This is a genomic window from Streptomyces sp. NPDC107562 (genome assembly GCF_055657325.1).
The window spans coordinates 1-51,682 of the sequence record NZ_JBVKBE010000026.1 but is presented as its reverse complement, the minus strand read 5'-3'; the positions used below and the strand labels follow the sequence as shown (position 1 = coordinate 51,682).

The window sequence follows — 51,682 nt, the reverse complement described above, 5'->3', positions numbered from 1 at the left end:
TCGCTGTCGGCCCCGCCCGCCGAGGAGGTCAAGGTCGGCATCCAGATCCTGGAGTCGCTCAACCTCAAGGAGCGCGGTCTGGAGATCGTCTCCTGCCCCTCCTGCGGCCGCGCCCAGGTCGACGTCTACAAGCTCGCCGAAGAGGTCACCGCGGGGCTGGAGGGCATGGAGGTGCCGCTCCGTGTCGCGGTCATGGGCTGTGTCGTCAACGGTCCCGGCGAGGCCCGCGAGGCGGACCTCGGCGTCGCCTCCGGCAACGGCAAGGGCCAGATCTTCGTCAAGGGCGAGGTCATCAAGACCGTCCCGGAGTCGAAGATCGTCGAAACCCTCATCGAAGAGGCCATGAAACTGGCCGAGCAGATGGAGGCGGACGGCGCCGCCTCGGGCGAGCCCTCTGTCTCCGTCGCGGGCTGAAACCCCGTCGCGGGCCGAAAGCCCTGAGGCGCCGCCCGCCCGTGCGCGGCGAGCGGCACCTCACGTCGGGCGGTGCCTCACGCGGGGCGGCACCGCCCAGCTTCCGCGGGTACAGTGCGGAGATCAGCAGACCCCACCCGTGAGGCCCCGCCCGTGTTGACCCAGACGACCTCCCGGGTCCTCGAACCGAGCGACCTGGACGCCGCGCTCACCGTCCTCGACCGCGAGCCGGTGGCCAACGCCTTCGTCACGTCCCGGGTCCAGGTCGCCGGTCTCGACCCCTGGCGGCTCGGCGGCGAGATGTGGGGCTGGTACGAGGACGGCATGCTGACGTCCCTCTGCTACGCGGGCGCCAACCTCGTGCCCATCTGCGCCACCCCGCGCGCCGTGCGCGCCTTCGCCGACCGCGCCCGCCGCTCCGGCCGCCGCTGCTCCTCCGTGGTCGGCCCCGCCGACTCCACCGCCCAGCTCTGGCGGCTCCTCGAACCCCACTGGGGCCCCGCCCGCGAGGTCCGCGCGCACCAGCCCCTCATGGTCACCGACCGGATGCCCGCCGACATCGCCCCGGACCCCTACGTCCGCCGCGTCCGCAAGGACGAGATGGAGACGATCATGCCGGCCTGCGTGGCGATGTTCACCGAGGAGGTCGGCGTCTCCCCGCTGGCCGGCGACGGCGGGCTGCTCTACCAGGCCCGGGTCGCCGAACTCGTCGGCTCCGGCCGCTCCTTCGCGCGCGTCGACGAACACGGCAAGGTCGTCTTCAAGGCGGAGATCGGCGCGGCGACCGACCGGGCCTGCCAGATCCAGGGCGTCTGGGTGGCCCCCGAGTACCGTGGCCAGGGCCTCGCGGCCCCCGGCATGGCGGCGGTCCTGCGCTACGCCCTCGCGGACATCGCGCCGGTCGTCAGCCTCTACGTCAACGACTACAACACCGCGGCGCGACGGACGTACCGCAGGGTGGGCTTCCAGGAGGTCGGCGCCTTCATGAGTGTCCTGTTCTAGTGCAGCCGCTCCTCACGGGCAGATCCTGACCGACGCGGCACTGGTCGCCCGCGCGGGCGCGCGGAACCGCCCGACGGGTTCCGAGGGCGCACGCACCCGTTCGGTCACCGAGAGCCCCCTGTAAGCTCCCCGCCATGGACCTCGTCTTCGGCCCCCTGGATCTCCCCGCCCACGTAGACGAGGCCCTCGCAGTGCAGGCCGAGGCCTTCGGCCTGGGCTCCGACGAGATCGCCGTCCGGCGCCAGATCGTCCTGCGGCACATGAGCTACCCCGGCGCACGCGCCCTCGGCGCCACCGCCGACGGCCGTCTCGTGGGCTTCGTCTACGGCATGCCCAACGACCGCGCCCACTGGTGGTCCACCGTCGTGGAGCCCTACCTGCGCGCCCAGGGCCACGACGAGTGGCTCGACGGCTCCTTCGTGATCACCGAGCTGCATGTGCACCCTCGCCACCAGAACCGCGGTATCGGCCGGAGGCTCATCACCGCGATCACGGACACGGCGGCCGAGCCCCGCTCGATCCTCTCGGCGATCGACACCGACAGCCCCGCCCGCGGCCTCTACCGCTCCCTCGGCTACGAGGACCTCGCCCGCCAGGTCCACTTCCCCAGCGCCCCCAAGCCGTACGCCGTGATGGGCGCGCCGCTGCCGCTGCGCCGATAACCGATTTCCACCGTCCCGTACCGCCCGGCTAACCTCCTTGGCACCACCCTTACGCAGCAGGAGTACGAGAACCATGGCGAACGCATCGGTCCAGCGCATGTCCCAGTTGATGGCGAAGACTCTGCGCGACGACCCGGCGGACGCCGAGGTCCTCAGCCACAAGCTGCTCGTCCGCGCCGGCTACGTCCGCCGCACCGCCGCCGGTGTCTGGTCCTGGCTGCCCCTCGGCAAGAAGGTCCTGTCCAACGTGGAGCGGATCGTCCGTGAGGAGATGGACGCGATCGGCGCCCAGGAGGTGCTGCTCCCCGCGCTGCTGCCGCGCGAGCCCTACGACGCGACCGGCCGCTGGGACGAGTACGGCCAGGAGCTGTTCCGCCTGAAGGACCGCAGGGGCGGTGACTACCTCCTCGGCCCCACCCACGAGGAGATCTTCACGCTGCTGGTCAAGGACCAGGCGTCCTCCTACAAGGACCTGCCCGTGATCCTCTACCAGATCCAGAGCAAGTTCCGGGACGAGGCCCGTCCGCGCGCGGGCATCCTGCGCGGCCGTGAGTTCCTGATGAAGGACTCCTACTCCTTCGACCTCGCCGACGAGGGCCTCGCCCACTCGTACGCCCTGCACCGCGAGGCCTACCAGAAGATCTTCACGCGCCTCGGCCTCGACTACCGGATCTGCGCGGCGACCGCGGGCGCGATGGGCGGCTCCAAGTCGGAGGAGTTCCTCGCCCCGGCCGACGCCGGCGAGGACACCTTCGCGGACTGCCCGAACTGCGACTTCGCGGCCAACACCGAGGCGATCACCTACGAGCTGAAGCCGGTGGACGCGTCCGGCGTCCCGGCTGCCGAGGAGATCCCCACTCCCGACACCCCGACCATCGAGACCCTCGCGGCCTCGCTCGGCGTCCCGGCCTCCGCCACCCTGAAGAACCTCCTCGTGAAGGTGGCCGGCGAGATCGTCGCCGTCGGCGTGCCCGGTGACCGCGAGGTCGACCTGGGCAAGGTCGAGGCGCACTTCGCCCCGGCGGCCGTCGAGATGGTCACGGTCGAGGACTTCGTCAACCGCCCGGACCTGGTACGCGGCTACGTGGGCCCGCAGGGCCTGGGCGAGAAGGTGAAGTACCTCGCCGACCCGCGCGTCGCGCCGGGCACGGCATGGATCACCGGCGCCAACAAGGCGGACACGCACGCGAAGAACGTCGTCGCGGGCCGCGACTTCGAGGTCGACGAGTACGTGGACGTCGTGGTGGTGCAGGAGGGCGACCCCTGCCCCAAGTGCGGCACCGGCCTCAAGCTGGACCGCGCCATCGAGATCGGCCACATCTTCCAGCTGGGCCGCAAGTACGCCGACGCCCTCAAGCTCGACGTCCTCGGCCAGAACGGCAAGCCGGTCCGCGTGACCATGGGTTCCTACGGTGTCGGCGTCTCCCGCGCGGTGGCCGCCCTCGCCGAGCAGACGGCCGACGACAAGGGCCTGTGCTGGCCCAAGGAGGTCGCCCCGGCCGACGTGCACGTCGTCGCCGCCGGCAAGGCCCTCCAGACCGAACTCGCCCTGGACGTCTCCGGGAAGCTGGCCGCGGCCGGTGTCCGGGTCCTGGTGGACGACCGGGCCGGGGTCTCGCCGGGCGTGAAGTTCACCGACGCGGAACTGATCGGCGTACCGCAGATCCTGGTGGCCGGGCGGCGCGCGGGCGAGGGCGTCGTCGAGCTCAAGGACCGCAGGACGGGTGAGCGCGAGGAGCTCCCGGTCGACGAGGCGATCGCCCGCCTGACCGCCTGATCCCCGCACCCGGGGCGAGCCGCGACGGCTCGCCCCGGCTCACAGCCAGCCCGCGAACTCCAGCAGCAGCTCCGCGTCCTGCACCCGGCCCACCCGCCGGGCCCGGACCCCCGACTCCACGGCCCGGAACAGCGTCCAGCCGCGCAGCCGGTCCTGGTCGACCTCCAGCGACTCCGCGAGCCGCTTCACCCGCCGCCGGGTCGTCGAGGCGCCCGAGGGCGTGGCGATCAGGTCCTCCACCCGGTCACGGACGAGCCGGGCCAGATCGAAGGCGCACTCGCCGACCACCGGATCGGGACCGACCGCCAGCCAGGGCATCCGGTCCCCGGAGAGCACCTTGCTCTGCCGGAACGTGCCGTGCAGCAACCGGTGCTCGGGCGGGGCCACCAGCAGTTCCTCGCGGGCCGCGAGCGCCGCGTCGACCAGCGGGACGACATCCGCGCCGGCACTCGCCCGCATCGCCTCGGCCTGTCGCCCGGTACGCGCGGCCACGGTCTCGAAGGGGTGGTCCCGCGGCGGCTCCACCCACAGCTTGCGCAGCGTCCCCGCCGCCTCCAGCAGCGCCCTCGCCTCGGGCAGCGACCGCACGGACACCTCCGGATGCAGCCGCTCCAGCAGCAGCGCACCCCCGTCGCCCGGTTCGAGCAGCTGTACGGCGCCCAGGCCGCCCCAGTGCGCCAGCGCGGCCCGCTCGCTCTCCGGGCGGGCCCGGGGCGGGGCCAGCTTCAGGACCGCGGGCGTGCCGTCGCCCCGCCGGACCAGGAGCACCAGGCTGCTCCGGCCGCCCGGCACCTGCACCCGTTCCACGGTCAACTCGCGTAGAGCGACGGCCTGTTGCGCTGCCTCGGGCAGCTTCTCCAGCCAGTCGTCACCGTCCGCCGCCGTCTCACCGAGCGCCCTGACCAGCCGCTGCGGCGGTTCGAAAGCCATACGCGAGATGTCCCCTTCCGGTACGCGTCACGCCGACGGTGTCGCCGGCGCCGAGGCGGCACCGGCCCGCTCGGCGAGCCCAGGGAAGGCTACGCTCCGGCCCTGCCAGCGCACCGCCCGCACCGCCGCTTCCCGCAGCGCCGCCGCGGCCGTGCCCCGCAGCCCGTCCCCGGCGGCCCGCACCAGATCGGAGTACACCCCGGCCACCCGCTCCTCCAGCTCGGCGGCGAGCCGCACCGCCGTCGCCTGGTCCGTCACCTGGAACGGCAGCGCGTATCCGGCGGCCGCGGCCACCGGCTCCGCGCCCAGCGCCCGCACCTGGCGCACCAGGGTGTCCCGCCGGGCGCGATGCGCGTCGTACGCCGTCCGTGCCTCGGTGCGCCGGGCCTCGCCGATCGTCCCACCGACCACGCCGTAGCCGTACACCGCCGCGTGCTCGGCGGCCAGTGCCGCCTGAAGGGCCCGCAGCTCCCCGTCCTCGGCCTCGCTCATGCCGTGCCCTCACCCTCCGTGAGCAGATACGCGTGTGCCGCACCGGCCGCCGCCACCGACGCCAGCAGCCGCGCCAGCTCGCCGGGCAGGCCGAGAAGCGCCTTGGCCCGCCGGTCCGCGAGCGCGCGCTCGGCAGCGGCCAGCTCGGCCAGGGCGGCCCGCTCGGTCTTCGGCACCGTGAGCGAGACGTTCCGGGTGCCGGTGGCGGAGGCCGTCGGGCCGGGCGAGGCCGGGGCCGGCGCGCCGCCGAACGCCTTTGCGTGCCGCACCGCCGCGTCCCGCAGCGGCCGCAGCCGCTCCGCCAGCTCGGGGTGGGCGGCGATCACGGCGTCGTACCGCGTGACCAGGCCGTCGCTGTCCCGGGCCGCACGCGCGCGTGCCCGGGTCGCGGCCGACGGGCTGCCGCCCGTGGTGTCGGCGCCGTCGGGATCACCGGAGCAGCCGGTGAGCAGGGCGACGCCCGCGGCGGAGGCGAGCAGGGTCCTTCTGCGCGGCCCCGAGGGCATGCGCGGCGGCACGGGAAACGGCACGGCTGACGTCCTCGAAGGCTCGTACGAAAGGACTGGGCGGCATGCCCGTGATCACCGTACCCGTGCATGTGTCCGAGACCACTCACCGGCACCGCACAGACCCAGGTGGACGGCATCACCGTCCGGGACCGGATACCCTTTCACCAGACACGCGACCTACCCACAACAGCACACGCGGCCGAGGAGTCACCCGGATGAGCACCACCCACAGCGAGAGGCTGCGAGAACTGCTCGAACCGCTCGTCACCTCCCAGGGTCTGGATCTCGAAGAGATCGCGGTGGACTCCGTAGGACGCAAGAGAGTGCTGCGCGTCGTCGTCGACTCCGATTCCGGAGCGGATCTCGACCAGATCGCCGATGTGAGCCGTGCGCTCTCGGCGAAGCTCGACGAGAGCGACGCGATGGGCGAGGGCGAGTACACCCTCGAGGTGGGAACCCCCGGCGCGGAACGCCTCCTCACCGAGCACCGCCACTACGTGCGCGCCACCGGCCGGCTGGTCGGATTCCAGCTGGCGGAGGGCGGCGAGCTGGTGGCCAGGATCCTCACCGTCGACGACGAGGGCGTGGACCTGGAGATCCCCGGGGTCAAGGGACGCAAGCCCACCGCACGCAGGCTCGCCTTCGGCGACATCGCCAAGGCGCGCGTCCAGGTCGAGTTCAGCCGCAAGGACAAGAAGGAAGAGGAGGCGTAGCCGTGGACATCGACATGAGCGCCCTGCGGGGCTTGGTCCGGGAGAAGGAGATCTCCTTCGACCTGCTGGTCGAGGCGATCGAGGCGGCCCTCCTCATCGCCTACCACCGCACCGAGGGAAGCCGCCGGCACGCGCGCGTGGAGCTCAACCGGGAGACCGGACACGTGACCGTGTGGGCGAAGGAGGACCCCGAGGACCTCGACGAGGGTCAGGAGCCCCGCGAGTTCGACGACACCCCGTCCGGATTCGGCCGGATCGCCGCGACCACCGCCAAGCAGGTCATCCTGCAGCGGCTGCGCGACGCCGAGGACGACGCCACGCTCGGCGAGTACGCCGGCCGCGAGGGCGACATCGTCACCGGCGTGGTGCAGCAGGGCCGCGACCCGAAGAACGTGCTCGTCGACATCGGCAAGCTGGAGGCCATCCTGCCGGTGCAGGAACAGGTGCCCGGCGAGACCTATCCGCACGGGATGCGGCTGCGGTCGTACGTCGTCCGGGTGGCCAAGGGCGTCCGCGGTCCGTCGGTCACCCTGTCGCGCACGCATCCGAATCTGGTGAAGAAGCTGTTCGCGCTGGAGGTGCCGGAGATCGCCGACGGGTCCGTCGAGATCTCCGCCATCGCGCGCGAGGCAGGCCACCGCACCAAGATCGCCGTTCGGTCCACCCGTTCGGGCCTGAACGCCAAGGGCGCCTGCATCGGCCCCATGGGCGGGCGGGTGCGCAACGTGATGGCCGAGTTGAACGGTGAGAAGATCGACATCGTCGACTGGTCGGACGACCCGGCCGAGATGGTGGCGAACGCCCTGTCCCCCGCGCGGGTGTCCAAGGTCGACGTCGTCGACCTGTCGGCCCGTTCCGCGCGCGTGACCGTCCCGGACTACCAGTTGTCCCTGGCCATCGGCAAGGAAGGCCAGAACGCCCGGCTCGCGGCCCGGCTGACCGGCTGGCGGATCGACATCCGCCCGGACACCGAACAGCCGGAGGAATAGATCTCGGCCCCGTGTGGGTTGGATCACGACAGTTATCGGTGCGGCAACTGTTCGATCTCTACCTCAAAGGGGTGAGGTCGTTACGGGGAGGTAGACTTAGCGGTGTCTGGCCGGACGCGTGCCCGCGCATGCCCGGAGCGCACCTGTGTCGGGTGCCGGGAGCGAGCGGCCAAGACCGAGCTGCTGCGCACCGTGGCGATCGAGGGCGAATGTGTCCCTGATCCACGCGGTACGCTGCCCGGCCGGGGTGCGTATGTACACCCCGCCTTGGTCTGTCTCGACCAGGCGATACGTCGCCGGGCGTTCACGAGGGCGTTGCGCGCCCCGGGAGCGCCCGACACAAAGGCGTTGCGCCGGTACGTCGAGCGGACGACAGTTGCGGAGCAGGCAACACGGTAAGAAAGCTTGCCGTACGGAACCCCCCGTGCGGCCTGGTACCTCGCGAGTCGAAAGCAGGTCGAGATTGCGATGAGCACTCGATGAGTACGCGATGAGTACGCCCATGAACTAGCGACGGTCCGGCCGCAACCCGGACCTCAGAGGAGCGAAGTGGCTAAGGTCCGGGTCTACGAACTCGCCAAGGAGTTCGGTGTGGAGAGCAAGGTCGTCATGGCCAAGCTCCAGGAACTCGGTGAATTCGTCCGATCGGCGTCTTCGACGATCGAGGCGCCCGTAGTACGCAAACTGACTGACGCCTTCCAGCAGGGCAGTGGCAACGGCAAGTCCGCCGGCAAGCCCGCCCCGCGGAAGGCCGCCCCCAAGCCCGGCGCGCCCTCACCGGCGCAGGCGGCGCGTCCGGCGGCACCCAAGCCGGCCGCCCCCAAGCCGGCGGCTGCCCAGCAGCCCGCGGCACCCGCGGCCCCGGCGGCGCCCGCCGCCCCGGCGCCCGCGCCGTCCTCGGGTCCGCGTCCGACGCCGGGCCCCAAGCCCGCGCCGCGCCCGGCCCCGGCCGCGCCGGAGTTCACGGCTCCGCCGGCGGCTCCCGCCCCGGCCGCCGCGTCCGGCCCCAAGCCGGCCGGTGCCCGTCCCGGTGCCCCCAAGCCCGGCGGTGCCCGTCCGGGTGGCCAGGACCGTCCGGAGCGCCAGGACCGCCAGGGCCAGCGCCCCGGTGGCCAGGGTCCGCGTCCCGGCGCTCCCGCGCCGCGTCCCGGTGCCCGTCCGGCCGGCCCGCGTCCGGGTAACAACCCCTTCACCTCCGGCGGCTCCACCGGCATGGCGCGCCCGCAGGCGCCCCGTCCGCAGGGTCAGCGTCCCGGTGGTGGCCCCGGTGCCCCCGGTGCCGGTCCCCGTCCGCAGGGTCCTGGTGGCCAGGGCGGCGGTCCGCGTCCCCAGGCTCCGGGCTCCCGTCCGAGCCCCGGCTCGATGCCGCGTCCGCAGGGCGGTGCCCCGCGTCCCGGCGGCGGTCCCGCGGGTCCCCGTCCGAACCCCGGCATGATGCCGCAGCGTCCCGCTGCCGGCCCGCGCCCGGGTCCCGGCGGCGGTCGCGGCCCGGCCGGTGCCGGTCGTCCCGGTGGCGGCGGCGGTGGCGGTCGTCCCGGTGGCGGCGGCGGTTTCGCCGGTCGTCCGGGTGGCGGCGGCGGTGGCGGTCGTCCCGGTGGCGGCGGCGGTTTCGCCGGTCGTCCCGGTGGCGCCGGTCCCGGTGGTGGCGGCGGTGGCTTCGGCGGCGGCGGTGGCCGTCCCGGCTTCGGCGGTCGTCCCGGTGGTCCCGGTGGCCGTGGTGGCACGCAGGGCGCCTTCGGTCGTCCCGGCGGTCCCGCGCGTCGCGGTCGCAAGTCGAAGCGGCAGAGGCGCCAGGAGTACGAGGCCATGCAGGCCCCGTCGGTCGGCGGTGTGATGCTGCCTCGCGGCAACGGCGAGAGCATTCGCCTGTCGCGCGGTGCCTCGCTCACCGACTTCGCGGAGAAGATCAACGCCAACCCGGCGTCGCTCGTCGCGGTGATGATGAACCTCGGCGAGATGGTCACGGCGACGCAGTCCGTCTCCGACGAGACGCTGGAACTCCTCGCCAGCGAGATGAACTACACGGTTCAGATCGTCAGCCCCGAGGAGGAGGACCGCGAGCTGCTCGAGTCCTTCGACATCGAGTTCGGTGAGGACGAGGGCTCCGAGGAGGACCTGGTCGTCCGTCCGCCGGTCGTGACCGTCATGGGTCACGTCGACCACGGCAAGACCCGCCTGCTCGACGCCATCCGCAAGACGAACGTCATCGCTGGCGAGGCCGGTGGCATCACCCAGCACATCGGTGCCTACCAGGTCGCGACCGAGGTCAACGCCGAAGAGCGCAAGATCACCTTCATCGACACCCCGGGTCACGAGGCGTTCACCGCCATGCGTGCCCGTGGTGCGAAGTCGACCGACATCGCGATCCTGGTCGTCGCGGCCAACGACGGCGTCATGCCGCAGACGGTCGAGGCGCTCAACCACGCCAAGGCGGCCGACGTGCCGATCGTGGTCGCGGTGAACAAGATCGACGTCGAGGGCGCCGACCCGACCAAGGTGCGCGGTCAGCTGACCGAGTACGGCCTCGTGGCCGAGGAGTACGGCGGCGACACCATGTTCGTCGACATCTCCGCCAAGCAGGGTCTGCACATCGACTCGCTGCTGGAAGCCGTGATCCTCACGGCCGACGCCTCGCTCGACCTGCGGGCCAACCCGGCCCAGGACGCGCAGGGCATCTCGATCGAGTCCCGCCTCGACCGCGGCCGCGGTGCCGTGTCGACGGTGCTCGTCCAGCGAGGCACGCTGCGGGTAGGCGACACGATGGTCGTGGGCGACGCCTACGGCCGCGTGCGCGCCATGCTCGACGACAACGGCAACAACGTCGCCGAGGCGGGTCCGTCGACGCCGGTCCAGGTCCTGGGTCTGACCAACGTCCCGGGCGCCGGCGACAACTTCCTGGTCGTCGACGAGGACCGCACGGCACGCCAGATCGCCGAGAAGCGCGCGGCGCGCGAGCGCAACGCGGCCTTCGCCAAGCGCACCCGCAGGGTCTCCCTGGAGGACCTGGACAAGGTGCTCAAGGCCGGCGAGGTCCAGCAGCTCAACCTCATCATCAAGGGTGACGCTTCTGGTTCCGTCGAGGCCCTGGAGTCCTCGCTGCTCCAGCTCGACGTCGGCGAAGAGGTCGACATCCGGGTCCTGCACCGCGGCGTCGGTGCGGTCACGGAGTCCGACATCGACCTGGCGATGGGCTCGGACGCCATCGTGATCGGCTTCAACGTCCGTGCGGCCGGCCGCGCGGCGCAGATGGCCGAGCGCGAGGGCGTGGACGTCCGCTACTACTCGGTCATCTACCAGGCGATCGAGGAGATCGAGGCGGCCCTGAAGGGCATGCTGAAGCCGGAGTTCGAGGAGGTCGAGCTCGGTACGGCGGAGATCCGCGAGGTCTTCAAGTCGTCCAAGCTGGGCAACATCGCGGGTGTGCTCATCCGCTCCGGCGAGGTGCGCCGCAACACCAAGGCCCGCCTCATCCGCGACGGCAAGGTGGTCGCGGAGAACCTCAACATCGAGGGTCTGCGTCGCTTCAAGGACGACGTCACCGAGATCCGCGAAGGGTTCGAGGGCGGTATCAACCTCGGCAACTTCAACGACATCAAGGTCGACGACGTCATCGCGACGTACGAGATGCGCGAGAAGCCGCGGGTGTAAAGCCAGTGGCTGACGGTGGCCGACGGGACCTGTGCCCGTCGGCCACCGTGGTTTGCCCGGGGCCGCCGGTGTCCGGCCGGCCCCGGGCAAAACCCGGTCGAGCCCCCGGCGAGGGCGCGGTACCGTTCTTGATGTCCCCGCCCGTTCCAGCCGGCGGGGCCGTCGATCCCGGGCCGGCGGGTGAACCGGTTGCATACATGTTTGTGGGGACGCTGTCCTTCGACCTCCTCCTCGGCGACGTACGGTCGCTGAAGGAGAAGCGCTCCGTCGTCCGCCCGATCGTCGCGGAACTCCAAAGGAAGTACGCGGTGAGCGCGGCCGAGGTGGACCACATGGACCTCCATCGCAGGGCACAGATCGGCCTCGCGATGGTCTCCGGCGACGCGGGGCACATCAGCGACGTGCTGGACAGGTGCGAACGGCTGGTCGCCGGGCGCCCCGAGGTGGAACTGCTGTCGGTGAGACGCCGCTTCCACGGCGACGACGACTGACCAGAGAACGTAGATCAGGAAAGAACGGGAGACGGACCAGTGGCCGACAACGCGCGTGCCAAGAGGCTGGCGGACCTCATCCGAGAGGTGGTGGCCCAGAAGCTGCAGCGCGGGATCAAGGACCCGCGGCTCGGCTCGCACGTCACCATCACGGACACCCGGGTGACGGGTGATCTGCGGGAGGCGACCGTCTTCTACACCGTGTACGGGGACGAGGAGGAGCGGGCGGCCGCGGCCGCCGGCCTGGAGAGCGCCAAGGGCATCCTGCGCTCCGAGGTCGGCAAGGCGGCCGGCGTGAAGTTCACGCCGACGCTCACCTTCGTCGCCGACGCCCTCCCGGACACCGCCCGGACCATCGAGGACCTCCTCGACAAGGCCCGCCAGTCCGACGAGAAGGTGCGCGAGGCCTCGGCGGGCGCCGCCTACGCGGGCGAAGCCGACCCGTACAAGAAGCCGGGTGAGGACGAGGACGACACCAGCGCATGACCCAGAAGCACTCCACGCCCGACGGCCTTGTCATCGTCGACAAGCCGTCGGGCTTCACTTCGCACGACGTGGTCGCGAAGATGCGCGGCATCGCGCGGACCCGCCGCGTCGGCCACGCCGGCACCCTCGACCCGATGGCGACGGGCGTCCTCGTCCTCGGCGTCGAGCGGGCGACCAAGCTCCTCGGGCACCTCGCGCTGACCGAGAAGGAGTACCTGGGCACCATCCGCCTGGGCCAGACCACCCTCACGGACGACGCCGAGGGCGAGATCACGGCGTCGGTGGACGCCTCGAAGGTCACCCGGGACGCCGTCGACGCGGGGATCGCCGAGCTCACCGGCGAGATCATGCAGGTGCCGTCCAAGGTCAGCGCCATCAAGATCGACGGTGTCCGCTCCTACAAGCGGGCCCGCGACGGCGAGGACTTCGACATCCCGGCCAGGCCCGTCACCATCTCGTCGTTCAGCGTCCACGACGTCCGGGAGGCCGTCGCCGAGGACGGCACCCCCATGCTCGACCTCGTCGTCTCGGTGGTCTGCTCCTCCGGCACCTACATCCGGGCCCTCGCCCGTGACCTGGGCGCGGGACTGGGGGTCGGCGGCCACCTCACCGCGCTGCGCCGGACCCGTGTCGGGCCGTACAAGCTCGACGCGGCGCGCACCCTGGACCAGCTCCAGGAGGAGCTGACGGTGATGCCGATCGCCGAGGCGGCCACCGCCGCGTTCCCCCGCTGGGACGTCGACGACAGGCGGGCCCGGCTGCTCCTCAACGGCGTACGGCTCGACATGCCCGACGAGTACGCGGGCTCCGGGGCGGTGGCCGTGTTCGGTCCCGAGGGGCGCTTCCTGGCGCTCGTGGAGGCGCAGCGGGGCAAGGCGAAGAGCCTCGCCGTCTTCGGCTGACGCCCACCTCTTCGGCTGCCCGTGGAGCGGCGGTCACGGGGCCCTGCACTCCGCCGCTCCACGGTCCCCCATCGGTTCCCCCACCCCTAGGGTGTATCCAGCGAGCCCGGTCCGTTCACCCGGCCGGGCGGGCGCTCGGAGTGAACGAGGGGTGCGCAGGGGGGCGCTTTCGCCCTGACCGCTTTCTCCCTGATCATCCCGCCCCTACCGTCGTCCTCGGAGCACAGGTGTACGGGGGCACGGCGGGGAGGTTCGACCATGGCGGCACCGGACCGACGGACCACACCGCGGGGCGACGAGCCCGGGCCCCACGACGACGTCCTCGTCCGCATCCACGACCTCGCCGGGCGCCCCCGCGGCACCGGCTTCGTCGCTGACCACCAGGGCACCGTCCTCACCAGCCACGAAGCCGTCGACGGCGCGGGCCGCCTCGTCCTGAGCGCCGGCGCCCGCAGCTGTGTCGTGCCCGCCGAGGCGGTCGTCTCCTTCCCCGAGCGGAACCTGGCACTCGTGCGCGCCGGGGAACTGGCCGGAGGGCTCGGAGTGCGTCCGCTGCCGATCACCGCGCGGGACCGGGTCGCGACCGGCACCTATGTACGGATCGCCGCGGGCCGCTGGCGGGAGGCGCGGGTACTGGGCGCGGTGACGGGGGTGACCTACACGGCCAGGGACCGCTTCCGTCAGCTCGACGACGTCCTGCAGCTCGCGATCGGTACGGCAGGGCGGGACGCCCTGCGGCTGGGCGGTGGGGCGGCCGGGGGACCGGTCGTCGACGCCGCCACCGGGGCCGTGGTCGCCGTGCTCGGCACCGCCCTGCACACCGGGCACCGCGACTGCGGGTTCGCCGTTCCGCTGCGGCCTGCCGCGTACGGTCCGCTGGCCGAGGTGCTCGCCCGCAACGCGGCGACGGTGCCCGCGTACGGGGCGGATCTCAACCTGGGCGGCGTGCTGGAACTGACGGCGATGTCGACGGGGGGTGGAGTTCCGGGCGGCGTCGAGGCTGTCGAACGGGCGGGTGCGGTACGGGAGTTCGCCGCGTTCGGCGAGAGCCCGGCCACCGTTCTGGGGCTCGTCGGACCGCCCGGCAGCGGTCGTACGACGGAGCTCGCGGCGCTTGCCGCGCGGCGGCGCGGGGGTGCGGCACCGGCGCCGACGGTGTGGCTCCGGGGGGCCGACCTCCAAGAGGGGGACGAGTCGGTCGCCGACGCGGTGCGGCGGGTGCTCAGCCGGGCGACGTGGAGTGTGGCCGGGGGTCGGGTCGCGTGGGGAGGGAGTCATGACGGGGGCCTGCCCGAGGCCGGGGAAGCCCCCCTGGGAGTCACCGGTCCTGAGGGCCTCGCGGCGCTGGCCCGGGCCTCCGGTCGCCCCCTGCTCGTGCTGCTCGACGCCCCGGAGGAGATGCCGGCGGAACTGGACCATCGGCTGAGTGCCTGGTCCCAGGGGACCGTGCGGTGGCTGCGGGAGACGGGGGCGCGACTGGTCGTGGCGTGCCGGGCGGAGTACTGGGAACGGGCGGGGGCGGCATTCCCCGACGAATGTCTGCACCCCGGCGCCGGCCCCGTGGGCCTGCCACCCTGTGTGCCTCTGGGCGACCTCGACGACGACGAGGCCCACCACGCCCGCACCCGCTACGGCGTGCCCGACGGCGCCCTCGCCGCACCCGACACCCGCCACCCGCTCACCCTGCGCCTTTTCTCCGGGATCCTCGCTGCGATCCCCGACGCGCCGCGGTCAGCCCCTGTGGACCGGCACGACGTGTTCGCCGCCCACCTGGACCTGACGTGCCTGCGCGTGGCCGTACGGCTCGCGGCGGAGAACGGCCTGCGCGGCACCGCCGTACGCCGGCTCGCGGCGAAGGTGGCCGGTCAGGTGCACGAGGCGGCCCGGCGCGGCCTCGGGCCCGGACAGGGGGAGCTGACCCGTGCCGCCTTCGAGGACGTGTTCCCCAGGGGCCCGGCCCCGGCCCGGCTCGGCGGTGGCACCGGGTGGGCGTCCGCCGTCCTCGCCGAAGGCCTCCTCGTCCCCGCCGGCACCGGATACCGCTTCGCCGACGAGGAACTCGCCGACTGGATCCAGGGCACCCACCTCGACCTGGCCGAGGCCCTGCGCGCGTTGGTCCATCACCCCGCCCAGGCCTGCGAGCACCCCGACCCCGTCCCGCACCATCGCATCGGCCCCGTCGTCCAGGCCCTGCTCCTGCTCGCCCGGCAGCACGGCACGCACCGGCTCGCCGTCCGCCTGGAGGAACTGCTCCATGCCCTGGACGACGACCCGCACTCCTGGTGGGCGGGCCGGCTGCTCGGCGAGACGCTCCGCCGGGTGCCGGACGCCACGCCGTATCTGCGGGTGCTGCGGCTCCTCGCCGAGACGATCGTCGACTGGCGGTGGCAGGGACGGGCCGTACCGGCGGAGTTCGGGCCCGCCTTCTGGTCGGAACCGGCGCTGAGCGGTGCCGAACGCCTCGATCTGCTGCGCCGCCTGCTCCGCGCCGACATCGGCGCGGCCGACGCGGGCGGGGGCCGGTACCTCGACGCCGCCGCACACCTGCTCGCCGCCGACCCCGCCGCCGTACAGCCGCATCTCGTCCGCTGGTTCGACGACGAACGGGCCCTCCCGGCGGCGCCGCACGCGACCGTGGCGACGGCCGCGCAGGCGCTGCTGCACACGCATCGGCACCGCGCGCTGGACGGCCTCACGGAGGTGCTGGCCGACAGCGCGCACCGGCGGGGCGACGAGCTGCTCGGCGTACTGGCCGAGGAGGAGACCGCGGCCGTCTGCCGGGCCGTGAACCGGTGGGCGCGCGACGAGCGGCCGGAGCGGCGGGCCACGGCGGTGACCTACGGGCTGCGGGTCGCGCCCTACGCCCGGGACGAGGCCGGGCGCGCGCCGCTGCGGCACGCGGCCCTGGCCCTGCTCGCCCGCCCGGCCGACGGCGCACTGCACGGCGGGGCGCTCGCCGTCCTCGTACGCGATCCGCACACCCGGGACCGGCACCTGCCCCGGGCCGTCGAGCTTTTCGCCGCCGGGGACCCGCAGCTGCCCGCGTCAGCGCTCGCGACCGCCCTGACGACCCATCCCGAGCCGGTGCTCGGCGCCTTCCGGGCCCGGCTGCGGCGCACGGACGCCGGGGAAGTGCTGCGCGCGCTCGCCGAGGCGCTGTTCGAGGGCGGCGGGCTGCTCAGGGCAGGCGGCGCGGGGAGCCCGTCGCTGGTGCGGGGGGTCATCGAGCTCGTCCAGGAGGCGGTGGCGCTGCGGACGGGGTGGGCGGAGCCCGTGGCCGCGTACGTCGACGGACTGCTCGACGTCGGCTGCGGGGCACGTGCCGAGGGGCCCGCCGACGGCCCCGGGGAGGTCTGCGTCTGCGCGGGCGACGGACTTCCCGGCCGGTGTCGTGACTCCCGATCCGTACTGTTCTCGCTGGTCACCGGGGTGCTCGACGGTGGGCCCGAGGAGCTGAGGGCGGCGCTCGCCGGCGTTCTCGCCGGGCCCGGCGCCCCCGGCTCCCGCGCCCTGCGCCGCGAACTGTGCGACTACCTCCTCGTCCACGAGCAGACCGCGCCCGTACTGGTTGCCCTGCTGCGGACGGCCGCCCGGCACGGCGGCGACGAACTGCGCGCCCTGGTCCATCGCACCGGCATGATCCTCGTCCGCACCCCGGCGGGAGCCACCCGCTTCGACTGCGCCCTGCTCGATCTGGGCCGCGAGATCCCGGGTTTCGCGGTCCGCGTGGCGCGGTGGCTGGAGGACGCTCCTCGGGACTGGGCCGCGGTCGTCGGCCCCAGCACCCGCCGCATGATCGAGATTCTGGCCGGCGTACGGCTCTCCCTCGACCCGACGAGCACACGTGCGTCCGGTCACAGCCCCCATGCCGGTGCGGGCCGGACCCCCTCGGCATGGCACCCTTAGACCTGCGTAAGAGGCATAGACGGACACGGGTTCGAGGAGCGGTCACAGTGCAGCGCTGGCGTGGCTTGGAGGACATCCCCGAGGACTGGGGGCGCAGCGTCGTCACCATCGGGTCCTACGACGGTGTCCACCGCGGGCACCAGCTGATCATCCGGCACGCCGTGCAACGCGCCCGCGAGCTGGGCGTCCCCGCCGTCGTCGTCACCTTCGACCCGCACCCCAGCGAGGTCGTCCGCCCCGGCAGCCACCCGCCGCTGCTCGCGCCGCACCACCGGCGCGCCGAGTTGATGGCGGAGCTGGGTGTGGACGCGGTGCTGATCCTCCCCTTCACGGCGGAGTTCTCCAAGCTCTCGCCCGCCGAGTTCGTGGGCAAGGTCCTGGTCGACAAACTGCACGCCAAGGCCGTCGTCGAGGGCCCCAACTTCCGCTTCGGCCACCGCGCCGCCGGGAACGTCGAGTTCCTCGCCGAGCAGGGCAAGGTCTACGACTTCGACGTCGAGGTCATCGAGCTCTTCGTGTCGGGCGAGGCGGGCGGCGGCGAGCCGTTCTCGTCGACGCTGACGCGGCGGCTGGTGGGCGCGGGGGACGTGGCCGGTGCCGCGGAGATCCTCGGCCGCCCGCACCGGGTCGAGGGCGTCGTCGTGCGGGGCGCGCAGCGCGGCCGTGAGCTGGGTTTCCCCACGGCCAACGTCGAGACGCTGCCGCACACCGCGATCCCGGCCGACGGGGTCTACGCGGGGTGGCTGACGGTGGAGGGCGAGGTCATGCCGGCCGCGATCTCCGTGGGCACCAACCCCCAGTTCGACGGGACCGAGCGCACGGTGGAGGCGTACGCCATCGACCGCGTGGGGCTGGATCTGTACGGGCTGCACGTCGCCGTGGACTTCCTGGCGTTCGTGCGCGGGCAGGCGAAGTTCGAGACGCTCGAGGATCTGCTGGAGCAGATGGCGGACGACGTGAAGCGGTGCCGTGAGCTGATCGCGGCGGCGGAGGGTGCTGGATCCTCGTCGTAGGCACGTGGACGAAGTGAAGGGCGGCCGGTGCCTGTGAGGCACCGGCCGCCCTTCGTGTGCGCGCCCGCTCGCTACTGCTGGGGCGGGGGCCCCTCGGGCTGACCGGGCTGGGGGTAGCCGTATCCGGGGTGCTGGGGCGGCGGCTGGGGATGCCCCGGCTGGGGGGCGGCGTGGTCCGGCTGCGGCGGGTGGCCGGGGTGGCCCGGCTGGGGCGCGTAGGGCTGCCCGGGCGCGTACTGGCCGGGGCCGGGCATCGGCTGCCCTGGCATGGGCTGACCCGGCATGGGCTGGCCCGGTACCGCTTGGCCCGGCGCGGGCTGGCCGGGGTAGGAGTGACCCGGCATCGGTGGGGCGGCGACCGGGGGCGGGTTGCCGTCGCTGGTCCACAGGCCGTGCATCTGCTGGTGCCGTACGAAGTCCTCGGCGACCATGGCCGCGAGGTTGAAGTACGCCTCCCGCACCTTGGGCCGCATCATGTCGAGGTCGACCTCGGCGCCGGCGGAGAGGTGCTCGTCGAACGGGACGACGATGACGCCACGGCACCGCGTCTCGAAGTGGGAGACGATGTCCTCGACCTTGATCATCTTGCCGGTCTCGCGCACCCCCGAGATGACCGTGATGGAGCGGGAGACCAGGTCGGCGTAGCCGTGCGCGGACAGCCAGTCCAGCGTCGTACTGGCGCTGCTCGCACCGTCCACCGACGGCGTCGAGATGATGATGAGCTGGTCGGCGAGGTCGAGCACCCCGCGCATGGCGCTGTAGAGCAGACCGGTGCCCGAGTCGGTCAGGATCACCGGGTACTGCTTGCCGAGCACGTCGATCGCGCGCCGGTAGTCCTCGTCGTTGAACGTCGTCGAGACGGCCGGGTCCACGTCGTTGGCGATGATCTCCAGGCCGGAGGGGGCCTGGGAGGTGAACCGCCTGATGTCCATGTACGAGTTGAGGTACGGGATCGCCTGGACGAGGTCACGGATGGTGGCCCCGGTCTCGCGGCGCACACGACGGCCGAGCGTACCGGCGTCGGGGTTGGCGTCGATCGCGAGGATCTTGTCCTGGCGCTCGATGGCGAGCGTCGAGCCGAGGGCGGTGGTCGTCGTGGTCTTGCCGACGCCGCCCTTGAGGCTGATCACGGCGATGCGGTAGCAGGACAGCACCGGCGTCCGGATCAGCTGAAGCTTCTGCTGGCGCTCCGCCTCCTCCTTCTTCGCACCCAGCTTGAAGCGGGAGACGCCCGCGGCGGGACGCCCGCTCTTCGGCTTCTGCCGCTTGTTGTTGAGCAGGCGGTCGGAGGAGAGCTCGACGGCGGCGGTGTAACCGAGCGGCGCCGCACCGGGGTTGGTGGGCTGGCGCTGGTCGTGCTGGAGCGGCTGGGGCCAGGCGGTGCCGAGGCGGGGGTCCGGGGGCGGGGTGGGCTGGGGTTGAGGCTGAGGCTGAGGCTGAGGCTGGGCTTGGTCCTGGGGCTGGGGGTATCCCTGCGGGGCGTGGGGCTGGGGGTACTGGTGGGGGTGCTGCTGCTGGTACTGGGGGTGTTGCTGGTTCTGGTTCTGCTGGTGCTGGGCGTGCTGCGGGAACTGAGGTGCTTGGTGGGCCTGTTGGGCCTGTTGGGCCTGCGGGGCCTGCGGAGCCTGGGGGTTCGGTCCCTGCTGTCCGTGCTGTCCGTGTTGTGCGGGCTGGGGAGCCTGAGGGTTCTGCTGCGGAGGGACACCCGGGTGGGCGGCGTGCGGCTGCGCCGGGGGCTGGGGGAATCCGTAGCCACCCTGAGCGTGGGGGACGCCGGGGTGGGGGAAGCCGTAGCCGTCCTGGGCGTGGGGGACGCCGGGGTGCGGAAAGCCGTAACCCTGGGGCGCGTTGGGGGCGGTCGGGTTGGGGAAGCCGTAGCCCTGCTGGGCGTGGGGCTCGCCGGTGGCTTGATGCGGGATGTCGGGTGTGGTGGGCGCCGGGGCCTGGATCGGCGGGGTCCACGCGGGCTGCGCCGACTGCGGCTGGGGCTGCGGCGGGACCGACGGCTGCTGCGGAGGCAGGGGCGGCTGGTCCGGGGCGGCGCCGGGCTGCGGCTCCGGCTGGGCGGGCGGGACAGGAGCCGCGGGCTGGTAGGACGGCGGCAACGGGGGGACGCCGCTGTGCGGGGTGGGCGGGGGAGTCCAGGCGGAGGGCGCGTCGGGTGTCGGCGGCGCGGCGACGGCCTGGTCCTGGGCAGCGTCGTCGTCGGGGGCTGCGGAACCCGCTGCGGCGTCGGCGCCGGTGGAGTCGTCGGCAGCCGTTGCGGCGTCGGGCTCGTCGGTACCTGCCGGAGTGTCGGCGTCCGGGCTGGACTCGGTGCGCGGAGTCTCGTGGTCGGCGTCCTCGGAGGCATCGGTCTCGTCCGACGCGCCCGAGGAGTCACCCTCGGCCCGCTCACCGACCTCGGCCTCGGTTTTCTCGTGCGCTTCGGCCGCGGCGGCGCGGTCGGCGATCTCCTGCTGCAGGGAGGCCGCGGAGAACCGCATGGTGGCGCCGCTCTCCAGGTCTCCGCTCCCGGGCTCGGCCTCGTCGGAGGCCTGTGGTGCGGGGGGAGCGGGGTGAGCCGGGGGAGCCTGGGGGACCGGGGGCGCCGGAGTGGCCTCAGGGGCAGGTGCGACCGGTGCCTGAGGCTCGAAGCCGCTTCCTTCGGGCAGCCTGGGCACACCCCCGTGCTCCCCGGACGGCGGCGTGATCGGAGGCGGGAACGGGATTCCCGGCTCAGGAGCGGCCGGAGGCGGTGTGAACGGCACGCCGGGGATCGGTACAGGGGCGGGTGGCGTGAACGGCGCGACCGGAGCGGGAGGGGCCGGCGGAGTGGGCCCGGGCCCGAACTCCGGGGTCGGGGCAGGGACCGGAGCGGCCGGACCGGCCCCGGGCGCCCCGGAGGCCGCGGACGGTGACGAATGGGACCCCGGATCCTCGGAGTTCCCCGCGTTTCCGGTGTTCCCCGAATCGTCCGAGTGCGCCGAATCCCCCGACGCTCCGGACGCGTTCTGCGTGTACCAGGCAGGCGGCGCGTAGTCGATGGTGAACTCGCCCGTCATCTCGATGGCGGCCTCCGCGTCGGGCTGGTCATCGCCGGGCGTCGCCCAGCCCCCGCGGATCCCGTCCCGATCGCTGCTCACAATTCCTCCTGGTGTGGTCGAGCACCCTCATGCCGTGCTGGGGCGACCCGTACTTGTAGGGCTTGGTCGATACGAGGTCGTCCGTCCACGGGCGCTCCCCCTGAGGTCGGACGCCTGGTCCACGAGTACGGGCGTCGCGCCCGGTACCAGCCTAATCACCACGCCGCCCACATCGGCAGGCCCGTCCACTCCATCACGGCCGCTCCGCGGTGTCACATTCGGCCAGAAGACGGCGTGCGGAGCGTCCCCTCGTGAACAAACCAGCCAATAGCGGAGGTTGAAAACGGGCGGTAGGGGACAATCGGCCTCGAACGCGCAATCCGCCTCACGTGGTGGCTGATTCAGTCCATCCTTCGTGGCGAACCCAGAAGCCCGATCTCCGCGTCGGTGGGCTGCGTCATCACGTACTGCCTGTCACGGTCGGTGCACCAGAGGGTCAGACCGTCCGGCAGGGTGGGAAGAGCGTCCACATCGGCGCGGAGCAGCGCCATGGTGCGCCCCAGCTCCGCCGCCTCGTCCGGGGAGACGCGCTGCACACCGACCAGTCGCGCCTGCCGTACCAGGCGTGGAGCCACCGGACTGAGATACGGCAGCACGGTCAGCACCGACTGCCAGGGCCCGGAGACGACCCGCCCGCGAGGCGGGCGCATGCCGCAGTCCCGCACCACCAGCACGGGCGTCCCCGCCGAGCTGCCCTGCGGGGGAACCCGGCCGACCTCGTGGACGGCCAGGCCGTTCTGCCCGCCGCCCATGGCGTGCACCATCTGCATCCAGGCCCGCGGTCGCCCGGTCTCCACGGCGACGCGCGCGCCGGTCGCCGCCGTCCGGAGGGCGATGACCTGCGCTGTCCACAGGCCGCCGATGAGGACGACGTCGTAGGGCGTCGGACGGTTGATCCCCAGTACCGCGGGCCGCGTCTCGGCGTCCACCCCGATCACGACACCGTCGTCGCCGATGGGCAGCGACAGCGCCTCCAGTTGGCTCACGGGCACGGAGTGCCGCGCATGCCGCGGACCCCTCAGTCCGAAGCCCCCTCGCAGCAGTTCCCTCGCCCGCTCGGCGGTGCTGCCCTGCTGCTCACCGCGGCCGGCGTCCCGTCCCGCTCCGGTGGTCGTGGCCGTCACCGCGCACCTCCCAGGGGAAGGGTGGCCAGTACACCGGGCACCTGTTCCCGGTCGAGACGGGCGAGTCCGGTGCCCGTGTGCCGTGCCGCTGCCTGCAACGCCCGGCGTGCCGCCACGAGTTCGTCGTCGCTGCGGCCCGTCACCCGCAGGTGTCCGCACACGGACACCTCTTGTCGCTCGCCGCGCGTCAGGGTGAGGCTGAAGGTCGTGGCGAGCGCGGGCACAGCCGTGATCAGCGCGATGACCTGTGGCAGAGAGGGCGCCCGTTGGCCGCCCAGGGTCGGCCAACGACGGATCCAGTAGGTGGTGTGCCTGCGGTTGTCGCAGCGCCAGCTCCTGCCGGACTCCTCGGTCCGCCGCTCCCGTGCCTCCGTACGGCCGGCCTCCGCCGTCACCAGCGGATTGGCGCAGGCCGAAGTGGCGACGGCGGCGGTCAGCTCCTCCTCGTCGAGGAGGCCCGCACGGAATCCGGCTCCGGTCAGCCAACTCGCCAGCTGGTCGGCGGCGCGGACGACGCACTTCTGCGCGCCCAGCAGACCGCCACCGCGTGCCGCCACGGCCTCGGGGCACAGCTCCGGGTCGAGCTTCAGGGCGATCCAGGTGAGGCGTACGGCCGGCGCTCCCGTCTGCTCCTGGAGCGGCGCGTAGTTGGCGACGGCGACGGACTGCTGCGGCAGATGCAGCGCGGGCGCGGGCTGGGTGTGCAGCACGACCTGTGCCGACTCCAGCCGGATCCCGTCCACGTCCAGCGCGTCGTAGACCAGACCGAGCGGCAGGGGCTGCCGGTTGCGGTCGGCGCGCAGCGCGGTCGCGTCGGCCTCGACCTGCAGCACGGCGGTGACGAACGTGCCGTCACCGATGATGCCGACGGGCCGACGGTCGCGACCGGCGTAGGTGGAGGTCCGAAGGCTCGGGTCGCATTCGACGGCGGGCGCGAGGCCCGGCTCCGTGCCCGGAGGCACCTGCGCGCTCACGGCACGCCGCTGTCGCGCCCGCAACTCCTGCGTCAACGCCAGCCATTCGGGCAGAGACCGACCCCGCCGGCGTACGAAGGCGACCAGCAGCACACAGACGGCGATCACCGTCGCGACCATCAGGGCCACCGGACCGATCACCCATCCGACGAGCAGCGTGGCCGCGGCGATCTCCAGCATGACGACGCGTTGCAACCGGAATGCCCCGGACCGCGTCGCACGCGATCTCAGATGGAGCGCCCCCGGCGCGGCAGGACGCCGCGCGGACGCCTGCCGAGGTGCCGCTGAGCCCTCCGGTCGCGAGCGGCCACGGGACCGGTCGCGTGTTCCGGCAGCCATCACACCATCCCCCCGTTTTCCCCGTCCTGCTCACAACTCGTCGGCAATTCGGCACCGCACAAGGCCTTTGAGGCCCGGTCACACTACCCGTCCCCCCAAGTCCCCAGGGATACCGGGCATAGTAGGGGGCCGGTCCGACAACGCAGGCGGGGCCGCGCGCCATCCGCCCGCGCGGCCACAGCGAATCACGGGGAGAGACAGGCACAGATGGCATCTCGGCGGGACCAGCTCAATGCCTACACCTTCGCGAAGCGCCGTATGCTCGCGGCCTTCCTTCAGTCGTCGCCCGACGGTTCCGAGCAGGGGGCGCCCCGGCCGCTGCGCGCGGTAGTGCCCGGCATCATCGTCGGCATCGTCGTCATGGCGGTCTTCGGGGCATGGGGCATGTTCAAACCGGCGGCGCCGAAGGGCTGGGACGAGCCGAACGCCAAGGTGATCGTCGCCAGCAAGTCGACCACGCGCTACGTCGTACTCAAGACCGACGGGCAGGTCCAGCTCCATCCCGTCCTCAACATGGCCTCCGCGAAGCTGCTCCTGGAGGCGGGGCAGGGCGACGTGGTCACCGTCGCCGAGTCCGTCCTCGACGACGGCAGGATCCCGCACGGTGCCACCATCGGCATTCCGTACGCGCCGGACCGGTTGCCCTCGGCGGAGGACGCCGGTACCGCGAAACGCTGGGTGATCTGCGAACGGCCCGGCGCGGGCGGCGACTCCGTGGAGAAGGCCGCACTGGTCCTGTCCTCCCGCGACATGGCGGCGACCGACGGCAAGGACAGACTCCGCGGCGGCCGGCTTCTCTACGTCACGGCCCCGGACGGCGAGCACTACGTCGTCGACGGGGGCGGGACGGCGTACCCCGTCGACAAGGGGGACGAACTGCTGCTGCGCGCCGTGGTCGGCTCGGACCGGAAACCCCAGCGAGTGTCCGCGGAGTGGCTCGCCACCCTGCACCGGGGCGACCCGATCACCTTCCCGGCCGTCACCGGACGGCCGGGCGCGGCGGCCGACGCCCCGGGCCGGCTGGACGAGGCGACCGACAAGGTCGGCATGGTGCTGAAGGCGATGGACAACAACGCGCCCCAGTACTACGTGGTGCTGCCCGGCCGCGTCGCACCCGTCTCCGCCTTCGTCGCCCAACTCCTGCTGTTCAGCGCGGAGCTGGCCTCGCTCGACCAGGCAGGCCAGGCGCAGGCGGTGAGTCCCGGCGACATCGTGCCGGGCAAGCCCTTCGGCACCGAGCGTCGCTGGCCTGCCGGAGACCCCACCCCCGTCAACGAGGCGTCGGAGAAGAAGGGGACCCGCAGCACGATCTGCAACGTCCTGCGCGGCGTGGACGCGGGCACCGGTGTCACCACCCTGAGCACGTGGGCGGGCACGGACTTCCCGCGGAAGCTTCCCGTGGGCGCCGCCAGCGCCTACGTCACCCCGGGCTCCGGTCAGCTCTACCGCCAGTTCCAGGGCGAGGCCACCAGGACCGGCCCGGTGTTCCTGGTCACCGACACGGGCCTGCGCCACGTCCTCCAGTCCAACGGCGACAGCGCCACGGACGACGCCGGCATCGGCACCACCGCCGAGCGGCGTGAGCAGCAGGAGGCGGCCATGCAGGCCCAGACCCTCCTCGGCTACAAGGACGTCGACCCGGCGCCGATCCCCGCCGCGTGGTCGGAGTTCCTGCCCACCGGCCCTCGTCTGTCGACGGCGGCGGCCCGCCAGCCGCAGGGCTCGTGAGAGGGACGGTGACAGTGCTTCGTACGACGCTGGTGGCGGCCGCGGCCATGCTGACGGCGACCACACCGCTCGCACCCCCCGCGGTGGCCGCGGACAAGCTGCCGTACTCGGACCAGTGCACGTTCCCCAACGGCCTGTACGCGGGCCGCCCTTGGTCCCTGCAACGCGTCATGCTGGACGAACTCTGGAGCCGGTCCACCGGCAAGGGCGTGCGGGTGGCGGTGATCGACACGGGCGTGGACGTGAAGAACCCGCAGCTCACGGACGCCGTCGACGCGAAATCCGGCATCAACGTCCTGCCGAGGAACCTCAAGGACGAGAACGGCGAACCAATCAAACGAGGCAAGGAGAACGGCACGACGGACATCGTCGGCCACGGCACCAAGGTCGCGGGCATCATCGCGGCCCGCCCCGCGAGCGGCACCGGCTTCGTGGGCCTGGCCCCCGACGCGACGATCATCCCGATCCAGCAGAACGACGCGGAGGGCCACGGCGACACCAAGACCCTGGCCACCGCGATCCGGCGCGCCGTCGAGGCCGAGGCCGGGGTCATCAACATCTCCCAGGACACCTCGAACGCGGCGAAGCCCCACCCGGAACTGGAACAGGCGATCGCCGAGGCCCTCGCCCAGGACGTCGTCGTCGTGGCGTCGGCCGGCAACGACGGCGTCGGGGGCAACGTCAAGAAGACCTACCCGGCGTCCTACGACGGCGTCCTCGCGGTCGCCGCCTCCGACCGCAACAACGAACGTGCCGCCTTCTCCCAGTCCGGCGACTTCGTCGACGTGGCGGCCCCCGGCGTCGACATGATCTCGACCGTGCCCGACGGCGGCCACTGCTCCGACAGCGGTACGAGCTTCGCGGCGCCGTACGTCGCGGGTGTGGCGGCACTGGTCAAGGCGAAGCACCCGGACTGGACCGCCCAGCAGATCGGCGCCCAGATCGAGCAGACCGCCGAACGCACGATCGCCGGCCACGACCGCCTGGTCGGCTGGGGTGTGGTGGACCCGGTCCGAGCGGTGACGGAGGACGATCACCCGGTCGAGTCCCCGAGCCCCCAGGAGGGCCTCACCCGGGCCGAGGCGCCCACACCCGCGAAGTTCCAGCTCGGCGAGACCCCCGACGAGCGCAACGCCCGCCTGGCCACCTACGTGGCAGTGGCCGCGGCGGTCCTTGCCGCGGGCTTCGGAGGCACCGCCGTGGCGATCCGGGACGCGCGACGGCGGGCGCGGAGGGTGACGGGGGCCGAGCAGCCGTGCCCTCCGAGGTCGCCTCGCGGACAACGGTGAATCCACGGAGCCACGGCATCACGGCTGTCGCAAATGGCAGTTGGGCCTGTCAGTGAGAGTCACTAGAGTGGTTCAAGTTGCGGTCACGAACACTTGAGAGGCGTTGGCTGCTCAGGACGGGCAACGAAACAACGGGGAGGGAAAGCTTCGTGCTTCCTGCAGACTTGGGCGGGGCCGCCGACGTCAGACGTGGCCTGATGGCGTTGTCCAAGTTCAAACAACGCGTGGACGATCTGCTCCGGGACTTCGAGGACTCGGCGGGCGGCCCGTCGAAGGTGGCGGCCCACAGCCTGTCCCAAGGCGCTTTCGGGATGGGCGACTTCCCGGAAGCGAAGGCACTCCACCTGGAGTACGAGCGCGTCCACGAGCGCATCTCGTCCCTGTCCAGGTCGCTCGGTCTCCAGCTCGAGGCGATGATGATCGCCGTGCACGGTGTGGACGTGACCTTCGACCACCTCGAAGAGGAGGCCCGCTACCGGTTCCACGAGATCCGGGCCGAGGTCAACCAGCAGCGCGAAGAGATGCTGCACGAACAGGTCAACCGCAAGAACGACGCCGATCGCACGGACGCGGGGTACTGATGAGCGGCGACAAGGACAGGAAGCAGCCGAACCCTCACGCGGCGGAACACCAGGAAGCCGCCCAGCAGAACGGCAGCCTCGACGCGGTCATGAGTATGACCAGACTGGTCGACCTCAGCCCCCTGGGGTCGGCCCGAGGCCTCCACTTCGGCAAGTCCAGCTTCGAGGGCTACGACCTCAACAAGATGATCGACATCGTCGAGTCCGCGAACCCGGAGCTGCTGGACGCCGCCGGCGAGGCCATCATCAGCGCACGCAACGCCATCGACGCGGCGGCCGAGGAACTCACCCTGAACCTCGGCGACGTCGACTGGGAGGGCGAGGCCCGCAACGCCGTCCACAAATGGGGCAACGACCTCGCCACCACCGCGCGCGAACTGGCCACCTACGCCGACGTGGTGGGCACCCAGGTCTTCGCGGCCGGCGCCGGCCTCGCCTCCGTACGCAAGTCCATGCCCCCGCGCGACACCCGCACGGACCCCAAGACCGTCGACGACATCCCCGAGGCCAAGCGGGTCGAGAGTAACGACGCGTACACGGCGGCGGTACAGGCGGAGAAACACCGCCAGGAAGCCATCAACCAGATGTACCGGCTGGCGTCGTTCTACACGGTGTCGCACGGCCTGATGCAAAAGGCCGAGGAGCCGGTGTTCCCGACGATGCCGGATGCGGGGGTGCCGGTGCCGTTTGACGGGAGAGTCCGTGTGGAACCTCCTGACACCGAGGAGACACGCACTCTTTCGGGTGCAAGTGCCCCGGACACCGAGCGTCGTCACGCCGTGAGTGCCCATGCCGAGCGCGCGCAGGGTGTCGGTCTGTCTGCAGCCGCGGTTGCGGACGACGCCGTCGTGAGCCCGGAGCGACACGTCGGCATGCAGATCGACACCGTCGGCACTTTGCCGCCGCAGGAGACCATGAAGCCGCCACCTGTCATGTCTCCTCAGACGACGAGCCCCAACGTCTCTCCTGTGGCATCGCCTCCTCCATTCGCTCCCGTTGCGACCTCCCCCGTTTCGCGAGGTCCGGTAGGGCGCACCTCGGGCATTGGTGGCGTACCCGCGTCCAGAACTCCCGCGTCTGCACAGGGGCGGATTGGTGGTGCTCCGACTGGCACCGCAGCAGGACGGACGGGAACCGGTCCGTCGGGACCGGCGGGACGAGCCATCGCACCAGGACATGCAACTGGTCGTGCGGCTGGCCCGGTGGGACGTAGCGTCGTCGGCGGGGTACCTCGACCTGCGGCACCTACGGCTGGGCAGGCCGGTGGCGTCTCCCGCGGCCCTGTCACTGGAATGGGCACCACGAACCCCGGGCGTACCGGTGCCGGGCCCGCTGGTGGGGGGCGCACGACTGGTGGCGTCGTCGGCGGGAGGCCTGTCCCCGGAGCTACCGCCGGCACCACTGCCTCACGGATGCCGCGTGGCACGGTCATCGGCAGTGAACAAGCACCCACCTCGCGCGGCACCGGCGAAAGGCCCGGCCAGCGTGGGGTGATCGGGGCGTCGGGTGCTAGGGCCGGTGCGGGAGAGGCGTCTCGCGCCTCCGTCAGCAGTTCAAATGGCGTCGTCGGGACGCCAAAGCGCAGGGCAGCGGGCAATCGGGGAACGGGTGGCACGCCTTTGCGCCGGGAAGAGCGGCGCGATGGGGCGTCGTCGTCCGACTGACCGGACAAGATCGAGGACGAACGAGGCATGGTGGCAAGGATCGACCGACGCGGTGAGTGTAGTGCGCCTCGCGCGGGACGTAACAGAGGACGAGTTTCAGCCGTCTGCGCAGTGCTCGGGGCCTTGGCAGCTCTGTCGGTAGGTCTGGCTCCGGGAGTGGCAGCCGCAGACGTCCAGTCCCAGCAGTGGTACCTGTCGGCGATGAAGGCCGATGAGATGTGGAAGGTGAGTAGCGGTGAAGGCATAAAGGTCGCGGTCATCGACTCTGGCGTCAACCCGGACACCGCCTCCTTGAAGGGGCAGGTACTCGCTGACGAGGTACCAGAGGCCGTCGCGTACGGCGCGACAAAGGACTACACGGGCCACGGGACGACGATGGCGGAGTTGATCGCCGGTACTGGCGCCGGTGACGGTCTGAAAGGCCTTGCCCCGGGGGCAAAGATCGTGCCCTACCGGATTGCGTTGGACGATCTGAGGGGAACGGAGCTGGAGAAGACCGCGAAGTCGGCGCAGGCGATCAGGGCTGCCGCCGACAGCGACGCGCAGATCATCAGCATGTCCTTCGCGAACCCCGGTGCCACCGCGGAAGGGGAAGCGGCCGTCAGGTATGCCCAGTCCAAAGGCAAGCTGATGTTCGCCGGCGTCGGCAACGACGGGCAAAGGAAGGACCTGATCGGTTATCCGGCGGCCTATCCCTACGTCGTCGGTGTCGCAGCTTCGGACGAGAATGGCGCGGTAACAACCTTCTCGGAGCGCGGCAACTACGTTGATCTTGCTGCCCCTGGCCTCAACGTACCCGGTTGGTGCGACGAAAACTTCCGGTCGTACTGCGTAGGCAAGGGGACCAGCCAAGCCACCGCCATCGCCTCCGCCTCGGCAGCCCTCGTCTGGTCCGCCCACCCCGACTGGACGGCCAACCAGGTGCTCGCCAGCCTGATCGACACCGCCGGACGTGACTGGGCCAGGGACGACCCGAGCACCTACCTCGGATACGGCTTGATCCGCCCCCGCAAGGTGCTGGAGGACGCCGACTTCAACCCAGTTGCAGCGGGCACCGACCCGCTCGCCAAGGAGAACGTGACGGGCGTAACCGACGAGGGCCCTGCTTCGCCCTCCGCGGCCGCCTCGTCCCAGTCCCCCGACCGCAACTCCGGCGGCGACACGTCGGCGGCAGGATCAAGCTCGGAATCGTCCGGCAGCACCACGATGTGGGTCGCGCTGGGGGCGGCAGGAACTGTCCTGGTGATCGGGGCCGGCGCCTACGCCATGGTCCGGTCCCGGCGAGGAGCCTGACCACTCCTGGCGGCGACTGCAACACCCGCGCGCCTGCGCACGCATAACGAGCGCGAACTCTCAGGAAACGGAGTACCGACATGGTAGACCGCAAGCTAAATGAAGGCGACGTACAGCGGCTTCAGACGGAAGTCGTCGATCGCTACGACAACATCCGGCAGTCGCTGGCGAAGCTGCAGGGAACGATCGACATGATCGAGAAGGCCTGGCGGGGCCAGGGCGCCAACGCATTCAACGCGAAGCAGACCGAGATCAACGGCCACATGGTCGCGATCGGCAAGATGCTCGACGACTTCCTCGAGGGCATCCACATGAACAAGACCGACAAGCGCAACCTCGAAGACCAGATCGACGCCGACATGCGCAAGATCTCGGTCGAGGACCTCGGCGGCAAGACGTCGGCGCTCAACAGCTACTGACGAACCGCAGCTGCAGTATCGCCGGGCCACACAACCCGGCTGACCGCGCCACAGAAACGAGGGAAACATGTCCGGAGCGCACTACGACGAGCTCGCCGTCACCTACGGCACCATGGACGCGCTCGCCACCGAACTCGGCAACCAGGCGAAGAAGCTCGAGGAGGACCTCGAGGCCCTGAAGCAGGCCGTGCTCAACGTCTCGTCAGGCTGGGGCGGCGAGGCGTACAGCGAATTCCAGAAGAAGTCCGCCCAGTGGGACAAGCACGCCAGGGGCATCCACGCGGCGCTGGTCCAGATCGGCCAGCGCGTCCAGACCGCCGGCGGCGACTACCGGGGCGGCGACCTGAAGGGCGCGAGCTACTTCATGTAGCAACAGGACCTTTCACAACACCGGGGTGGACGCGCACGGGAGGCGCCCACCCCGATGTCACTTTCGGCCGTCAGCGCGATCCGTGGCACGCGGCGGAGCCTTCGAGCGCCTTGGTGTAAGCCGTGATCAGTTTCTTCATGGCGGCGGGGTCGGATCGGTCAGGGGCGAACACTTGAATCACTGTGTATAGGGTTTGGTCTGGATGATTCGCAGCTCGACAAGACGTCGCAGTTCGACCTACGGCCCCGCTGCCCGAATAGAGATAGCGTTCGTCGGCCGTTACCTCACCCTCGTCGACTTTGGCATACCCCGCGGCGATCGTCGTGACGGTCTCGTTGTCGCTCCACCAGGTCTGGGTCTGCCGGACCGCGAGGTCGCCATCAACGATGACGTCACACCGCTTCGTCCCCGTATTGGGCGATGATGGCTGCACGGCGACCGAGTCTCCTCCGGGCATAATGCTTTGCCATAGGTCGGGAGCCATTTGAATCCCGCACATTGTGCGGGGCATTGTGTAGTTTCTGTCCTTTTCTCCACTGCCGGTCGAACATGCGGACACTGCTAGAAATCCGGCCAGGGCGGCGCTTGCGGTGGCGCGGCGCGCCCATTCGGGACCCGTGGAGGGCGAGTGAAACACCCGAGGAGCCTTCCGTATAGCGTCAGATGTCAGTCTTGAGATGAGGTGCCATGTACTCGGCGTTCGTCCCGGCATCCTTGAATCCCCTTTGCGCCGCACTGCGCGCCTTGTCGTCAATGATCAGTTCCAGCAGGTCGGTTCTGTGGTGAGTTTTGGCGGCGAGTTCAGTGGCGGTTTCGGTGTACGAGGCGTTTCGATCCAGGCCGCTTTCCCAGTGTTTCGCCATTTCGCCTGTCGCGTCGGCCTTCGCATCGCCTTGGGCATCCTTGAACACTTCTTCCAGAACCATGCTGCTGACGGTACTGGCAAGGCCACCCGCCACAGCTCCTCCCACTGGGCTCGCCATGAACGTGACGCCTACACCGATGCCTGTCCCGATACCACCAGAAATTGCGTTTTTCCGCTGTGCCATGGCTTCAGCGTGAGCCGTGTCATCGAGATCCGCAGGACCTGCCAGGGCCTCCTGGCGACCGATGGCGAGGGTTCCCGAAACCTCTCCCGACCCGTGGGCAATCTGGTCGACAGCGAAGAAAAGGTCTTTGGAGTATCTCACTTCGGCGGGAGTGTTGGGATTCATGTGATAGTCCATGAGGTTGGACATGTACGCCTTGTTGGCCAATTCAACGGTTGTGTAACCCTCAGGATTCTGCCCGACCGCTATGAGGAGCGCTGTCACATCCCGGTGATGGAAGTTGGCCGGGGTGCCCGCGACAGGGAAAAGCCTTGCGGTGTCGTTGTCTGCGTCATCCGTCATTGCCCGATTGACATCCGGTAGATATTCGGAGGCGATTTGGGCGATGCTGTCAGACATGAAGCTATGGTCGGTGAGCCGTGCTGGGTTTTCTGAGATAGATGACACCAGGCTCTCGGTCAGCCTCGCCTGCTCCGCATTATGAGCCGGTGTGTCCGCTGTCGGGAGCTCGCCCGCCGGATGCCCCGTGGTGGCCGCCTCCAAGGCCAATGCCAGAGTGTTCCGCCCCGCGATACTTTCTTCGCCCTTGCTGTCCCAGTCCTGCGGCCAGTCACGCTCCTCGAAGAGGTAGTCGAAGTTGGTTAGCGACCGCTTGGCCTCGGTTCCGTCATCGTCGAGATCCTGCGTGAACTCGTGATCCTCGTCCTTGGTGACGAAAGTGCCGTTGAAGAACTCCGTCGCCGCGTCCGGGCTGTTGGACAGGGCTTTGAGATATCCGGTCATCGGGTCCCAGCCCGAGTCGGTGCCTGAGTGGTTCAGGACTGAGTCGCCGCCGCCTCGTGTCCATGCGCCGTGGCGGCCGTTGCGCGTGAACTTCTTCTCCGTCTCGATCAACCTGTCGCCGTAGTCGACGAGGAAGCGGTCGTCGTAATCGCCCCACCGCATCAGGTTGGTCATGACCTGGGCTCCCAGCGGGAATCCACCGTTGCGGCCTACGGGCTTGTCCGCCAGGTCGAGCATCCCGGACTTCCAGTCGACCATGTTCGCGCTGTCGCTTTGCGACGCGGTGGCGAGCGTAAGGCTGAGATGTTTCTGGAGGTCGGCGTATTGGTCGGCTCGCTTGCGTTCCACTTCCCAGGCATTTTGCGTGTGGTCGTTGATGCCGGTCCAGAAGTTGAGTGTTCCTGTTGCACCGAGAGACGTGGCGAAGCGTTCCGCGAACAGCTCGTCGTCCGCGTACTCCTTGAGTCCCTTGTTGAGGCGGTCGAACTCCTCGACCGTGAGGTCCTCAGGATTCTTCTTCGCCAGCCTAGCCAGTTCGTCGGCCGCTTTGACGGCTTCGGCCGCGGAGTCCCGGTCCTTGTAGCCGGCATCCGAGAAGCCGACGGCGCTTTGTTCGGTGATCGCCCTGAGAACGGTGCTGGCTGAGTTGTCGATCTCCGTCGCCCCGTTGAGGATCTCTTGCACTTCGTCGCGAAGCGCGATGACGTCACCTTCACTGTGATCGGGAACCGTCGTGCCCTTCGCGGCGCGATCGGGGTGGACGTTCATGGTGACAGTGAATCCGCCGTCACCGGTCGAAACTACCGTCAGGTTCTTCTTCAAGCCCCGGTCGAGCGCATCGTTCAGCCTGGTCTGGTACTTCTTGAGATCGTCCCGCGTGTCTCTGAGGATGTTCCACAATGATGTGGCTTGCGCGTGGGCGTCGGCGAACTCACCGGCCGTCTTGCCGATGAACTCCTTCGTCACAGTGGCGTTGTAGCCAGCCCAATTGGCCTTGTTGGCCGCGCCCCGGAGACCCTTCGCAGCGTCATCCTTCACCGTTGCGAGGTCCTTGACCATGGTCGACCAGTCGTCGATGGCCGTGTCGAGCTGACTGAAGTCGGCGAATCGGAGGGCGTCGAGATCCATCAGTTCTCGTCCTTCTTCACGCCGGGATCGCCGTACACGGGGTTCCTTCCGCCCGGTTCACCGACCCTCTCGTCGAAGCCCGCGTCCAGTAGGTCGATGCTGCTCATTTGGCGCCGGATGTAATGGTCGTCGCTCGAGTGCAGTTTCTTGGTGACGGTCATGTGGTTGGAGATGTGCGCGCACGCGTCCCTGAGCGAGGACAGCTGTTCATCCCACCGCGTTGCCACGTGTTTGAGAGCGCCTCCCAGCGCGAAGCCGTTCTTGGAGAGGCTGCCTGCGGCCGTCTCACTGGCGGGCACTGCCCTGCGTCCCTTGTTCCACAGGTCGTTGTACAAGCCGAACGCGTTCTTGCCGATTCTCGCTAGGTCACCCTGGTTGACCGTCAGGTCGCCGTACTGGCCCGGCTCCTGGGTGTAGCCTCCGCCACTCGGATCGAGCTGATTCAGTTGCATCTGTGCCGACTGACGCTCCGCTGCCTGTGACTTCAGCTGCTCCCATTCGTCCCACGCCATCGCGCGGACTCCTTCCCCGTGTCCCCGTGAAGCCCCGTCCTCCCGGACGGGACCGTTCCGCCAAGCTACCAACAGGTCGGACCTGCGGGCCCGATGCAATGGGGTGCACGCACCTCGCCCCCATTTCCACAACGCACCGCTGCAGGGTTCGACACGGCGGTGCGGCGCTCCGCGCACCCCATACCTCAGTACGCCCCTTCTGGCACCAACCCGACCTGCACCAACGGCCTCCCCCGCCGCCGGGACACGAACACCCCCCGCCCCGCAGGCATCGGCCGGGGCCGTACCCCGCCGAGGAGGTCTCCCTCTCCGGGGTCGCCCGCCAGCACCACCCCCTGCGCCCCCAACTCCTTGATCCGCTGCATGAACGCCTCGTAAGAGGACCGACCCGCGCCGGCCGTCGAGCGGGCGATGATGAAGCGGACGCCGACGTCGCGGGCGAAGGGGAGGAGTTCGGTGAGCCCGGACAGCGGATTCCCGCTCGACGTCGACACCAGGTCGTAGTCGTCGACGACGACGTACACCTTGGGCCCCTGCCACCAGCTCCGGTCCCGCAACTGCTGTGCGGTCACGTCGCCCGTCGGCGATCGGCGCTTCATCAGGTCGGCCAGGGCCGCCATGTGGTGGTCCATGGCGTTGGACATGGGAATGTACTCGGCCAGGTGCGAGTCCGGGGTGGCGCCCAGCAGCGACCGCCGGTTGTCCACCACGAACAGCTTGCACTCCTCGCCCGAGTAGCGTTCCGTCAGCTGCTGGATCAGCAGCCGCAGCAGGTTCGACTTGCCCGACTCGCTCTCGCCGAAGACCAGGAAGAACGGGTCCTGCTCGAAGTCGACGAAGACGGGCTCGAGGTTGTCCTCGTCGAGGGCGAAGGCGACGCCGCGCCCCGGGAAACGGTTGCCCGCAGGCAACTCGGCGGCCGGGAACTCACGTGGCAGCAGCCGTACTTCAGGCGCGGGCGGCGCCTGCCAGTGGCGCGCGACCTCCGCGGCCAGCGCCTGCGTGGCGTCGGCGAGGTCCGTGTCCGAGGTGAGCCCGTCGATCCGCGGCACCGCCGCCATGAAGTGCAGTTTTTGCGGCGACTGACCTCGCCCCGGAACCCCCGCCGGCACATTGGCGGCCACCTTGCGGTCCAGCTCGGAGTCCATGGTGTCGCCGAGGCGCAGCTCCAACCGGTTCATCAGGTGGTCCTTGAGGTTCGCCCGGACCTCCATCGACCGTGACGCCGTCAGGACGACATGGATGCCGTAGCCGAGGCCGCGCGCCGCCATCTCCAGGACGATCGGCTCCAACGTCTCGTGGTCCGACTTGAAGTTGCCCCAGCCGTCGATGACGAGGAAGACGTCGCCCCAGGGCTGGTCCGTGACCGAGATCTCGCCCCGTGCCCGGCGGGTCCGGAAGTCGGCGATCGACGGGATCCCGGCCGAGCGGAAGTACTCCTCGCGGCGGGTCAGCACGCCGTACACCTCGGCCACGGTGCGCCGCACCCGCTCCGGATCGAGACGTGAGGCCACGCCGCCGACGTGCGGCAGTCCGGCCGCCGCCGCCATCCCGCCGCCGCCGAAGTCGAGGCCGTAGAACTGGACCTCGTACGGCGTGTGGGTCAGCGCGAAGGAACAGATCAGTGCGCGCAGCAGGGTCGACTTGCCGGACTGCGGGCCGCCGATGATCTGCATGTGGCCGGCCGCGCCGGAGAAGTCCGCCCAGAGGGCGTCGCGGCGCTGCTCGTACGGCTTGTCCACCAGGCCGACCGGCACGACCAGGCGGCCCGCGCCCTCGTAGCCGGGCTGGGTGAGACCCCGGTCCGGCACCGCCGTGAGCCCGGGCAGGAGCGCGTCGAGCGAGGGCGGGCTGTCCAGCGGCGGCAGCCACACCTGGTGGGCCGCAGGACCCTGCGCCTCGAGCCGGCGCACGATCACGTCGAGCACCGTGTCCGCGAGGGCCTCGTCGACCTCCGGCTCGTCCCCGGCCGACCTCTGCCGGGGCACCTGGACGTACCGCACCGGCACCTCGGCCGCCGTGAACAGCACCGGCCGCCGGTCCACCGGCAGGGGGCCGCCGGTCAGGGCCGCCCGCTGCCCGCCCGACCGGTACACCCCGGAGACGTACGCCGCCTTGAACCGCAGCATCTCGTCCGTGCCGAACTTCAGGAAGCCGGAACCCGGCACGTTCGGCAGTTCGTAGGCGTCGGGCACACCCAGCGCCGCGCGTGACTCCGCCGCCGAGAAGGTACGCAGACCGATGCGGTACGACAGGTAGGTCTCCAGCCCGCGCAGCCTGCCCTCCTCCAGGCGCTGCGAAGCCAGCAGCAGGTGCACGCCGAGCGAGCGGCCGATACGGCCGATCTGCACGAACATCTCGATGAAGTCCGGCTTCGCCGTCAGCAGCTCGCTGAACTCGTCGATCACCAGCACCAGGGAGGGGATGGGCTGCAGGGGCGCACCCGCCGCCCGGGCCTTCTCGTAGTCGTGGATGTTGGCGTATTTGCCCGCGTCCCGCAGCATCTCCTGTCGGCGGTTGAGCTCGCCGCGGATGGAGTCGCCCATGCGGTCGACCAGGGTCAGGTCGTCCGCGAGGTTGGTGATCACGGCCGCGACGTGCGGCATCCGCGCCATTCCGGCGAAGGTCGCGCCGCCCTTGAAGTCGGCGAGCACGAAGTTCAGCGTCTCCGAGGAGTGGGTGACCGCAAGGCCCAGCACCAGCGTGCGCAGCAGTTCGGACTTGCCGGAGCCGGTCGCGCCGACGCACAGCCCGTGCGGGCCCATGCCCTCCTGGGCCGCCTCCTTGAGGTCGAGCATCACGGGGCGACCGTCCTCGCCCACGCCGATCGGCACCCGCAGCCGCTCGGCGAGCGAACGCTGCCGCCAGGTGCGCCGGGTGTCGACGGACGCCGCGTCGCCGAGGTTCAGCAGATCGGTGAACTCCAGGTTGGCCAGCAGCGGTTCGTCGTCGTCCCCACCGGAGGCCATTCGCAGCGGGGCCAGTTGTCTGGCCAGGACCTCGGCGGACTCGTACGGCAGGGTGTCGGGCGTCCCCTCGTAGACGGCGCCGTGCACCGACTCCAGACGCAGCATGCCCGGTCCCACCACGACGGCGAGGTCGCCACCCGAGCCACCCAAGCCACCCGAGCCACCCGAGCCGCCCAAACTGGGGACCACTTCGAGAATCGAAACCCCCTGCAGACCCTCGGGGTTGGCGAGAAGCGAATCCGGCGGCAGGGAAACGCCGTCGAGGACGACGACGATGTGGGGCTCGTCCGGCAGGTGCGCGGCGTTCGGATGGAAACGGGGACGGCCATTGAGCCGGGTCGCGATCAGGTTCTCCAGTTCGCGTGCGTCGGTGCCGATGAGGCGACGGCTGCCCGCGCCGTCCACGGCGTCCGGTGCCTGGCAGTGCGGCAGCCACTTGGCCCACTCCCAGTGCGTCAACTCGTCCGGACCCGTCACGACGACGAGGACCAGATCCTCGGGGGAGTGCAACGCCGCCAGCGAACCGGTCACGCCCCGGGCGGACGAGCGTACGGACTGCGGATCGCCGCTGATCGTCACGTGGTAGAAGGCGCGCAGAGAGACGGCCATCGGAAGGTCGTCCAGGGTGCTGTGGGCAGCGAGGAAACGCCGCAGGGCACCGGCCGTCAAGGGCTCCAACTGCTCGGCGGGCCCGGTCTCCGGGGCGACGAGGGCGGAAGCCAGCGCCTGGGGTCCGAGGCCGATGCGTACCTGTGCGAAGTCCTCGTCCCCGGGCCGCCGTTCCCACACCCGACTGCCCTCGGCGACCAGCGCCCACAGTTGTTCGGGGGAGGGGTGGAGGAAGTACTGCGCGTCGCGTTGGGCTCGCGCGGTGGTCAGCGTGGTGCCACGGACCTGGGTCAGGTATCCCAGGTAGTCGCGGCGCAGGTCCGCCAACTGCCCCTGGTTGCCCCGGCGGAAGCGCACCACCATCGCGACGGACATGGCGATGGTCGAGGCGATCATGACCATGCCCATGATCCTCATGAACGGTTGCCCGCTCGTGAAGAAGAAGACCACCGAGCCGCCCATGCCGAGCGTGGGCAGGAGTTGCATCAGCACGCTCTCCTGATGCCCCCGTGGCAGCTCGGGCGGAGGCTGCACGGCGATGTCGCCCGTGGGCACCTCGGACGGCAGCGACCGAGGCGGCCGCTTCACGACGATGTGGCTCACTGCTCACCAATTCCCTTGCCGGCCCCGGCAAGTACCGTCCGCCACCCCGTGTCAGGCGGACGCGGGCCGCCGCGTGATCCTACTGACTTCTGGTGCGACGAGGGGGCGGTAAGGTGCCGGATGTTCGCGTGAGCACATGCGCTGCGGGCCCGGGGAGAGCGGACATACCGCACTGTTCGGCATTCGGCTGCGGCAGTTCGACCGTGCGGCCGGACCCGCGTTCCACGCCGCGCGCGAACCGGCGCAACTTCTTCACGCCGCTGACGCGGAACCATCACGCAGGGGGGAGCAGCAGGTGAGCATCACGGCCTCGGGGGCAACCACCGCAGGAGGATCCGGAACGGGGACCGCGCCCGGAAACGGGCTCGGCTTCTGCCGGGTCACGATCGTCGCGCCCGACAGCAGGATCGACGTGGCCCTGCCCGACGACGTGCCGGTCGTGGACCTGTACCCCGAGATCCTCAGGCTCTCCCGGCAGCGCCCCGCCGAGGGCGCGCCGGTCGGTTACCACCTCGTACGCCGGGACGGCAGGGTCCTCGACGGCTCACGCTCGTTCGCCGCCCAGCAGATCCTCGAGGGCGAACTGCTCTCGCTGCGGCCCTTCTCCGCATCACTGCCCCCCGCCGTCCACGACGACGTGTCAGAGGCGGTCGCCTCGGCCGTGACCCGTGAACACACCTTGTGGGGCTCCGACCTGACCCGCACCGCGGGCCTCGTCGGCGGTGCCGTCCTGCCCGCCCTGCTCGCCTTCGTGGCCTGGACGGGTGACCCCCGCCACGACATGCACGGCCTGCCCGGCGTCCTCGCCGCCGTCGCCGGTGTCCTCCTGGTCGCCCTCGCCTGCGTACGGGCCCGTGTCTACGACGACCGGTCCTCGGCCCTTGCCCTGGGGCTCGGCGCACTGCCGAACGTCGGGGTGGCCGGCTCCGGACTGCTCCCGCTCGCCGACGGACAGGGCGTCGGCAAGCTCCAGTTCCTCCTGGCCTGCGCCGCGGTGCTGCTCGCCGCGGTGCTTCTCACCCTGTGCTCGCCGGCCGGGGACGGTCCGTTCGTCGCCTGTCTCGTCGCGTCCGGCATGGCACTGTGCGCCGTGTTCGCGGGCGTGCTCGCGCACTGGACGCCGTCCGAGATCGCCGCCCTGTGCGCTCCCGTGGCGGTGGGCGCGCTCGCCTTCCTGCCCGGTCTGTCCCTGCGCTTCGCCCGGCTGCCCATCGGCTTCGACGCCCAGGCCTCCGCTCCGCGCAGCGCCTACGGCGCCGATCCGGCCCCTCAGGAGCCGGTCGACCTCGAACGGATCACCGCCCAGGCTCGCCGCGGCCACGAACTCCTGGTCGGCCTCGTCGGCGGCTGCGCGCTGCTCGCCGTCGGCTCCTGCGCCGTCCTCGGCTTCTCCGAGGGCGTCTGGGCGCAGTTGCTCGCGCTGGCCGTCGGTGTCGCCCTGCTGATGCGCGCGCAGCTCTTCCGATACACCGCCCAGGTCGTGCCCTTGCTCGTCGCCGGTCTCGGTTCCCTCGTGCTGCTCGGGACCGGCCTGGCGCTCAATCCGCCCGTCTCCGCGTTCCGCGACGCGCTCACGGGTGACCGCACCGACCTGGACATCCGGACGATCTGGCTCGTCGCCGCGATCGCGGCGGTCACCGCCGTCGTCACCGCGATCGGCCTGTCCGCCTCGCGGGGCGGCGTCACCCCGTTCTGGGGCCGCTTCACGGAGATCGCCGAGGGCTTCGTCCTGCTGACCCTGGTCCCGCTGGCGCTCGCCGTCTTCGACGTCTACGCGGCCGCCCGAGCGATGACGAGCTGAACGCGCCGCCGGAAGCCGACGAGGAGTCGAGCGCAGCGCCGGGGAGCCGACGGTGAGCTGGACGCGACGCCGTAAGCCGACCACGAACGGCTCACGGCGCAAGGGTCCCCGGCATCGAAAGCACCACGCCCACCATGCCCAGCACCCCCTGACCGCCCCGAAACCGCCCGGCGCCCCCGAACCGCGCTACTGCTCCCCGCCCCCCACACCCCCCGGCGCCCCCTCCAGATCGAACTCCCCGTCCCGGGCCCCCAGCACGAACGCCCGCCACTCCGCCTCCGTGTACCGCAGTACGGTCCCGGGGTCGAGCGACGAGCGCATGGCCACGGCGCCGTCCGGCAGGTAGGCGATCTCCACCCGTTCCTCCTGCTCCTCGGTGCCCGGCGCGCTGAGCCATTCGACGTCCGAGATGTCGAGCGCGTACAGCTCGTCCCGCTCCCGCTCCTTGCGCGCCTTGATCTCCGCTTCCGTCTCCGCCATTGCGCAGCGACCCCTTCCCGACGTACACGTACCGACGACGATCCGACCGTTCACCCTAGTGGCCGCTCCCTCGCCGTCAGGGTGGTTCGCCGACCGTGGGCGGAGCGGTCCTCACCAGCTGGTACCCTGGCTGACGGCCGTTTGTGTACGCGCCCCGGAGCCTTGGGCCCTGGTGGCCGCGCCCAGCGGATCCCGCCTTCCGAGTCATGGAAGCTTCCCCGAGACGCAGACCGGGGGCACTCGGTGGCCTGTCACAGACTATGAGGAGTACGCGTGTCGCTCGACGCCGCTACGAAGAAGCAGATCATCTCCGAGTTCGGTACCAAGGAGGGTGACACCGGCACCCCCGAGGTCCAGGTCGCTCTGCTGTCCCGTCGGATCTCCGACCTGACCGAGCACCTCAAGACCCACAAGCACGACCACCACTCCCGTCGTGGTCTGCTGATCCTGGTCGGTCAGCGCCGCCGGCTGCTGCAGTACCTCGCCAAGAAGGACATCCAGCGCTTCCGTGCGCTGGTCGACCGCCTCGGCATCCGCCGCGGTGCGGCGGGCGCCAAGTAAGACACCGTGAAGGGAGCGGTTCCCACGACCAGGGGGCCGCTCCCTTTGCTGTACGTGCGGAGTGTCACCACCCCTTTGTAGTGTGGTAGCACAACGCATGACGCACGACCGTTGTACGCACGACCGCTGTAAGCACGACGCACGACCGCTGTACGCACGACGCTGCAGGCACGACGCAGCGTGAATCCGCCCGCCCACCGGGGTAGGCGAGATCACACAAGACGAACGAGGAGGAGCGCACCGCGCCGCCGCCGGTCCTCGGTAGTGGCCCCCGGGGGAAGTGACCCGGGTGCTTCGATCGAAGACCGGCCCGCACCAGACGGAGCGCTTCTCCGCCACCGTCCCCCCGCCACACGGGCGAGGAGGGACGAAGACGAGGAGAAAACGCTAGTGGAGAACGAGACCCACTACGCCGAGGCCGTTATCGACAACGGCGCGTTCGGCACCCGCACCATCCGCTTCGAGACGGGCCGCCTGGCCAAGCAGGCCGCCGGCTCCGCCGTGGCGTACCTGGACGACGACACCATGGTGCTGTCGGCCACCACCGCCTCCAAGAACCCCAAGGACCAGCTCGACTTCTTCCCCCTCACGGTGGACGTCGAGGAGCGGATGTACGCCGCCGGCAAGATCCCCGGCAGCTTCTTCCGCCGTGAGGGCCGGCCCTCCGAGGACGCGATCCTCACCTGCCGCCTCATCGACCGCCCGCTGCGCCCGTCCTTCAAGAAGGGCCTGCGCAACGAGATCCAGGTCGTCGCCACGATCATGGCGCTCAACCCCGACCACCTGTACGACGTCGTGGCGATCAACGCCGCCTCCGCGTCCACGCAGCTGGCCGGCCTGCCCTTCTCCGGCCCGATCGGCGGCGTCCGCGTCGCGCTGATCCGCGGCCAGTGGGTGGCCTTCCCGACGCACACCGAGCTCGAGGACGCCGTCTTCGACATGGTCGTCGCGGGCCGCGTCCTGGAGGACGGCGACGTCGCGATCATGATGGTCGAGGCCGAGGCCACCGAGAAGACCATCAAGCTGGTCGAGGGCGGCGCCGAGGCGCCGACCGAGGAGGTCGTCGCCGCCGGTCTGGAGGCCGCGAAGCCCTTCATCAAGGTCCTGTGCAAGGCGCAGTCCGACCTCGCCGCCAAGGCCGCCAAGCCGACCGGCGAGTTCCCGATCTTCCTCGACTACCAGGACGACGTCCTGGAGGCGCTCTCCGCCGCGGTCAGGCCCGAGCTCGCCCAGGCGCTCACCATCGCCGGCAAGCAGGAGCGCGAGTCCGAGCTGGACCGCGTGAAGACCCTCGCCGCCGAGAAGCTCCTGCCGGAGTTCGAGGGCCGCGAGAAGGAGATCTCCGCCGCGTACCGCTCGCTCACCAAGCAGCTGGTCCGCGAGCGCGTGATCAAGGAGAAGAAGCGCATCGACGGCCGCGGCGTCACGGACATCCGTACGCTCGCCGCCGAGGTCGAGGCCATCCCGCGCGTGCACGGTTCCGCGGTGTTCGAGCGTGGCGAGACCCAGATCCTGGGCGTCACCACCCTGAACATGCTCCGCATGGAGCAGCAGCTGGACACCCTCTCCCCGGTGACCCGCAAGCGCTACATGCACAACTACAACTTCCCGCCGTACTCCACCGGCGAGACCGGCCGCGTCGGCTCCCCGAAGCGCCGCGAGATCGGCCACGGCGCCCTCGCCGAGCGCGCCCTGGTGCCGGTCCTGCCGACGCGCGAGGAGTTCCCCTACGCGATCCGCCAGGTCTCCGAGGCGCTGAGCTCCAACGGCTCGACGTCCATGGGCTCGGTCTGCGCCTCCACCATGTCGCTGCTGAACGCCGGTGTGCCGCTGAAGGCCCCCGTCGCCGGTATCGCCATGGGCCTGATCTCCCAGGACATCGAGGGCGAGACGCACTACGTCACCCTCACCGACATCCTCGGTGCGGAGGACGCCTTCGGCGACATGGACTTCAAGGTCGCCGGCACCAAGGAGTTCGTGACCGCCCTCCAGCTGGACACCAAGCTGGACGGCATCCCGGCCTCCGTGCTCGCCGCCGCCCTCAAGCAGGCCCGGGACGCGCGTCTCCACATCCTCGACGTGATGATGGAGGCCATCGACCGGCCCGACGAGATGTCCCCGAACGCGCCGCGGATCATCACCGTGAAGATCCCGGTCGACAAGATCGGTGAGGTCATCGGCCCCAAGGGCAAGATGATCAACCAGATCCAGGAGGACACCGGCGCCGAGATCACGATCGAGGACGACGGCACGATCTACATCGGTGCCGCCGACGGCCCGGCCGCCGAGGCCGCCCGCGCCACGATCAACGGCATCGCCAACCCGACGATGCCCGAGGTCGGCGAGCGCTACCTGGGCACGGTCGTCAAGACGACCACCTTCGGCGCGTTCGTCTCCCTGCTGCCCGGCAAGGACGGTCTGCTGCACATCTCGCAGATCCGCAAGCTGGCCGGCGGCAAGCGCGTGGAGAACGTCGAGGACGTGCTCGGCGTGGGCCACAAGGTCCAGGTCGAGATCGCCGAGATCGACTCCCGCGGCAAGCTCTCCCTGATCCCCGTGATCGAGGGCGAGGAAGCATCCGAGGACAAGAAGGACGACGCCGACCAGTGACGTCCCGTGGCTCCCAGGTGACGGCCCGCTCCTCCTCGGAGGCGCGGGCCGTCGCCCGTACCCAAACCCTCATCAAGGGCGAGGGCGGCATCGGTACGGTGCGCAAGACCACCCTCCCCGGTGGCCTGCGCATCGTCACCGAGACGCTGCCCTCCGTGCGCTCCGCGACCTTCGGCATCTGGGCGCACGTCGGCTCCCGTGACGAGACGCCGTCCCTGAACGGCGCCACGCACTACCTGGAGCATCTGCTCTTCAAGGGCACGCAGCGCAGAAGCGCCCTGGACATCTCCTCGGCGCTCGACGCGGTCGGCGGCGAGATGAACGCGTTCACGGCGAAGGAGTACACGTGCTACTACGCGCGCGTGCTCGACGCCGACCTGCCGCTCGCCATCGACGTCGTCTGCGACATGCTGACCGGCTCGCTCATCCTCGAAGAGGACGTGAACGTCGAGCGCGGCGCGATCCTCGAAGAGATCGCGATGACCGAGGACGACCCGGGCGACTGTGTGCACGACCTGTTCGCGCACACGATGTTCGGCGACAACGCGCTCGGCCGCCCGGTCCTCGGCACGGTCGACACCGTCAACGCCCTCACCGCCGACCGCATCCGCCGCTTCTACAAGAAGCACTACGACCCGACACACCTCGTGGTCGCCTGCGCCGGCAACGTCGACCACAACAAGGTCGTACGCCTGGTGCGCGCGGCCTTCGAGAAGGCGGGCGCCCTCAAGGACCTCGCCGCCCAGCCCATCGCCCCGCGCGACGGCCGCCGCGCCCTGCGTGCCACCGGCCGCGTCGAGCTGATCGGCCGCAAGACCGAGCAGGCCCACGTGGTGCTCGGCATGCCGGGTCTGGCACGCACGGATGACCGCCGCTGGTCCCTGGGCGTGCTGAACACCGCCCTGGGCGGCGGCATGTCCTCGCGCCTCTTCCAGGAGGTGCGGGAGAAGCGCGGCCTGGCCTACAGCGTCTACTCGTACACCTCCGGCTTCGCCGACTGCGGCCTGTTCGGCGTGTACGCCGGCTGCCGTCCGTCGCAGGTGCACGACGTGCTGAAGATCTGCCGCGACGAACTCGACCACGTCGCCGAGCACGGCCTGTCCGACGAGGAGATCGCCCGGGCCGTAGGCCAGCTCCGTGGATCCACCGTCCTCGGCCTGGAGGACACCGGCGCGCTGATGAACCGTATCGGCAAGAGCGAGCTGTGCTGGGGCGAGCAGATGTCCGTCGACGACATGCTGGCCCGGATAGCGGCGGTGACCCCCGACGAGGTCCGCGCCGTCGCGCGCGACGTCCTGGGGCAACGGCCCTCGCTGTCGGTCATCGGCCCGCTGAAGGACAAGCAGGCGTCGCGTCTGCACGATGCCGTCGCCTGACCCCCGAACCCGTCATCGGTAAGGAAGCAAGAACATGAGCAAGCTGCGCGTGGCGGTACTCGGCGCGAAGGGCCGTATCGGCTCCGAGGCGGTACGGGCGGTCGAGGCCGCCGAGGACATGGAGCTGGTCGCCGCCCTCTCCCGGGGCGACAAGCTGGAGACCCTGGCCGAGGCCGGCGCCGAGGTCGCCGTCGAACTCACCACCCCCGCCTCGGTCATGGGCAACCTCGACTTCTGCGTACGGCACGGCATCCACGCCGTCGTCGGTACGACGGGCTGGACCGACGAGCGCCTCGCGCAGTTGCGCGGCTGGCTGGAGCAGTCCCCGGAGACGGGCGTGCTGATCGCGCCCAACTTCTCCCTCGGGGCCGTCCTCACCATGAAGTTCGCGCAGATCGCCGCGCCCTACTTCGAGTCCGTCGAGGTCGTGGAGCTGCACCATCCGGGCAAGGTCGACGCCCCCAGCGGCACCGCGACCCGCACCGCCCAGCTCATCGCCGAGGCCCGCGCCAAGGCGGGCTCGGCGCCCGCGCCGGACGCCACGGTCACGGCCCTGGAGGGGGCGCGCGGCGCCGACGTGGACGGCGTGCCCGTGCACGCGGTGCGTCTGCGCGGTCTGCTCGCGCACCAGGAGGTCCTGCTCGGCGGCGAGGGCGAGACCCTCACCGTCCGGCACGACTCGCTGCACCACAGCAGCTTCATGCCGGGCATCCTGCTGGGCGCCCGTCGTGTCGTGAGCACGCCGGGGCTCACGTTCGGCCTGGAAAACTTCCTGGACCTGGGCTGAGCCGGATCCTCATGCGCGCGAAACTCTCCTACCTCGTCACGGCCGCCGTCCTGGTCTTCTACTTCGTCCTGGTCGGCAGCCGCGGCGTGCTGCTCATTCGGACAGGCACGGTTCTCACCGTCACGTTCGGTGTCGCGGTGCTGGTCCTGCCGGTGATCGGTCTGTGGTTCCTGTGGAAGAACACGCAGTTCGTCCGCAGGGCCAACCGGCTCGCCGCCGAACTCGACGCCGAGGGCGGTCTGCCCGCCGACGAGCTCAAGCGGCTGCCCAGCGGCCGTATCGACCGTGACTCGGCCGACGAGGTCTTCTCCCGGCGCAAGGCCGAGACGGAGGCGGCGCCGGACGACTGGCGTGCCTGGTTCCGCCTGGCCGTCGCCTATCAGGACGCCCGCGACACGCCCCGTGCCCGCAAGGCAATGCAGCGGGCGATCGCGCTCCACGAGGGCGGGCCCGTCCAGGCCTGATTCCAGCGAACGGCTCAGCCCTGCCGGTACTCCGCCGCCCAGGCCTCCACCGCGTCCGCCGCCCGGTCGAAGGCGCCGGAACGCGCCAGGAAGTCGGCGTTGTGCGTGGTCAGCAGGTACGGCACGTCGTCGGCGGCGCGGTCCTTGCGTACGAGGATCAGCGCCTGGCCCTGCACCGTGCGCGGCAGCCCCAGCCAGCGGACCGGCTGCTGCAGCGTCCGCACGGCGGCCACCCGGTCCCACGAGAGCGTCCGGGTGTGCAGGAAGCGCACCTGACGCAGCCCGTGTGCGCTGACCCACACGCCCATGCGCAGCAGCCGCAGGGCGACGGCGATGACGACGAGCGCGATGCCGAAGACCACCGCGGCGCTGGACGGCGTACCCGTCAGGGCGATGATCACCGCCGCGAACAGCACGTACGAGGCGAGCAGCAGCCACACCGCGGCCGCGCCCACCCGCCAGGGACCTGGGCGGTAGGGCCGCCGCCAGCGGTCGCGGTCGTCGAACGGCAGCGCGACGTCGTCGGCTGTGTCGAAGGCGCTGTCGGCCGTCAGGAAGGACAGGGGCACGGCTGGGTCCTCGCTCATCCATGCATGGGCTGTGCCCGGTGAGGCTATCGACCCGTGTCCGCGCCCACCACCCTTGGGGGTCCGTCCGAGGAGCGGGCCCGCTCAGTGGCCGTCGGAGGCCTGTGACTGCCGCGTCGGCGTCGAGAGGTGATCCTGCTCCAGCGCCGGCGTCCCGATCACCAGGGAGCCGGCCAGCCCCGCCACGATGCCGAGACCGAACAGCCAGCGCCCGGCGATCTGCCCGGCGGACGCGCGGCGGCGGGGTGGGGGAGTGACGTTGCTGCGGAACCGGTCCGCTTCGGCGACGAAGGCGAAGGGTATGGGCTCACGCCGACGGAACATCGGGGTCGTGCTCCTCTCCGAGGACGCTGGGAACCCTGGGGTTCGGATGAACGACTGTCATCAGTACAGACGCGCGAGTACCCGACGAAGTGCCGTCTTACCGGGAAAAACTTCGCTCAAGGCACTGAGTAGAGTGGGCGCCACCCAAGCCGTGACCGGAAGGACCCTCTTGACCTCCGCCGATGCCCCCCACCCCGACATCGCCCTGCGCGGTGATGTTACGGTCGAACTGGTGAAGTCCAGCGCCTCCGACTCGGACGTCCTGTTCGCCGCTCGTGTCTCGACCCAGGGCGAGCAGTCCCTCGCCGAGTTGCAGAAGGACCCGGAGCGCTCGAAGGGTCTGATCAACTACCTGATGAGGGACCGGCACGGCAGCCCCTTCGAGCACAACTCGATGACGTTCCTGATCAGCGCGCCGATCTTCGTCTTCCGGGAGTTCATGCGGCACCGGGTCGGCTGGTCGTACAACGAGGAGTCGGGTCGGTACCGCGAGCTCCAGCCCGTGTTCTACGTCCCCGACACCTCCCGGAAGCTGGTCCAGGAGGGCCGCCCCGGCAAGTACACCTTCGTGGAGGGGACGCCGGCGCAGTACGACACGGTCCACCGTGTGCTCGACGAGTCGTACCAGCAGGCCTACGCCGCCTACCAGAAGCTGCTCGCGGAGGGCGTCGCCCGTGAGGTGGCGCGGGCCGTGCTGCCGGTCGGACTGTTCTCCTCGATGTACGCCACGTGCAACGCCCGCTCGCTGATGCACTTCCTCGGTCTGCGTACCCAACACGAGCTGGCCCAGGTCCCGTCCTTCCCGCAGCGGGAGATCGAGATGGTCGGCGAGAAGATGGAGGCGGAGTGGGCCCGGCTCATGCCGCTCACGTACGCCGCCTTCAACGCCAACGGCCGGGTCGCGCCGTAACGCACCGAGCGATTCTCCGGGAGTGCCCGGCGGTCCCTGCCAGGCACAGATGTACGGGTCAGTCGGGCGAAATGTCCGTATTGCGGCATTCGGAGAAGTTCATCTAGCCTGATCAAACGGACCCGGCACTGCTTGAACCCCCGAGCAGGCAGTGCCGGGATCCATCTTTGTCCAGACTTTTCCCGCATCCCGAGGGCAGACCGCGCCTTGAGCAACGAGTAGCGTGTAACCCATGGCTCCGACCTCCACTCCGCAGACCCCCTTCGGGCGGGTCCTTACCGCCATGGTCACGCCCTTCACGGCGGACGGCGCACTCGACCTCGACGGCGCGCAGCGGCTCGCCACGCACCTGGTGGACGCAGGCAACGACGGCCTGATCGTCAACGGCACCACCGGCGAGTCCCCGACCACCAGCGACGCGGAGAAAACGGACTTCGTACGAGCCGTCCTGGAGGCCGTGGGCGACCGCGCCCACGTCGTCGCCGGCGTCGGCACGAACGACACCCACCACAGCATCGAGCTGGCCCGCGCGGCGGAGCGCACCGGCGCGCACGGCCTGCTGGTCGTGACGCCGTACTACAACAAGCCCCCGCAGGAGGGCCTGTACCGCCACTTCACGGCCGTCGCCGACGCCGCCGAGCTGCCGGTCATGCTCTACGACATCCCCGGCCGCAGCGGCGTCCCGATCAACACGGAGACCCTGGTCCGCCTCGCCGAGCACCCGCGGATCGTCGCCAACAAGGACGCCAAGGGCGACCTCGGCCGGGCGAGCTGGGCCATCGCGCGCTCGGGCCTCGCCTGGTACTCCGGTGACGACATGCTCAACCTGCCGCTGCTCTCCGTGGGCGCCGTCGGCTTCGTCTCCGTCGTCGGGCACGTGGTCACCCCCGAGCTGCGCCAGCTGGTCGAGGCGTACACCAGCGGTGACGTCCAGAAGGCGACCGAGATCCACCAGAAGCTGCTCCCCGTCTACACGGGCATGTTCCGCACCCAGGGCGTCATGACCACCAAGGCCGCGCTCGCCCTGCAGTCACTGCCGGGCGGCCCGCTGCGGCCCCCCATGGTCGAGCTCACACCGCAGGAGATCGAGCAACTCAAGATCGATCTTGCCGCCGGCGGGGTACAGCTCTAACAACAGACTTCGCCCGACAGGGCGCGTAGGGACTTCACAACTGAATAAGCGGGCCACCGGTGCCCGCGCCCCACAACGACAACTGCTTCTGCACGAACGTCACGCGCGCCACGTGCCCACCGGTACGTGGCGCGTGTGGTGAGGAGAGTCTTTTGAGTCATCCGCATCCTGAACTCGGCTCGCCGCCGCCGCTTCCCGAAGGCGGCCTGCGGGTCACCCCACTCGGCGGCCTCGGTGAGATCGGCCGCAACATGACGGTCTTCGAGTACGGCGGCCGCCTGCTGATCGTCGACTGCGGAGTGCTCTTCCCCGAGGAGGAGCAGCCCGGAATCGACCTGATCCTGCCGGACTTCTCGTCCGTCCGGGACCGCCTCGACGACATCGAGGGCATCGTCCTCACGCACGGCCACGAGGACCACATCGGCGGTGTCCCCTTCCTGCTCCGCGAGAAGCCGGACATCCCGCTGATCGGCTCCAAGCTGACCCTCGCCCTGATCGAGGCCAAGCTCCAGGAACACCGCATCCGGCCCTACACGCTCGAGGTCGCCGAGGGCCATCGCGAGCGTGTCGGTCCCTTCGACTGCGAGTTCGTCGCGGTCAACCACTCCATCCCGGACGCGCTCGCGGTCGCCATCCGCACGCCCGCCGGCATGGTCGTGCACACCGGTGACTTCAAGATGGACCAGCTCCCGCTGGACGGCCGGCTCACGGACCTGCACGCGTTCGCACGCCTGAGCGAGGAAGGCATCGACCTCCTGCTCTCGGACTCCACGAACGCCGAGGTCCCCGGCTTCGTGCCGCCCGAGCGCGACATCTCCAACGTCCTGCGCCAGGTCTTCGGGTCCGCCCGCAAGCGGATCATCGTGGCGAGCTTCGCCAGCCATGTCCACCGCATCCAGCAGATCCTGGACGCCGCTCACGAGTACGGCCGCCGGGTCGCCTTCGTCGGCCGCTCCATGGTCCGCAACATGGGTATCGCGAGGGACCTCGGCTACCTGCGTGTCCCGCCGGGCCTCGTCGTCGACGTCAAGACGCTCGACGACCTGCCGGACAGCGAGGTGGTCCTCGTCTGCACGGGCTCGCAGGGCGAACCGATGGCGGCCCTGTCCCGCATGGCCAACCGGGACCACCAGATCCGCATCGTCGACGGCGACACGGTGATCCTGGCGTCGTCCCTGATCCCCGGCAACGAGAACGCGGTCTACCGCGTCATCAACGGCCTCACCCGCTGGGGAGCCAACGTCGTCCACAAGGGCAACGCCAAGGTGCACGTCTCCGGCCACGCCTCGGCGGGCGAGCTCCTGTACTTCTACAACATCTGCAGACCGCGCAACCTGATGCCGGTCCACGGCGAATGGCGCCACCTGCGCGCCAACGCCGAACTGGGCGCCCTCACCGGCGTCCCGCACGACCGCATCGTGATCGCCGAGGACGGCGTCGCCGTCGACCTCGTCGAGGGCAAGGCGAAGATCTCCGGCAAGGTCCAGGCCGGCTATGTGTACGTCGACGGCCTCTCGGTCGGCGACGTGGGCGAGCCGGCCCTGAAGGACCGCAAGATCCTTGGCGAGGAGGGCATCATCTCGGTCTTCGTCGTCGTGGACTCCTCCACCGGAAAGATCACGGGTGGCCCGCACGTCCAGGCCCGTGGCTCCGGAATCGAGGACTCGGCCTTCGTCGACGTCCTTCCGAAGATCACCGAGGTCCTGGAGCGCTCCGCCCAGGACGGCGTCGTCGAACCCCACCAGCTGCAGCAGCTGATCCGCCGCACGCTGGGCAAGTGGGTCTCCGACAGGTACCGCCGCAGGCCGATGATCCTGCCGGTCGTCGTGGAGGTCTGACCCGCGTACGACCGTTCGTACGCGCGGACTTGGAGCGGGGCGCCTCGATTTGCATCGGGGCGCCCCGCTCCAGTACGTTTACGGCTCGCTCCCCCGGGAACCCGGCCACTCTGTGCCGGAGACTGTCCCCGGAGCGGGGCGGAAATTCCGACTCGGAACCTCTGATAAAGTCGGAAGCGCCGGAAAGGGAAACGCGCAAGCGTGAACCTGGAAAGCACCGAGGAAATCGGATCGAGAAAAGATCTGATAGAGTCGGAAACGCAAGACCGAAGGGAAGCGCCCGGAGGAAAGCCGCGAGAGAGATTCTCGGGTGAGTACA

At 70.7% G+C, this 51,682-nt stretch carries 41 protein-coding genes and 1 pseudogene; 29 read left to right on the top strand and 13 right to left on the bottom strand.

Annotation, left to right across the window (positions count from 1 at the left end):
- The 4 genes and pseudogenes from ACZ7LV_RS38350 to ACZ7LV_RS38335 form a co-directional block, all read left to right on the top strand.
- A pseudogene (locus ACZ7LV_RS38350) lies at positions 1-414 on the top strand (flavodoxin-dependent (E)-4-hydroxy-3-methylbut-2-enyl-diphosphate synthase); the annotation flags it as partial.
- Between the two features lie 153 nt (positions 415-567).
- Positions 568-1,416, top strand: coding sequence for a GNAT family N-acetyltransferase (locus ACZ7LV_RS38345; protein ID WP_471945993.1), 849 nt, complete (start codon positions 568-570; stop codon positions 1,414-1,416).
- Positions 1,417-1,550: 134 nt separating this feature from the next.
- Positions 1,551-2,078 carry a GNAT family N-acetyltransferase gene (locus ACZ7LV_RS38340; protein ID WP_471945992.1) on the top strand — a complete coding sequence of 176 codons (528 nt, stop codon included), beginning with the start codon at positions 1,551-1,553 and terminating at the stop codon, positions 2,076-2,078.
- A gap of 73 nt (positions 2,079-2,151) precedes the next feature.
- Entirely contained in the window at positions 2,152-3,855 is a 1,704-nt protein-coding gene (locus ACZ7LV_RS38335) for a proline--tRNA ligase (protein ID WP_471945991.1), read from the top strand.
- Between the two features lie 39 nt (positions 3,856-3,894).
- On the opposite strand, the gene ACZ7LV_RS38330 is transcribed toward ACZ7LV_RS38335, so the two are convergent.
- From ACZ7LV_RS38330 to ACZ7LV_RS38320, 3 genes are read right to left on the bottom strand one after another with little or no spacing between them, the layout of a single operon-like run.
- Positions 3,895-4,785: an aminoglycoside phosphotransferase family protein gene (locus tag ACZ7LV_RS38330; RefSeq protein ID WP_471945990.1), complete on the bottom strand. Its 891-nt coding sequence runs from the start codon at positions 4,783-4,785 to the stop codon at positions 3,895-3,897.
- 27 nt (positions 4,786-4,812) lie between these two features.
- Complete coding sequence (locus ACZ7LV_RS38325) at positions 4,813-5,277, bottom strand: ferritin-like domain-containing protein (protein ID WP_471945989.1); 465 nt, start codon at positions 5,275-5,277, stop codon at positions 4,813-4,815.
- Positions 5,274-5,807 carry a hypothetical protein gene (locus ACZ7LV_RS38320; protein ID WP_471945988.1) on the bottom strand — a complete coding sequence of 178 codons (534 nt, stop codon included), beginning with the start codon at positions 5,805-5,807 and terminating at the stop codon, positions 5,274-5,276. The genes ACZ7LV_RS38325 and ACZ7LV_RS38320 overlap by 4 nt, the downstream gene beginning before the upstream one ends.
- Before the next feature lie 194 nt (positions 5,808-6,001).
- Here ACZ7LV_RS38320 and rimP point away from each other — a divergent pair, with 194 nt between their 5' ends.
- The 9 genes from rimP to ACZ7LV_RS38275 all read left to right on the top strand — a co-directional run bounded on the left by rimP (position 6,002) and on the right by ACZ7LV_RS38275 (position 17,934).
- On the top strand, positions 6,002-6,499 hold the full coding sequence (rimP, locus tag ACZ7LV_RS38315) for a ribosome maturation factor RimP (RefSeq protein ID WP_471945987.1): 498 nt from the start codon (positions 6,002-6,004) through the stop codon (positions 6,497-6,499).
- Positions 6,500-6,501: 2 nt separating this feature from the next.
- Positions 6,502-7,488 carry a transcription termination factor NusA gene (gene nusA / locus ACZ7LV_RS38310; RefSeq protein WP_401674394.1) on the top strand — a complete coding sequence of 329 codons (987 nt, stop codon included), beginning with the start codon at positions 6,502-6,504 and terminating at the stop codon, positions 7,486-7,488.
- Positions 7,489-7,590: 102 nt separating this feature from the next.
- Positions 7,591-7,887, top strand: coding sequence for a YlxR family protein (locus tag ACZ7LV_RS38305; RefSeq protein ID WP_401674396.1), 297 nt, complete (start codon positions 7,591-7,593; stop codon positions 7,885-7,887).
- Between the two features lie 150 nt (positions 7,888-8,037).
- Positions 8,038-11,136, top strand: a complete 3,099-nt coding sequence (gene infB, locus ACZ7LV_RS38300; RefSeq protein ID WP_471945986.1) for a translation initiation factor IF-2 — start codon at positions 8,038-8,040, stop codon at positions 11,134-11,136.
- Positions 11,137-11,333: 197 nt separating this feature from the next.
- Complete coding sequence (locus ACZ7LV_RS38295; RefSeq protein WP_385389418.1) at positions 11,334-11,627, top strand: DUF503 domain-containing protein; 294 nt, start codon at positions 11,334-11,336, stop codon at positions 11,625-11,627.
- A 39-nt stretch (positions 11,628-11,666) separates the two neighbouring features.
- On the top strand, positions 11,667-12,113 hold the full coding sequence (gene rbfA, locus ACZ7LV_RS38290) for a 30S ribosome-binding factor RbfA (protein WP_471945985.1): 447 nt from the start codon (positions 11,667-11,669) through the stop codon (positions 12,111-12,113).
- Positions 12,110-13,015 (top strand): tRNA pseudouridine(55) synthase TruB, encoded by a 906-nt coding sequence (gene truB, locus ACZ7LV_RS38285; RefSeq protein ID WP_471945984.1) that lies wholly within the window; start codon positions 12,110-12,112, stop codon positions 13,013-13,015. The genes rbfA and truB overlap by 4 nt, the downstream gene beginning before the upstream one ends.
- Before the next feature lie 258 nt (positions 13,016-13,273).
- Positions 13,274-16,921 (top strand): trypsin-like peptidase domain-containing protein, encoded by a 3,648-nt coding sequence (locus tag ACZ7LV_RS38280; RefSeq protein ID WP_471945983.1) that lies wholly within the window; start codon positions 13,274-13,276, stop codon positions 16,919-16,921.
- 47 nt (positions 16,922-16,968) lie between these two features.
- Positions 16,969-17,934: a bifunctional riboflavin kinase/FAD synthetase gene (locus ACZ7LV_RS38275; protein ID WP_471945982.1), complete on the top strand. Its 966-nt coding sequence runs from the start codon at positions 16,969-16,971 to the stop codon at positions 17,932-17,934.
- 71 nt (positions 17,935-18,005) lie between these two features.
- Here the strand turns inward: ACZ7LV_RS38275 and ACZ7LV_RS38270 are convergent, their stop codons facing one another.
- The 3 genes from ACZ7LV_RS38270 to eccE all read right to left on the bottom strand — a co-directional run bounded on the left by ACZ7LV_RS38270 (position 18,006) and on the right by eccE (position 23,496).
- Entirely contained in the window at positions 18,006-21,059 is a 3,054-nt protein-coding gene (locus ACZ7LV_RS38270) for an SCO5717 family growth-regulating ATPase (RefSeq protein ID WP_471945981.1), read from the bottom strand.
- Positions 21,060-21,400: 341 nt separating this feature from the next.
- Positions 21,401-22,183, bottom strand: a complete 783-nt coding sequence (locus ACZ7LV_RS38265; RefSeq protein WP_471945980.1) for a hypothetical protein — start codon at positions 22,181-22,183, stop codon at positions 21,401-21,403.
- A complete protein-coding gene (eccE, locus tag ACZ7LV_RS38260; RefSeq protein WP_471945979.1) occupies positions 22,180-23,496 on the bottom strand; it encodes a type VII secretion protein EccE in 1,317 nt (438 codons plus the stop codon). The genes ACZ7LV_RS38265 and eccE overlap by 4 nt, the downstream gene beginning before the upstream one ends.
- A 207-nt stretch (positions 23,497-23,703) precedes the next feature.
- Here eccE and eccB point away from each other — a divergent pair, with 207 nt between their 5' ends.
- From eccB to ACZ7LV_RS38225, 7 genes are all read left to right on the top strand, one after another.
- Positions 23,704-25,224 carry a type VII secretion protein EccB gene (eccB, locus tag ACZ7LV_RS38255; RefSeq protein WP_471945978.1) on the top strand — a complete coding sequence of 507 codons (1,521 nt, stop codon included), beginning with the start codon at positions 23,704-23,706 and terminating at the stop codon, positions 25,222-25,224.
- Positions 25,225-25,271: 47 nt separating this feature from the next.
- Positions 25,272-26,513 (top strand): type VII secretion-associated serine protease mycosin, encoded by a 1,242-nt coding sequence (gene mycP, locus ACZ7LV_RS38250; RefSeq protein ID WP_471945995.1) that lies wholly within the window; start codon positions 25,272-25,274, stop codon positions 26,511-26,513.
- A gap of 224 nt (positions 26,514-26,737) precedes the next feature.
- Complete coding sequence (locus ACZ7LV_RS38245; protein ID WP_471945977.1) at positions 26,738-27,094, top strand: hypothetical protein; 357 nt, start codon at positions 26,738-26,740, stop codon at positions 27,092-27,094.
- Entirely contained in the window at positions 27,094-28,758 is a 1,665-nt protein-coding gene (locus tag ACZ7LV_RS38240; RefSeq protein ID WP_471945976.1) for a WXG100 family type VII secretion target, read from the top strand. The genes ACZ7LV_RS38245 and ACZ7LV_RS38240 overlap by 1 nt, the downstream gene beginning before the upstream one ends.
- Positions 28,759-28,914: 156 nt before the next feature.
- On the top strand, positions 28,915-30,051 hold the full coding sequence (locus ACZ7LV_RS38235; RefSeq protein WP_471945975.1) for a S8 family serine peptidase: 1,137 nt from the start codon (positions 28,915-28,917) through the stop codon (positions 30,049-30,051).
- A gap of 80 nt (positions 30,052-30,131) precedes the next feature.
- Positions 30,132-30,470 carry a WXG100 family type VII secretion target gene (locus ACZ7LV_RS38230; protein ID WP_365452557.1) on the top strand — a complete coding sequence of 113 codons (339 nt, stop codon included), beginning with the start codon at positions 30,132-30,134 and terminating at the stop codon, positions 30,468-30,470.
- 67 nt (positions 30,471-30,537) lie between these two features.
- Complete coding sequence (locus ACZ7LV_RS38225) at positions 30,538-30,840, top strand: WXG100 family type VII secretion target (protein ID WP_365452555.1); 303 nt, start codon at positions 30,538-30,540, stop codon at positions 30,838-30,840.
- A gap of 70 nt (positions 30,841-30,910) precedes the next feature.
- Here the strand turns inward: ACZ7LV_RS38225 and ACZ7LV_RS38220 are convergent, their stop codons facing one another.
- The 4 genes from ACZ7LV_RS38220 to eccCa form a co-directional block, all read right to left on the bottom strand.
- The gene (locus tag ACZ7LV_RS38220) at positions 30,911-31,273 is read right to left on the bottom strand and encodes a hypothetical protein (RefSeq protein ID WP_471945974.1); all 363 of its coding nucleotides are present in this window, start codon (positions 31,271-31,273) and stop codon (positions 30,911-30,913) included.
- Positions 31,274-31,499: 226 nt separating this feature from the next.
- A complete protein-coding gene (locus ACZ7LV_RS38215; RefSeq protein WP_471945973.1) occupies positions 31,500-33,800 on the bottom strand; it encodes a hypothetical protein in 2,301 nt (766 codons plus the stop codon).
- The gene (locus ACZ7LV_RS38210) at positions 33,800-34,312 is read right to left on the bottom strand and encodes a hypothetical protein (protein ID WP_471945972.1); all 513 of its coding nucleotides are present in this window, start codon (positions 34,310-34,312) and stop codon (positions 33,800-33,802) included. The genes ACZ7LV_RS38215 and ACZ7LV_RS38210 overlap by 1 nt, the downstream gene beginning before the upstream one ends.
- A gap of 185 nt (positions 34,313-34,497) precedes the next feature.
- Complete coding sequence (eccCa, locus tag ACZ7LV_RS38205) at positions 34,498-38,493, bottom strand: type VII secretion protein EccCa (protein WP_471945971.1); 3,996 nt, start codon at positions 38,491-38,493, stop codon at positions 34,498-34,500.
- Between the two features lie 295 nt (positions 38,494-38,788).
- On the opposite strand from eccCa, the gene eccD reads away from it, so the two are divergent.
- Positions 38,789-40,294: a type VII secretion integral membrane protein EccD gene (gene eccD, locus ACZ7LV_RS38200; RefSeq protein WP_471945970.1), complete on the top strand. Its 1,506-nt coding sequence runs from the start codon at positions 38,789-38,791 to the stop codon at positions 40,292-40,294.
- 186 nt (positions 40,295-40,480) lie between these two features.
- Here the strand turns inward: eccD and ACZ7LV_RS38195 are convergent, their stop codons facing one another.
- A complete protein-coding gene (locus tag ACZ7LV_RS38195; protein WP_471945969.1) occupies positions 40,481-40,774 on the bottom strand; it encodes a DUF397 domain-containing protein in 294 nt (97 codons plus the stop codon).
- Between the two features lie 273 nt (positions 40,775-41,047).
- Between ACZ7LV_RS38195 and rpsO the strand changes: the two genes are divergently transcribed.
- The 5 genes from rpsO to ACZ7LV_RS38170 all read left to right on the top strand — a co-directional run bounded on the left by rpsO (position 41,048) and on the right by ACZ7LV_RS38170 (position 46,572).
- The gene (gene rpsO / locus ACZ7LV_RS38190) at positions 41,048-41,335 is read left to right on the top strand and encodes a 30S ribosomal protein S15 (RefSeq protein ID WP_053763275.1); all 288 of its coding nucleotides are present in this window, start codon (positions 41,048-41,050) and stop codon (positions 41,333-41,335) included.
- 390 nt (positions 41,336-41,725) lie between these two features.
- Positions 41,726-43,945: a polyribonucleotide nucleotidyltransferase gene (locus tag ACZ7LV_RS38185; RefSeq protein ID WP_471945968.1), complete on the top strand. Its 2,220-nt coding sequence runs from the start codon at positions 41,726-41,728 to the stop codon at positions 43,943-43,945.
- Positions 43,942-45,321 (top strand): M16 family metallopeptidase, encoded by a 1,380-nt coding sequence (locus tag ACZ7LV_RS38180; protein WP_471945967.1) that lies wholly within the window; start codon positions 43,942-43,944, stop codon positions 45,319-45,321. The genes ACZ7LV_RS38185 and ACZ7LV_RS38180 overlap by 4 nt, the downstream gene beginning before the upstream one ends.
- Positions 45,322-45,355: 34 nt before the next feature.
- Positions 45,356-46,108, top strand: a complete 753-nt coding sequence (dapB, locus tag ACZ7LV_RS38175; protein WP_471945966.1) for a 4-hydroxy-tetrahydrodipicolinate reductase — start codon at positions 45,356-45,358, stop codon at positions 46,106-46,108.
- An 11-nt stretch (positions 46,109-46,119) separates the two neighbouring features.
- Entirely contained in the window at positions 46,120-46,572 is a 453-nt protein-coding gene (locus ACZ7LV_RS38170) for a hypothetical protein (protein WP_471945965.1), read from the top strand.
- A gap of 14 nt (positions 46,573-46,586) precedes the next feature.
- Here ACZ7LV_RS38170 and ACZ7LV_RS38165 read toward each other — a convergent pair whose 3' ends face one another.
- Both ACZ7LV_RS38165 and ACZ7LV_RS38160 read right to left on the bottom strand, forming a co-directional pair.
- Positions 46,587-47,141: a hypothetical protein gene (locus ACZ7LV_RS38165; RefSeq protein ID WP_471945994.1), complete on the bottom strand. Its 555-nt coding sequence runs from the start codon at positions 47,139-47,141 to the stop codon at positions 46,587-46,589.
- A gap of 102 nt (positions 47,142-47,243) precedes the next feature.
- Positions 47,244-47,483: a hypothetical protein gene (locus ACZ7LV_RS38160; protein ID WP_471945964.1), complete on the bottom strand. Its 240-nt coding sequence runs from the start codon at positions 47,481-47,483 to the stop codon at positions 47,244-47,246.
- Between the two features lie 169 nt (positions 47,484-47,652).
- On the opposite strand from ACZ7LV_RS38160, the gene thyX reads away from it, so the two are divergent.
- The 3 genes from thyX (at position 47,653) to ACZ7LV_RS38145 (ending at position 51,363) form a co-directional block, all read left to right on the top strand.
- A complete protein-coding gene (gene thyX / locus ACZ7LV_RS38155) occupies positions 47,653-48,393 on the top strand; it encodes an FAD-dependent thymidylate synthase (protein WP_471945963.1) in 741 nt (246 codons plus the stop codon).
- 232 nt (positions 48,394-48,625) lie between these two features.
- Positions 48,626-49,525, top strand: a complete 900-nt coding sequence (dapA, locus tag ACZ7LV_RS38150) for a 4-hydroxy-tetrahydrodipicolinate synthase (RefSeq protein WP_471945962.1) — start codon at positions 48,626-48,628, stop codon at positions 49,523-49,525.
- A gap of 152 nt (positions 49,526-49,677) precedes the next feature.
- Positions 49,678-51,363 carry a ribonuclease J gene (locus ACZ7LV_RS38145; protein WP_471945961.1) on the top strand — a complete coding sequence of 562 codons (1,686 nt, stop codon included), beginning with the start codon at positions 49,678-49,680 and terminating at the stop codon, positions 51,361-51,363.
- The last annotated feature ends 319 nt before the right edge of the window (positions 51,364-51,682 follow it).

Bases quoted from the DNA above. Each gene is read 5' to 3' on its own strand.
- ACZ7LV_RS38170 (WP_471945965.1), top strand. From the start codon at position 46,120: ATGCGCGCGAAACTCTCCTACCTCGTCACGGCCGCCGTCCTGGTCTTC.
- ACZ7LV_RS38325 (WP_471945989.1), bottom strand. From the start codon at position 5,277: ATGAGCGAGGCCGAGGACGGGGAGCTGCGGGCCCTTCAGGCGGCACTG.
- ACZ7LV_RS38240 (WP_471945976.1), top strand. From the start codon at position 27,094: ATGAGCGGCGACAAGGACAGGAAGCAGCCGAACCCTCACGCGGCGGAA.
- ACZ7LV_RS38230 (WP_365452557.1), top strand. From the start codon at position 30,132: ATGGTAGACCGCAAGCTAAATGAAGGCGACGTACAGCGGCTTCAGACG.
- ACZ7LV_RS38225 (WP_365452555.1), top strand. From the start codon at position 30,538: ATGTCCGGAGCGCACTACGACGAGCTCGCCGTCACCTACGGCACCATG.
- rimP (WP_471945987.1), top strand. From the start codon at position 6,002: ATGAGCACCACCCACAGCGAGAGGCTGCGAGAACTGCTCGAACCGCTC.
- ACZ7LV_RS38295 (WP_385389418.1), top strand. From the start codon at position 11,334: ATGTTTGTGGGGACGCTGTCCTTCGACCTCCTCCTCGGCGACGTACGG.
- ACZ7LV_RS38160 (WP_471945964.1), bottom strand. From the start codon at position 47,483: ATGTTCCGTCGGCGTGAGCCCATACCCTTCGCCTTCGTCGCCGAAGCG.
- eccE (WP_471945979.1), bottom strand. From the start codon at position 23,496: ATGGCTGCCGGAACACGCGACCGGTCCCGTGGCCGCTCGCGACCGGAG.
- ACZ7LV_RS38280 (WP_471945983.1), top strand. From the start codon at position 13,274: ATGGCGGCACCGGACCGACGGACCACACCGCGGGGCGACGAGCCCGGG.
- truB (WP_471945984.1), top strand. From the start codon at position 12,110: ATGACCCAGAAGCACTCCACGCCCGACGGCCTTGTCATCGTCGACAAG.
- eccB (WP_471945978.1), top strand. From the start codon at position 23,704: ATGGCATCTCGGCGGGACCAGCTCAATGCCTACACCTTCGCGAAGCGC.
- ACZ7LV_RS38215 (WP_471945973.1), bottom strand. From the start codon at position 33,800: ATGGATCTCGACGCCCTCCGATTCGCCGACTTCAGTCAGCTCGACACG.
- ACZ7LV_RS38210 (WP_471945972.1), bottom strand. From the start codon at position 34,312: ATGGCGTGGGACGAATGGGAGCAGCTGAAGTCACAGGCAGCGGAGCGT.
- dapA (WP_471945962.1), top strand. From the start codon at position 48,626: ATGGCTCCGACCTCCACTCCGCAGACCCCCTTCGGGCGGGTCCTTACC.
- ACZ7LV_RS38340 (WP_471945992.1), top strand. From the start codon at position 1,551: ATGGACCTCGTCTTCGGCCCCCTGGATCTCCCCGCCCACGTAGACGAG.
- ACZ7LV_RS38195 (WP_471945969.1), bottom strand. From the start codon at position 40,774: ATGGCGGAGACGGAAGCGGAGATCAAGGCGCGCAAGGAGCGGGAGCGG.
- mycP (WP_471945995.1), top strand. From the start codon at position 25,272: ATGCTGACGGCGACCACACCGCTCGCACCCCCCGCGGTGGCCGCGGAC.
- dapB (WP_471945966.1), top strand. From the start codon at position 45,356: ATGAGCAAGCTGCGCGTGGCGGTACTCGGCGCGAAGGGCCGTATCGGC.
- ACZ7LV_RS38335 (WP_471945991.1), top strand. From the start codon at position 2,152: ATGGCGAACGCATCGGTCCAGCGCATGTCCCAGTTGATGGCGAAGACT.
- ACZ7LV_RS38330 (WP_471945990.1), bottom strand. From the start codon at position 4,785: ATGGCTTTCGAACCGCCGCAGCGGCTGGTCAGGGCGCTCGGTGAGACG.